The sequence below is a fragment of the Amycolatopsis sp. MJM2582 genome (assembly GCF_000754115.1).
GTDB classification, from domain to species: Bacteria; Actinomycetota; Actinomycetes; order Mycobacteriales; family Pseudonocardiaceae; genus Amycolatopsis; species Amycolatopsis japonica.
Map to the genome: position 1 here is coordinate 167,137 of NZ_JPLW01000006.1, position 57,327 is coordinate 224,463.

54 protein-coding genes and 1 riboswitch (2 of these 55 cut by a window edge) are annotated in these 57,327 nt (G+C 68.9%); of the genes, 32 read left to right on the forward strand and 22 right to left on the reverse strand.

Features of this window, described 5'->3' with window-relative positions; genetic code table 11:
• Both ED92_RS32035 and ED92_RS32040 read left to right on the forward strand, forming a co-directional pair.
• On the forward strand, positions 1-743 hold the 3' portion of the coding sequence (locus ED92_RS32035) for a DivIVA domain-containing protein (protein WP_037344910.1). It extends 118 nt beyond the left edge of the window; only the last 743 of its 861 coding nucleotides appear in the window; its start codon lies off the left edge, out of view; it ends in the stop codon at positions 741-743.
• A 94-nt stretch (positions 744-837) separates the two neighbouring features.
• The gene (locus tag ED92_RS32040) at positions 838-1,395 is read left to right on the forward strand and encodes a hypothetical protein (protein WP_037344912.1); all 558 of its coding nucleotides are present in this window, start codon (positions 838-840) and stop codon (positions 1,393-1,395) included.
• On the opposite strand, the gene ED92_RS32045 is transcribed toward ED92_RS32040, so the two are convergent.
• Positions 1,392-3,200: an FUSC family protein gene (locus ED92_RS32045; RefSeq protein ID WP_037344913.1), complete on the reverse strand. Its 1,809-nt coding sequence runs from the start codon at positions 3,198-3,200 to the stop codon at positions 1,392-1,394. The genes ED92_RS32040 and ED92_RS32045 overlap by 4 nt on opposite strands.
• A 248-nt stretch (positions 3,201-3,448) precedes the next feature.
• Between ED92_RS32045 and ED92_RS32050 the strand changes: the two genes are divergently transcribed.
• From ED92_RS32050 to ED92_RS32110, 13 genes are all read left to right on the forward strand, one after another.
• A complete protein-coding gene (locus tag ED92_RS32050) occupies positions 3,449-4,705 on the forward strand; it encodes an HNH endonuclease signature motif containing protein (RefSeq protein WP_037344914.1) in 1,257 nt (418 codons plus the stop codon).
• A 115-nt stretch (positions 4,706-4,820) separates the two neighbouring features.
• Entirely contained in the window at positions 4,821-5,162 is a 342-nt protein-coding gene (locus ED92_RS32055; protein WP_235213406.1) for a PadR family transcriptional regulator, read from the forward strand.
• Entirely contained in the window at positions 5,159-5,908 is a 750-nt protein-coding gene (locus ED92_RS32060; protein WP_037344917.1) for a hypothetical protein, read from the forward strand. The genes ED92_RS32055 and ED92_RS32060 overlap by 4 nt, the downstream gene beginning before the upstream one ends.
• Positions 5,909-5,980: 72 nt before the next feature.
• On the forward strand, positions 5,981-6,619 hold the full coding sequence (locus ED92_RS32065) for a hypothetical protein (protein WP_052120982.1): 639 nt from the start codon (positions 5,981-5,983) through the stop codon (positions 6,617-6,619).
• 246 nt (positions 6,620-6,865) lie between these two features.
• On the forward strand, positions 6,866-10,027 hold the full coding sequence (ileS, locus tag ED92_RS32070; protein WP_037344919.1) for an isoleucine--tRNA ligase: 3,162 nt from the start codon (positions 6,866-6,868) through the stop codon (positions 10,025-10,027).
• A 208-nt stretch (positions 10,028-10,235) separates the two neighbouring features.
• Positions 10,236-11,831, forward strand: a complete 1,596-nt coding sequence (locus ED92_RS32075) for a penicillin-binding transpeptidase domain-containing protein (protein WP_037345707.1) — start codon at positions 10,236-10,238, stop codon at positions 11,829-11,831.
• Positions 11,832-11,874: 43 nt separating this feature from the next.
• A complete protein-coding gene (locus tag ED92_RS32080; RefSeq protein ID WP_037344921.1) occupies positions 11,875-12,558 on the forward strand; it encodes a helix-turn-helix transcriptional regulator in 684 nt (227 codons plus the stop codon).
• 112 nt (positions 12,559-12,670) lie between these two features.
• Positions 12,671-14,149, forward strand: a complete 1,479-nt coding sequence (locus ED92_RS32085; RefSeq protein ID WP_037344922.1) for a potassium/proton antiporter — start codon at positions 12,671-12,673, stop codon at positions 14,147-14,149.
• Between the two features lie 131 nt (positions 14,150-14,280).
• Positions 14,281-14,964, forward strand: coding sequence for a M23 family metallopeptidase (locus tag ED92_RS32090; RefSeq protein WP_037344924.1), 684 nt, complete (start codon positions 14,281-14,283; stop codon positions 14,962-14,964).
• 128 nt (positions 14,965-15,092) lie between these two features.
• Positions 15,093-15,207, forward strand: a riboswitch (SAM riboswitch).
• Positions 15,208-15,239: 32 nt separating this feature from the next.
• A complete protein-coding gene (locus ED92_RS32095; protein WP_037344926.1) occupies positions 15,240-16,583 on the forward strand; it encodes an aminotransferase class V-fold PLP-dependent enzyme in 1,344 nt (447 codons plus the stop codon).
• A gap of 19 nt (positions 16,584-16,602) precedes the next feature.
• Entirely contained in the window at positions 16,603-17,190 is a 588-nt protein-coding gene (locus ED92_RS41480) for a hypothetical protein (RefSeq protein WP_052120984.1), read from the forward strand.
• 24 nt (positions 17,191-17,214) lie between these two features.
• Positions 17,215-17,778 (forward strand): signal peptidase II, encoded by a 564-nt coding sequence (gene lspA, locus ED92_RS32105; RefSeq protein WP_037344928.1) that lies wholly within the window; start codon positions 17,215-17,217, stop codon positions 17,776-17,778.
• The gene (locus ED92_RS32110) at positions 17,775-18,701 is read left to right on the forward strand and encodes an RluA family pseudouridine synthase (protein WP_037344930.1); all 927 of its coding nucleotides are present in this window, start codon (positions 17,775-17,777) and stop codon (positions 18,699-18,701) included. Before lspA ends, ED92_RS32110 begins: the two co-directional genes overlap by 4 nt.
• Before the next feature lie 401 nt (positions 18,702-19,102).
• Here the strand turns inward: ED92_RS32110 and ED92_RS32115 are convergent, their stop codons facing one another.
• A complete protein-coding gene (locus ED92_RS32115) occupies positions 19,103-20,089 on the reverse strand; it encodes an AsnC family protein (RefSeq protein ID WP_037344931.1) in 987 nt (328 codons plus the stop codon).
• Positions 20,090-20,214: 125 nt separating this feature from the next.
• Here ED92_RS32115 and ED92_RS32120 point away from each other — a divergent pair, with 125 nt between their 5' ends.
• The 4 genes from ED92_RS32120 to ED92_RS32135 all read left to right on the forward strand — a co-directional run bounded on the left by ED92_RS32120 (position 20,215) and on the right by ED92_RS32135 (position 26,026).
• Positions 20,215-23,526, forward strand: coding sequence for a DUF885 family protein (locus ED92_RS32120; RefSeq protein WP_037344933.1), 3,312 nt, complete (start codon positions 20,215-20,217; stop codon positions 23,524-23,526).
• A gap of 80 nt (positions 23,527-23,606) precedes the next feature.
• Positions 23,607-24,647: an LLM class F420-dependent oxidoreductase gene (locus ED92_RS32125; RefSeq protein ID WP_037344934.1), complete on the forward strand. Its 1,041-nt coding sequence runs from the start codon at positions 23,607-23,609 to the stop codon at positions 24,645-24,647.
• A gap of 203 nt (positions 24,648-24,850) precedes the next feature.
• Positions 24,851-25,807: a Ppx/GppA phosphatase family protein gene (locus ED92_RS32130; RefSeq protein WP_037344935.1), complete on the forward strand. Its 957-nt coding sequence runs from the start codon at positions 24,851-24,853 to the stop codon at positions 25,805-25,807.
• Between the two features lie 39 nt (positions 25,808-25,846).
• A complete protein-coding gene (locus ED92_RS32135; RefSeq protein ID WP_037344936.1) occupies positions 25,847-26,026 on the forward strand; it encodes a hypothetical protein in 180 nt (59 codons plus the stop codon).
• Between the two features lie 73 nt (positions 26,027-26,099).
• On the opposite strand, the gene ED92_RS32140 is transcribed toward ED92_RS32135, so the two are convergent.
• From ED92_RS32140 to ED92_RS32150, 3 genes are read right to left on the reverse strand one after another with little or no spacing between them, the layout of a single operon-like run.
• Positions 26,100-28,400, reverse strand: coding sequence for a glycoside hydrolase family 65 protein (locus ED92_RS32140; RefSeq protein ID WP_152611087.1), 2,301 nt, complete (start codon positions 28,398-28,400; stop codon positions 26,100-26,102).
• Between the two features lie 56 nt (positions 28,401-28,456).
• The gene (locus ED92_RS32145; RefSeq protein ID WP_037344938.1) at positions 28,457-29,191 is read right to left on the reverse strand and encodes an HAD family phosphatase; all 735 of its coding nucleotides are present in this window, start codon (positions 29,189-29,191) and stop codon (positions 28,457-28,459) included.
• A gap of 44 nt (positions 29,192-29,235) precedes the next feature.
• Positions 29,236-29,793, reverse strand: a complete 558-nt coding sequence (locus ED92_RS32150; protein WP_235213407.1) for a TetR/AcrR family transcriptional regulator — start codon at positions 29,791-29,793, stop codon at positions 29,236-29,238.
• Between the two features lie 71 nt (positions 29,794-29,864).
• On the opposite strand from ED92_RS32150, the gene ED92_RS32155 reads away from it, so the two are divergent.
• On the forward strand, positions 29,865-30,371 hold the full coding sequence (locus ED92_RS32155; RefSeq protein WP_037344940.1) for a PaaI family thioesterase: 507 nt from the start codon (positions 29,865-29,867) through the stop codon (positions 30,369-30,371).
• Here ED92_RS32155 and ED92_RS32160 read toward each other — a convergent pair.
• The 3 genes from ED92_RS32160 to ED92_RS32170 all read right to left on the reverse strand — a co-directional run bounded on the left by ED92_RS32160 (position 30,368) and on the right by ED92_RS32170 (position 32,905).
• Positions 30,368-30,721 carry a nuclear transport factor 2 family protein gene (locus ED92_RS32160; RefSeq protein WP_037344941.1) on the reverse strand — a complete coding sequence of 118 codons (354 nt, stop codon included), beginning with the start codon at positions 30,719-30,721 and terminating at the stop codon, positions 30,368-30,370. The genes ED92_RS32155 and ED92_RS32160 overlap by 4 nt on opposite strands.
• 44 nt (positions 30,722-30,765) lie before the next feature.
• Positions 30,766-31,968, reverse strand: coding sequence for an ROK family protein (locus tag ED92_RS32165; protein WP_037344942.1), 1,203 nt, complete (start codon positions 31,966-31,968; stop codon positions 30,766-30,768).
• A 208-nt stretch (positions 31,969-32,176) separates the two neighbouring features.
• Positions 32,177-32,905 (reverse strand): zf-HC2 domain-containing protein, encoded by a 729-nt coding sequence (locus ED92_RS32170; protein ID WP_037344943.1) that lies wholly within the window; start codon positions 32,903-32,905, stop codon positions 32,177-32,179.
• A 58-nt stretch (positions 32,906-32,963) separates the two neighbouring features.
• Between ED92_RS32170 and sigC the strand changes: the two genes are divergently transcribed.
• The 4 genes from sigC to ED92_RS32190 all read left to right on the forward strand — a co-directional run bounded on the left by sigC (position 32,964) and on the right by ED92_RS32190 (position 37,897).
• A complete protein-coding gene (gene sigC, locus ED92_RS32175) occupies positions 32,964-33,533 on the forward strand; it encodes an RNA polymerase sigma factor SigC (RefSeq protein WP_016335903.1) in 570 nt (189 codons plus the stop codon).
• Positions 33,534-33,779: 246 nt separating this feature from the next.
• Positions 33,780-36,032: a xanthine dehydrogenase family protein molybdopterin-binding subunit gene (locus ED92_RS32180; protein WP_037344944.1), complete on the forward strand. Its 2,253-nt coding sequence runs from the start codon at positions 33,780-33,782 to the stop codon at positions 36,030-36,032.
• Positions 36,033-36,058: 26 nt separating this feature from the next.
• Positions 36,059-36,514, forward strand: coding sequence for a (2Fe-2S)-binding protein (locus ED92_RS32185; RefSeq protein WP_007030011.1), 456 nt, complete (start codon positions 36,059-36,061; stop codon positions 36,512-36,514).
• 141 nt (positions 36,515-36,655) lie between these two features.
• A complete protein-coding gene (locus ED92_RS32190; protein WP_037344945.1) occupies positions 36,656-37,897 on the forward strand; it encodes a CdaR family transcriptional regulator in 1,242 nt (413 codons plus the stop codon).
• Here ED92_RS32190 and ED92_RS32195 read toward each other — a convergent pair.
• The 6 genes from ED92_RS32195 to ED92_RS32220 form a co-directional block, all read right to left on the reverse strand.
• The gene (locus ED92_RS32195; protein WP_081975992.1) at positions 37,894-39,069 is read right to left on the reverse strand and encodes an MFS transporter; all 1,176 of its coding nucleotides are present in this window, start codon (positions 39,067-39,069) and stop codon (positions 37,894-37,896) included. The genes ED92_RS32190 and ED92_RS32195 overlap by 4 nt on opposite strands.
• Before the next feature lie 104 nt (positions 39,070-39,173).
• Positions 39,174-39,506, reverse strand: coding sequence for a hypothetical protein (locus tag ED92_RS32200; protein WP_037344946.1), 333 nt, complete (start codon positions 39,504-39,506; stop codon positions 39,174-39,176).
• A 12-nt stretch (positions 39,507-39,518) separates the two neighbouring features.
• On the reverse strand, positions 39,519-40,004 hold the full coding sequence (locus ED92_RS32205; RefSeq protein WP_152611070.1) for a hypothetical protein: 486 nt from the start codon (positions 40,002-40,004) through the stop codon (positions 39,519-39,521).
• 101 nt (positions 40,005-40,105) lie between these two features.
• Positions 40,106-40,864, reverse strand: coding sequence for a class I SAM-dependent methyltransferase (locus ED92_RS32210; protein ID WP_037344948.1), 759 nt, complete (start codon positions 40,862-40,864; stop codon positions 40,106-40,108).
• 44 nt (positions 40,865-40,908) lie between these two features.
• Positions 40,909-41,943: an L-glyceraldehyde 3-phosphate reductase gene (mgrA, locus tag ED92_RS32215; RefSeq protein WP_037344950.1), complete on the reverse strand. Its 1,035-nt coding sequence runs from the start codon at positions 41,941-41,943 to the stop codon at positions 40,909-40,911.
• Positions 41,940-42,899, reverse strand: coding sequence for a YafY family protein (locus tag ED92_RS32220; RefSeq protein ID WP_235213408.1), 960 nt, complete (start codon positions 42,897-42,899; stop codon positions 41,940-41,942). The genes mgrA and ED92_RS32220 overlap by 4 nt, the downstream gene beginning before the upstream one ends.
• A 62-nt stretch (positions 42,900-42,961) precedes the next feature.
• Between ED92_RS32220 and ED92_RS32225 the strand changes: the two genes are divergently transcribed.
• From ED92_RS32225 to ED92_RS32235, 3 genes are read left to right on the forward strand one after another with little or no spacing between them, the layout of a single operon-like run.
• Positions 42,962-44,407, forward strand: coding sequence for an MFS transporter (locus ED92_RS32225; protein ID WP_037344951.1), 1,446 nt, complete (start codon positions 42,962-42,964; stop codon positions 44,405-44,407).
• A gap of 21 nt (positions 44,408-44,428) precedes the next feature.
• Positions 44,429-45,310: a MoxR family ATPase gene (locus tag ED92_RS32230; RefSeq protein WP_005155088.1), complete on the forward strand. Its 882-nt coding sequence runs from the start codon at positions 44,429-44,431 to the stop codon at positions 45,308-45,310.
• On the forward strand, positions 45,307-46,659 hold the full coding sequence (locus ED92_RS32235; protein WP_037344958.1) for a VWA domain-containing protein: 1,353 nt from the start codon (positions 45,307-45,309) through the stop codon (positions 46,657-46,659). Before ED92_RS32230 ends, ED92_RS32235 begins: the two co-directional genes overlap by 4 nt.
• Positions 46,660-46,710: 51 nt before the next feature.
• Here ED92_RS32235 and ED92_RS32240 read toward each other — a convergent pair whose 3' ends face one another.
• A complete protein-coding gene (locus tag ED92_RS32240; RefSeq protein WP_235213409.1) occupies positions 46,711-47,532 on the reverse strand; it encodes a lytic transglycosylase domain-containing protein in 822 nt (273 codons plus the stop codon).
• Positions 47,533-47,806: 274 nt separating this feature from the next.
• On the opposite strand from ED92_RS32240, the gene ED92_RS43455 reads away from it, so the two are divergent.
• Complete coding sequence (locus tag ED92_RS43455) at positions 47,807-49,231, forward strand: cellulase family glycosylhydrolase (protein WP_037344959.1); 1,425 nt, start codon at positions 47,807-47,809, stop codon at positions 49,229-49,231.
• Between the two features lie 69 nt (positions 49,232-49,300).
• On the opposite strand, the gene add is transcribed toward ED92_RS43455, so the two are convergent.
• Positions 49,301-50,275 carry an adenosine deaminase gene (add, locus tag ED92_RS32250; protein WP_037345718.1) on the reverse strand — a complete coding sequence of 325 codons (975 nt, stop codon included), beginning with the start codon at positions 50,273-50,275 and terminating at the stop codon, positions 49,301-49,303.
• 142 nt (positions 50,276-50,417) lie between these two features.
• Here add and ED92_RS32255 point away from each other — a divergent pair, with 142 nt between their 5' ends.
• The gene (locus ED92_RS32255) at positions 50,418-50,636 is read left to right on the forward strand and encodes an antitoxin (protein ID WP_037344960.1); all 219 of its coding nucleotides are present in this window, start codon (positions 50,418-50,420) and stop codon (positions 50,634-50,636) included.
• On the opposite strand, the gene recQ is transcribed toward ED92_RS32255, so the two are convergent.
• Positions 50,633-52,465, reverse strand: a complete 1,833-nt coding sequence (recQ, locus tag ED92_RS32260; RefSeq protein WP_037344962.1) for a DNA helicase RecQ — start codon at positions 52,463-52,465, stop codon at positions 50,633-50,635. The genes ED92_RS32255 and recQ overlap by 4 nt on opposite strands.
• A gap of 41 nt (positions 52,466-52,506) precedes the next feature.
• Positions 52,507-52,848 carry a helix-turn-helix transcriptional regulator gene (locus ED92_RS32265; protein WP_037344963.1) on the reverse strand — a complete coding sequence of 114 codons (342 nt, stop codon included), beginning with the start codon at positions 52,846-52,848 and terminating at the stop codon, positions 52,507-52,509.
• 100 nt (positions 52,849-52,948) lie between these two features.
• Here ED92_RS32265 and ED92_RS32270 point away from each other — a divergent pair, with 100 nt between their 5' ends.
• Positions 52,949-53,461, forward strand: coding sequence for a DUF664 domain-containing protein (locus ED92_RS32270; protein WP_037344964.1), 513 nt, complete (start codon positions 52,949-52,951; stop codon positions 53,459-53,461).
• Between the two features lie 57 nt (positions 53,462-53,518).
• The gene (locus ED92_RS32275; RefSeq protein WP_235213410.1) at positions 53,519-54,073 is read left to right on the forward strand and encodes a hypothetical protein; all 555 of its coding nucleotides are present in this window, start codon (positions 53,519-53,521) and stop codon (positions 54,071-54,073) included.
• Here ED92_RS32275 and ED92_RS32280 read toward each other — a convergent pair.
• Positions 54,070-54,939, reverse strand: a complete 870-nt coding sequence (locus tag ED92_RS32280) for a hypothetical protein (protein WP_037344967.1) — start codon at positions 54,937-54,939, stop codon at positions 54,070-54,072. The genes ED92_RS32275 and ED92_RS32280 overlap by 4 nt on opposite strands.
• A gap of 186 nt (positions 54,940-55,125) precedes the next feature.
• Here ED92_RS32280 and ED92_RS32285 point away from each other — a divergent pair, with 186 nt between their 5' ends.
• The gene (locus ED92_RS32285; protein WP_037344968.1) at positions 55,126-56,076 is read left to right on the forward strand and encodes a hypothetical protein; all 951 of its coding nucleotides are present in this window, start codon (positions 55,126-55,128) and stop codon (positions 56,074-56,076) included.
• Here ED92_RS32285 and ED92_RS32290 read toward each other — a convergent pair.
• The 3 genes from ED92_RS32290 to ED92_RS32300 form a co-directional block, all read right to left on the reverse strand.
• Positions 56,066-56,692 carry a TetR/AcrR family transcriptional regulator gene (locus ED92_RS32290; RefSeq protein ID WP_037344970.1) on the reverse strand — a complete coding sequence of 209 codons (627 nt, stop codon included), beginning with the start codon at positions 56,690-56,692 and terminating at the stop codon, positions 56,066-56,068. The two genes, ED92_RS32285 and ED92_RS32290, sit on opposite strands and share 11 nt — an antisense overlap.
• 93 nt (positions 56,693-56,785) lie before the next feature.
• Positions 56,786-57,094 carry a cupin domain-containing protein gene (locus ED92_RS32295; RefSeq protein ID WP_037344971.1) on the reverse strand — a complete coding sequence of 103 codons (309 nt, stop codon included), beginning with the start codon at positions 57,092-57,094 and terminating at the stop codon, positions 56,786-56,788.
• Between the two features lie 36 nt (positions 57,095-57,130).
• Positions 57,131-57,327, reverse strand: partial view of a polyprenyl synthetase family protein gene (locus tag ED92_RS32300; protein WP_235213411.1) — the end only. Its footprint extends 832 nt past the window's final position; only the last 197 of its 1,029 coding nucleotides appear in the window; its start codon lies off the right edge, out of view; its stop codon occupies positions 57,131-57,133.

Sequence of the window (57,327 nt, forward strand, 5' to 3'; positions counted from 1 at the left end):
CCCGGTTGATCGAGGACAACAACGAGCTGCGGCAGCAGGTCGAGCAGCTCGACAACGAGCTCGAGACCACGCGTGGTGAGCTCGAAAACGCCAAGGCCGGCGCCGTCGGCCCGCCGCCGCAGGTACGCGACGAGCCGTCGCGCCGCCTGGCGCCGGTGCCGCCGCCGCAGTCGGCGATGGAGCAGACCCAGGCCCACTCGATGGTGCCGGACAACGGGGAGCCCAACGTCCAGGCCGCGAAGGTGCTCGGGCTGGCGCAGGAAATGGCCGACCGGCTCACCGCCGAGGCCAAGACCGAGTCGGACGGCATGCTCGCCGAAGCCCGGACCAAGTCCGAGCAGCTGCTGTCGGACGCGCGGTCCAAGTCGGACTCGATGGTGAACGAGGCGCGTACGCGTGCCGAGACGATGCTGAACGACGCGCGGACCCGTGCCGAGACCTTGGAGCGCCAGGCGCGCGACAAGGCGACGACCATGGAGCGCGAGGCTCAGCGCAAGTACACCGAGACCATGAACAACATGAACGCGGAGAAGGGCTCGCTGGGCAAGAAGATCGAAGAGCTGCGCACGATCGAGCGGGAGTACCGCACGAGGCTGCGCGGGTTCCTCGAGTCCCAGCTGCGTGAGCTCGACGACCGCGGTTCGGCCGCTCCCGCCTCGGCGTCCTCGTCGAACTCGGGGCAGTCCTCGTCCTCCGGTAGCGGACAGGGTTACTCGTTCGGTCCTCGGGCCGAAGCGGGCTGATCTCTGCTCCGGTTTGTTTCTACACAGTGGAACGGCCTCGGCACTCTCCGGAGGGTCGGGGCCGTTTCCCTGTGCGCTCGTGTTGTAATTCACCGTGCTCTTCATCGTCCTGGTACTGGTACTGGCGGCTCTGGGGCTGCTCGTCGCGGCGCTCATCACCGCGAACTCCCTGTGGGCTTGGATTTCCATCGGCCTCTCCGTCGTCGCGGGGTTGCTGCTCCTCTTCGACTGGCTGCGCCGCCGGAAGAAGCGCGCGGCCGAGGCCCCCGCTGAAGAAGCGGCGGAAGACCCGGCCGAAGAGGACGAGCCCGCCGAGGGTGAGGAAAAGAAGCCCGAGGACGTCGAGCAGACCGTCCTGATGCCCGCCGCGGGTGAACTCGGCGACGCGGAGGACACCCCTGAGCCGCAGCAAAGCGGCGACCCCGGCGAGGAGAAGAGCGACCCCGCGGATGTGGCGATCGTCTCCGAACTCGAGATCGAGGTCGTCGTCGTCGACGAGTACCCGCGCTATCACGTGACTTCGTGCGAGTGGCTCGAAACGCGGGACACCATCCCGCTCGGCATCGGCGAGGCGCGGCAGCTCGGGTTCACCCCGTGCGCGCTGTGCACTCCCGACGCCGAGATCGCCGGGAAGCACCGCGAGAAGGCCTAGAGCTTCTGCGCCGCTTCGCCGACCGCCACGACGTCGGCGGCGATCGTGTCGAGCACCAGGCGCTGTTCCTCGTCCGCGTCCCGGGGCACAGGGATCTCCGCGGCTTCTTCGGTGCCGAGCGTGCGCGCGGCCTCGTCCACGGCGTCCGCCGCTCCGGCCGATCCGGGCCGCAGCAAAAGCGACGACGCCGTGACGGACAGGCCGCGCAAGGCTTCGGCGGCCTTCTCCAGCGCGTCCCGTTGCCCGGGCGCGGGTTCCTTCGTGCCCGGCTCCGCCGCGAGCAGACCGTGATGGGCGATGGTGGCGGCGCGGAACTCGCGGCCGAGCGTCCGCGGGTCGATGTCTTCGCCGCGTAGTTTCCGCGCCACCGAGCCGAGCAGCTCCCGGGTGGTGCCGACGGCGTTCTCGAACCGTTCCGCCGGACCGGGTTTCGGCACCCCGGGGATCGCGGCGAACCCGAACAGCAGCGCGATGGCGCCGGCGAGGATCATCAGGAGCAGGTACTCGACGAGGACGTAACGCGGGTCGAGATGTCTGGTGGTCGCGTTCATGCCGACCGACATCAGGACCATGCAGCCGTTGAACACCGCCGGCCGCGTCTGCATGAACGAGAACCCGCCGAGGAGCGCGACGAGCCCGATCGGCAGCAGGAATCCTTGCGGCAGAAGCCAAAGAACGAGACTCAGGACGACGGCGCCACCGAGTGAACCGCCGATCCGCTGCCAGGCTTTGCCGAGGCTGTCCCGCCATTCCGGTTGCAGGATGGCGAAGGTGCCGAGCAGGAACGACACGGTGAGCGGGTCGCCGGGCCGGAAACTCGCGACCACCAAGGCCAAACCGACGCCGATCCCGCAGCGGAGCGCGTGCCGGAACTGCGCCGACTGCCAGGAAAACGCGCCACCCAGCTCGATCCTGCGCAGTTCCTTGCGGAGTCCCTTCGGAACGTCCACACGCGACTCGTCACGTTCGGTCGCCGCGGTCCGGATGGTTTCGAGTGCCTCCCAGAGCGCGGTGACCAGCCTCGCCGTGGCGCCGGGCAGACCGCCGGGTTCGTTGCGCCGCACCGGTTCGACGTCGCTCGGCGCGGTGGGGCTTCGGACGGCTTCGGCCAGCCTGGCGGCTTCTTCCGCGGCGGCGTCGAGCGTTTCGCCGATCTCCTTGCTGTTCAGCCGTTTCCGGCGGATCTCCAGCAACCCCGTGGCCGCGCGATACCGGAACAGGCCGCCGAGGACCCCGCCGGTCCAGCGACGGGGCCGATCCGCGAGCCAAAGCCTCGCCGCCCGCACCTGGGTCTCGGAAGTACCCGTCGAGAGCGCGTCGGCCAGCGCGTCACGGGTCGGCTTGGCGGGATCCTTAGCGCCCATCAGCACCCGCAACAGGATCACGACCACCACCGCGACCGCGGGCGCGCCCAGGATCTGCCCCGCCGACGCCGTGCCCGTCAACTGGAAGCCGTACCCGAACAGCGACGCCATCCCGAGCCCCAGCCCGACCGTCACGAACCGCGGTCCGAGCACGGGCAGCAGACCGGCGACCACCACGATCGCCACCAGCAGCCCGATCGCCGCCCACTGCGACACCGCACCCAGCAACCGCGGCACCCCGACCGCGAGGATCAGCGCGGGCGCGAACCACGCCAGCAACCGCAGATCCGCCCAGAGCGGCCCGCCGACCGCCGCGATGAGACAGAAGAGCGCGGTGAGGGCGGCCAGGACGGCCGCATTGCCCAGTCCCAAGAGGAACCCGAGCCCGCTGACGCCACCGAGGACGACCAGCAGGACGACGAGGAGTCCGGGCCCTTTCATCGGGCCACGCAGATCGGCATACCGTCAACCTAGAGGCGGTGGCGGGGACGGCAACTCGGGGCCTGTGTGATGGGCAGGCGTCGGTCGCGCGCGTGAATCCAATTCGTGTCCAGTGATTAAGGCACCTTCGTGTCCTTAAGGTGCTTCGCTGCTTTAAGACTCACTTCGCTGTCGCCATTTTTCGGCAATTCTTCATGTTGCTCTTTTTGGGCTAGCGCAGACGTTCGATTCAGGCTAGCTTCGGTGTCGTGGCCAGCAACGATGCACCTCCAGAGACGTCCATCGAGTGGTGGCGCGTCGACACGGCGACGCTGCACGCCCGCAAACAGGAACTCGAAGTTATTAAGCGCCAACTGGATGCCGAGCAGAACGCGATCCTTGCGGAAATCAATTCCCGCGGGATCCGTGGGTGCAGCGGTCATTCGACGCTGGCCGGGTTGATTTTCGAGGATTTCCTGGTGTCGGACAAGGAAGCCGCCGCCCGCGCCGACCGGGTGCTGGCGCTGCATCCCGGCCCGCCGATCGGTGGTGACCCCGAACCACCGTTGGCACCGTTGACAGCCGAGGCTGCCGCGGAGGGCGCGATCGGTGGTGGCCAGATCGACGCGATCATCAAGACTCTCGCCCGGATCCCGTCCAGTGTTCCTGAGGGCGATGTGCGGGCCGGGGAGAAGATCCTGGTCGAGTTGGCCCGGTGTGCGGGGCCACGGCAGATCGCTCGCGCCGGACGCCGCCTGCTGGACGAACTCGACCCCGACGGCAAAGAACCCCGCAACGAGGACCCGAAAGACACCCGACCGGAACTACGGTTCATCAAACACCGCGACGGCACCCTCGGCCTCAAAGCCAGACTGGACCTGGAAACCTACGCCCGACTCAAATCCGACCTCGATCCGATGGCCAAACCCCACAAAGCCATCGACGGCGTCCGAGACTCCCGGACCCAGGACGAACGCTACGGCGATGCCTTCACCGACTATGTCCGGTTGAAGACCACCAGCCGGAATCTTCCCGGCCAGGCTGGGGAAGCCACTCACATCCTCATCACCATGTCCTATGACGACCTGATCCGGGACATCGGCGAAGCCCACCTGGATCTGGTCGGGCCGATCAGCGCGACTGACGCGCGGATTCTCGCCTGCGATGCCCGTGTCAGACCCGGCGTCCTCGGCACCGCAGGCGAACCACTGGATATCGGCCGCTCCAAGCGCACTGTGTCACTGGCCCAGAAATACGCACTCACCCTCCGCGACGGAGGATGCGCGTTCCCCGGCTGCGACATGCCCGTACCGCGCTGCACTGCCCACCACATTGTTTTCTGGCGGCACCACGGCGAAACGAAAATCGACAACCTCGTCCTGCTCTGCACCAAACACCACCGGCTGATCCACCGCAGCGAATGGAAGGTTCAGATCGCCCAGGACGGACTCCCCGAATTCACCTCGCCCGCTTACCTCGACCCGACCGGAACGCCAAGGAGGAACACCATGCACCTCAGAACATAGGCCGAACCCTGTATAACGACCTACACGGCCGCGCTTCAGTGCCGCGCTGCTTGCGTGTTCACTCTTCGGAGTGACCATGCTTTTACTCTACTTAGGGGCTAAGTAGAGTAAAAGCATGGCGCGTTCTGGTAAGCCTCGGATGACGTTGCCGACGCTGTTGGTTCTGCGAGCGTTGATGACCGACCCATCGAGGGAGTTGTACGGCCTGCAGATCTGTGCCGAGGCGGGATTGCCCAGTGGCACGGTGCACCCGATCTTGGCGCGATTGGAAGGCCTGGGCTGGTTGTCCAGTCGATGGGAAGCGGTCGACGCTCGCGAAGAAGGCAGGCCGCGGCGGCGCTATTACCGTGTCGACCCGGCCGCTATGGGGCTCGTGCAGGCGGCGTTGTTACGTGGCCAGGCGTCCGTGGAGGGAATCGGCCGTCTGCGCCCGAACCTGGCCGGGGGTACGTCATGAGCACGGCCGACTCCTTCCATGCCTTTGCCCGGGTGCTGGCGGAAGATCGCTTGGTCGTTTCGGAGCTGGAAACCATTCTTCGCCGGGCACATGCGGTCAACATAGATTTTCGCGGTACCGCCCGTCGACAGCTCCGGAACCGGATCCGCCTTCTGTTAAGGGACATCGAGCGCGAGCATCGCCTGCTCGAGGGAATCGACTCGCATGCGGCGTACGACCGTGAGCGCGCCGAGGATCTGCAGACCGCTCTCGAGCGGCGGCTGAGCTATGCCCGTTACGGTGTCTTCGCTTTCAGTAGGGCGCTTGAACAGGCTCGTGCCTCTGATCTCGATCAGCAATTCGAGCTCGACATTCGGCTGGCTGTCGGGCAGTCCCTGGACGATTGCCTGCCACTGGTGAACGAACTCGCGGGGATGTTCGCGCAAGCGCCGACGGAACACGCCCTTCGGTCTGGACAGGTCCGTCGTTCATCGTGGGTGTCACTGAGGCTCGTGAACCTGGCTGTCTGTGCCCTGCCTTGGCAGGAGCGTCAGCGCTACCTCTGCGAGTACGCCAGTGAACTCCACGATCTGGCGCAAGGCGGGGGCCATTCCAAGCTTGGTCAAGTCAGGTACGCGCTGCGCTTGCTGGTGCGCACGCCCGCGCTGACCTTCGCCTTACGCGCCTCGGTGTCGGAGGCGTCGCAACGGGGAATCGCCGCTGAGTCTGGACTGTCCGACCTGATCGTGGTGCAACCGGATGACTGACCGGCACGCGACAAGCGGACCTCGTCGGCTGGAGAACGCATGAAGCACAGGAGAGTGGCCGTTCATCGATCTGTGCTCGTCGTGGACGTCGAGGAGTTCGGGCAGGAGTGGCGGACGACGCGGCATCAACTGGCTGTCCGGGAGGGTTTGTATCGCGCGTTGCGACGGGCGTTCGAAGACGTGGGGCTCCCTTGGACGGATTGCCGGGTCGAGGACCGCGGAGACGGGGCGTTCATCTTGGTTCCGGCACAGGTGCCCAAGGGGCCTCTGGTGGAGTCGCTGCCGTACGCGCTCGCGGACGCGCTGCGCCAGCACAACAAAGCGCACCCGGCCGAGGCGCAGATCCGGTTGCGCATGTCGCTGAACGCCGGCGAAGTGGCTTTCGACGACAAAGGGGTGACCGCGCCCGCGAACAACCGGGCGTTCCGGTTGATCGAAGCGGAGTCCGCCAAGGATGCGCTGCGGGAGTCGCCCGGCGTGCTGGTGGTGATCACCTCTGAATGGTTCTTCGATGAGGTGGTGCGCCACAGCTGTGTCCTGGATTCCGCCGCGTTCCGGCAGGTGCCGGTCGCGGTCAAGGAGACGTCGACGACCGGCTGGCTCTACTGCCCCGATGACCCGTATCCCGTGCCACGCGGCTGTGGCAGGATGTCCGCCGATCCGCTGGACACCACCCGTGACAACCCGGTTGCCCCCGCGCGCTACCCTTGAATCAACTGGCACCGATCCGGCCATCACCGGGGAGCCTCCGGAAGAACAGGGCCCATGTCCTCAGCGGCCGAGCCCTCAGTAGAACCGGACGGGTACGGCCCGTCACAGCCGTCGAATGAGCGGCCCAACCGGAACACCAACCGGCCGGGCAAGCGGGGTGGTACCGCGGAACGCGCCGGAAACGGCCGTCTCGTCCCCGTGTGGGTGAAAGCCCGTACGAGAGACGAACCGCGAGGAGCACCGAAGATGTATCCCAAGGCACAGCTGGACGGCGAGACCGGCGTCCCGTCCCAGCCTTCGTTCCCCGAGTCGGAAAAGCGCGTCCTCGCGTACTGGGAAGCCGATCGGACCTTCCAGGCGTCGATCGACGCCCGCGACCCCGGCATCAACGGTTCGAACGAGTACGTCTTCTACGACGGCCCGCCGTTCGCGAACGGTCTCCCGCACTACGGTCACCTGCTCACCGGGTACGTGAAGGACCTGGTGCCGCGTTACCAGACCATGAAGGGCAAGCGCGTCGAGCGCCGCTTCGGCTGGGACACCCACGGCCTGCCCGCCGAACTCGAGGCCATGCGTCAGCTCGGGATCACCGAGAAGTCCGAGATCGACGCGATGGGCATCGACGTCTTCAACGAGGCGTGCCGCGAGTCCGTGCTGCGCTACACCGGCGAATGGCAGGACTACGTCACCCGCCAGGCCCGCTGGGTCGACTTCGACAACGACTACAAGACGCTCGACCTGTCCTACATGGAGTCGGTCATCTGGGCGTTCAAGCAGCTGTGGGACAAGGGCCTGGTCTACGAGGGCTACCGCGTCCTGCCCTACTGCTGGCGCGACGAGACCCCGCTGTCCAACCACGAGCTGCGGATGGACGACGACGTCTACGCCAGCCGCCAGGACCCGGCCGTCACGGTCGGTTTCCGCTTGGAGGGCAACGACAACGAGCTCGACGGCACTTACCTGCTGATCTGGACCACGACGCCGTGGACGCTGCCGTCCAACCTCGCGACCGCGGTCCACCCCGACGTGCGTTACGTCGTGGTGGAAAGCGACGGCAAGCGGTTCCTGCTCGCCGAAGCGCGCGTCGCCGCGTACGCCCGCGAGCTCGGCGAAGAGCCGGTGGTCGTCGGGCACTACACCGGCACCGAGCTGCTCGGAACCCGTTACGCCCCACCGTTCCCGTACTTCGCCGGGCACGAGAACGCGCACCGCGTGCTGTCCGCGGACTACGTCACCACCGAGGACGGCACCGGTGTCGTCCACATCGCGCCCGCCTACGGTGAAGAGGACAAGGTCGTCACCGACGCGGCGGGCATCGTCCCGGTCACGCCGGTGGACGCGCAGGGCAAGTTCGACGCGACCGTCTCGGACTATGCGGGCCAGCAGGTGTTCGACGCCAACCCGAACATCATCAAGGACCTCAAGAACGGCACCGGTTCGGCCGGCCGTCAGGGCGCGGTGCTGCTGCGCCACGAGACCTACGAGCACCCGTACCCGCACTGCTGGCGCTGCCGGAACCCGCTGATCTACCGCGCCGTCTCGTCGTGGTTCGTCGCGGTGACCGAGTTCAAGGACCGGATGGTCGAGCTGAACCAGCAGATCACCTGGTACCCGGAGAACGTCAAGGACGGCCAGTTCGGCAAGTGGCTGGAGAACGCCCGCGACTGGTCGGTCTCCCGCAACCGGTACTTCGGCACGCCGATCCCGGTGTGGCAGTCGGACGACCCGGCGTACCCGCGCACGGACGTCTACGGCTCGCTCGACGAGATCGAGCGCGATTTCGGCGTGCGGCTGGAGAACCTGCACCGGCCGTTCATCGACGAGCTGACCCGGCCCAACCCGGACGACCCGACCGGGAAGTCCACCATGCGCCGGATCGAGGACGTGCTGGACGTCTGGTTCGACTCGGGTTCGATGCCGTACGCGCAGGTGCACTACCCGTTCGAGAACACCGAGTGGTTCGAGCACCACTACCCGGGCGACTTCATCGTCGAGTACATCGGGCAGACGCGCGGCTGGTTCTATGTCCTGCACGTGCTGGCGACCGCGTTGTTCGACCGGCCGGCGTTCCGCACCTGCATCTCGCACGGCATCGTGCTCGGCTCGGACGGCCAGAAGATGTCCAAGTCGCTGCGCAACTACCCGGACGTCAACGAGGTCTTCGACCGCGACGGCTCCGACGCGATGCGCTGGTACCTGATGGCGAGCCCGATCCTGCGCGGCGGGAACCTGGTCGTCACCGACAAGGGCATCCGCGACGCCGTCCGCCAGGCCGTGCTGCCGCTGTGGAATTCGTACTACTTCCTCGCGCTCTACGCGAACGCCGAGGGCGTGGAAGGCCAGTGGCGCACGGATTCGAAGCACATCCTCGACCGGTACGTGCTGGCGAAGACGCACGAACTGGTGACCGACGTCGAGCACGCGCTCGACACCTACGACGTCGCCGGTGCGTGCTCGACCGTCCGCGACTTCCTCGAGGTGCTGACGAACTGGTACGTGCGCCGGTCGCGCGACCGGTTCTGGGCGGGCGAGCAGGACGCGATCGACACCCTGCACACCGTGCTGGAGGTGACGTCGCGGGTGGTGGCGCCGCTGCTGCCGCTGACCACGGAGGTCGTCTGGCGCGGGCTGACGGGCGGCCGTTCGGTGCACCTGACCGACTGGCCGAACGCGCTCGACCTGCCCGCCGACGCGGCGCTGGTGACGGCGATGGACCGGGTGCGCCAGGTGGCGTCTTCGGCGCTCTCGCTGCGGAAGTCGAACAAGCTGCGGGTGCGGCTGCCGCTGGCCAAGCTGGTCGTCGCCGCGCACGAGGCCGACTCGCTGCGCGACTTCACCGACATCCTGCGCGACGAGGTCAACGTCAAATCCGTCGAGCTGACCACGGACGTCGCCGCGCACGGCGGTTTCGAGGTCGCGGTGAACGCCCGTGCTGCCGGACCTCGGCTGGGCAAGGACGTCCAGACGGTGATCAAGGCCGTCAAGGCCGGTGAGTGGACGACGTCCGAGAGCGGCGCCGTCGTGGCGGCCGGGATCGAGCTCGTCGAAGGCGAGTACGACCGGCGTCTGGTCGCCAAGGGCGGCGGCGCGGCCGCGGAACTGCCGGGCGGGGCCGGGCTGGTGCTGCTCGACACCGAGGTGACCGACGAGCTGGCGGCCGAGGGCCTGGCCCGCGACCTGGTGCGGGTCGTGCAGCAGGCCCGCCGTGACGCCGGGCTCGACGTCGCCGACCGCATCGCGCTGACGGTGGACGCGCCGGAGGACGTGGTCACGGCCGCGAAGACGCACGAGGAGTTCATCGCTTCGGAGACGCTGGCGACTTCGGTGGCGTACGGCGCCGTCGCCGACGGCTCGGCCGGGACGGTCGGTGAGGGCACGAAGGTGACCGTGGCGGTCACCAAGGCCTGACCCTCGGCTGGCTAGGAATGTCATGAAAGGGCCGTTCAGGACAGAAAATGTCCTGAACGGCCCTTTCATGACATCCGGGGCGGGTCTCGATCACGAAACGGATTCGGAACCGTCGCTTTCTCGCCGTCGCCCCGCCTTGCGCGGGGGAAATCGGCAGGCTGGCGCCCGGGGGCGCGCGAGGGTGCGTCGTATGGGGGAGAGCGAATCCATGAGTCCTGCCCGGAAAAGAGGGATCCTGATCGGCGCCGCGCTGGCGGTGGTCGCCATCGTGGTGGCCGCGGTGGTGCTCCTGGTCAGGGAGGACCGGGCGCCCGCGGCTTCCGGCCCGGGCGACGCCACCGAGAGCGCGCAGGAGAGCCCGGCGCAGGTCGCCGGCCGGTTCCTGCGGCTGTTCGACATGGGTGACCTGAACACCGCCCCGGTCGACGATCCGGCGGCGGCCACGACGGCCCTGTTCGGAACGCGCGCGGCGCTCAACGGGGCGTCGGTCAGGACGTCGCTCGGCGAGGTCCCGACGACGCCGGGCAACGCGACCACGACGTCGGCCACCTTCCACGTCGCGTGGACGTTCCCGGGCAACAGCGTCTGGAAGTACGAGGGCAAGCTCGAACTGGTGCGCAACGCCGGGAAATGGGTGGTCCGCTGGGCGATGTCGGTGATCCACCCGAAGCTCGAAGCCGGGCAGAAGCTGTCCGTCGCCCCCGTTTCGGCCAAGCCGGTCGTGGCCGACCGGGACGGCAAGGCGCTTGTCGGCGGTGACGCGACGGGTGTCGCGCCGATCCTGCAGGGAGCGCTGTCCAAGGTCGCCGCGGGGGAGAGCAGCGGCACCGGAGCGACCGTCACCGTGTCCCGCGTCGACGTCTCCGGCAAACCGGTCGAGACGCTCTTCGGGCAGGCCGCCGAGACCGACAAACCGCTGGTTTCGACCTTGAGCGTGGCGTCCCAGAACGCCGCTCAGAAGGCCGTCGACGGCTTCGGGGGACCGGCGATCATCGTCGCGATGAAGACCTCGGGCGAACTCCTGGCGGTCGCGCAGAACGGCGCCGCCGGAAACCAGCCGAAGGCGCTCAACGGCCTGTACTCGCCGGGTTCGGCCTTCAAGATCGCCACGGCGACCGCGGCGCTGCAGCAGGGCGGGGTCTCCGCCGACTCCCCGGTGGCGTGCCCGGGCAGCGAGCAGATCGGGACCCGCACGCTCAAGAACGACAACGGGTTCGATCTGGGGACCGTCTCGCTGAAGACGGCGTTCGCCGCGTCGTGCAACACGACCTTCGGACGGCTCGCCGGGCAGTTGCCCGCGGACGGCCTCGCGAAGGCCGCGAGCCAGCTCGGCCTCAACGCCGACTTCGAAATCCCGGGACTGTCGACGGAGGCCGGGAAGGTGGAGCCGTCGGGCAGCGGTGACGAGCAGGTCGAGGCCGGGATCGGCCAGGGCAGGGTGCAGGTCAGCCCGCTGGGCGCGGCGCTCATGGCCGCGACGGTCGCGACGGGGAAACCGGTCGTGCCGAAGCTGTGGCAGGGGCTGGAGACCAAGGTCAACGCCGGGTACCAGGCCCCGCCGTCCGGGGTGCTGAACCAAGTCCGCGCGATGATGCGCGAGGTCTGCACGACCGGGACCGCGAAAGCGCTGAAGGGCAGCGGGGCCGTCTTCGGCAAGACCGGCACGGCGCAGTACGGCTCGGGCGCGGACGCCAACGGCTGGTTCGTCGGCTACCGCGGCGACGTCGCGTTCGCCGTCATGCTCGAAGGTTCCAACGACTCCAAACCCGCGGTCCAGCTGGCGGCGAAGTTCCTGGCGGGCTGACGCTTCGGCCGCCGCCGAACCGTGCTTCTTCTACGGTGAGGGCATGGAAACGATCGCACTGGCCGAGGTCGCGGCCGTGCTCGCCGATCCGAGCCGCGCGTCGATGTGCCTCGCGCTGCTCGACGGGCGCGCCTGGACGGTGACCGAGCTGGCGGGTGCGGCCGAGGTGGCCGCGTCGACGGCGAGCGAGCACGTGACGAAGCTGACCGACGCCGGGTTCGTCGTGCGGGTCAAGCAAGGGAGGCACAGTTACGTCCGGATAGCCGACCCCCGGGTGGCCGAGCTGATCGAGCATTTGGCGCAGCACGCCGAACACCGGCCGGTGAAGGGACTGCGGTCTTCCGTGCGGGTGAAACGCCTCGAGTTCGCCAGGACCTGCTACGACCACCTCGCCGGGACGGTCGGTGTCGCGCTGCGCGACGGGATGCTCGCCACCGGGCTGATCGACGACGCCGGCGGATTGACGCTGACCGGGCGGGGGCGCGAGGTGCTCGACACGCTCGGGGTGGAGATCGACGGTGGTCGCCGTCCGATGCTGCGCGACTGTCTGGATTGGACAGTGCGCCGTGATCATTTGGCGGGCCGGGTCGCCGCGGCGTTACTGTCTCACGGGGTGAGCGCCGGCTGGTTGTCCCGTGAGGGCAACCGCGCGGTGAAAGTCCTTCCCGCGGCGGAAGAACCGTTCGCGGAACTCGGTGTCGACCTGGTGGCCCTGCGCAGTCCGTAGTGGACAGTCTGTAACACAGGTTATCCGGACGCTTTTCGACCGGTACACGAACGTGTGACGATCACCGCCTCACTATTCTGGAGCCCTCACGGCGACCGGAACGGGAGGCGACATGGAGCAGCTCCCGCTCATCCTCGGCACCGGTGGCGCGGTGCTCCTCGTCGCCGTGATCGCCGTCCGGGTGTCGATCCGCGTCGGCCTGCCGTCGCTGCTGCTGTACCTGGGGATGGGTGTCCTGCTCGGCGAAGCCGGGTTCGGCATCCAGTACGACAACCCGGAGCTCACCCAGTCACTCGGCCTCGCCGCGCTGGTGATGATCCTGTCCGAAGGTGGCCTCACCACCCGGTGGACGGCCGTGAAACCCTCACTGGGCATCGGAATCGCACTGTCCACAGTGGCCGTCGCGGTGAGCATCGCGGTCACCGGCGCGGCTTTGCACTGGCTGCTGGGCCTGGACTGGCGGATGGCGTTGCTGTGGGGCGCGGTCCTCGCCTCGACCGACGCCGCGGCGGTCTTCTCCGTGCTGAGATCGGCGGGCATCGGGAAACGGCTCGTGGGCGCGCTGGAGATCGAGTCCGGGATCAACGACGCCCCGGCCTACATCGCGGTCGTCGTCCTCGCCGAGGGCGCGACCGTCGACTGGTCGCTGCCGCTGCTGGTGGTCTACGAACTCGCCGCCGGGTTGGTGATCGGCCTGGCCTTCGGCTGGGGCGGGGCGTTCGCGCTGCGCCGGGCGGCGCTGCCTGCCACCGGTCTGTACCCGCTGGCCACCGTCGCGGTGTGCGTCGTGGCGTACTCCAGTGGGCAGCTCGCTCACGCGTCGGGCTTGCTCGCCACCTACGTCGCGGCCCTGGTGCTGGGGAATTCGAAGCTGCCGCACCGGTCGGACACGCTTTCCTTCGCCGAAGGGCTCGGCTGGCTCGCGCAGATCGGCCTGTTCGTTCTTCTCGGCTTGTTCGCCTCGCCCGGCAGGATCTTCGAGAGCCTGGTCCAGGGCCTGGTCGCGGGCGCGGTCGTGTTGCTGCTGGCGCGGCCGCTGTCGGTGCTCCTGTCGGCGCTGCCGTTCAAGATCCCCTGGCGGGAACAGGTGTTCCTGTCCTGGGCCGGGTTGCGCGGCGCGGTCCCGATCGTGCTCGCGCTGATCCCGCTGTCGTCCGGGGTGCCCGGCGCGCAGGAGCTGGTCGACGCGGTGTTCGTGCTGGTCATCGTGCTGACGCTGCTCCAAGGGGCGACGTTGACCCCGCTCGCGCGAGCGCTCGGGCTGGCACAGCACGCCGAAGCGCACGAGATCGACGTCGACTCCGCGCCGCTCGACGAGATGGGCGCGGAACTCCTGCAGGTCCGGATCAACACCGGCTCGAAGATGCACGGCGTCTACCTGGCCGAACTGCGGCTGCCGGTGGGGGCGACGATCAGCCTCCTCGTCCGCGACGGCACGGGCTTCACACCGAACAAGAACACGCGGCTTCAGGAACGCGACCAGTTACTCGTCGTGACCACCGCTGAAGCCCGCGACACGGCCGAACGACGCCTGCGGGCCGTCGACCGCGCGGGCCGCCTGGCCAGGTGGAAGGGCGAATCCGGCCAGTAGGTCACGAACCAGCACCAGCTGTTCGTCGGTTGATCTCAGAAAATTCTTCCCTTTCGTACTCCTTTTGGATTACTTTCCCGGCAATCGACTCCATCGAATGGGTGAGTGTCACGGGGTAAGGAGTACGCAAGGTGACGAAACTTCCTGTGCGGTTCGCCGGTCTGGGGGCCGCGGTGGCACTCGTCGGAGTGGCTCTCTCCGCTCCGACGGCCACGGCGGCCGGTGCCTTCCCCGCGTTCGGACTGCCCTTCGAGACGGGCCAATCGGTCTACTCGGCGGGGATCCACTCGGACAACGGGAACTCCGGCGTGAAGAACGCCATCGACTTCAGCCCCGGCGACAAGACCGTTCGCGTCCCGCTGGCGGGCACCGTCCGGATCCAGCACTGCTCCGGCGGCGACTGGGTGACCGTCGACCACGACGGCGGCTGGCGCACCGGGTACTACCACATGGAGAACATTTCGGTCACCGACGGCCAGAAGGTCGCCCCCGGCGACGCACTCGGCCGGACCGGCAACGCGCTGCCCTGCGGTGGCAGCAGCACCGGCGCCCACGTGCACTTCACCTTGTGGACCCTGCCCACGGCGGCTGCCCAGGGCGGAGACTCGCGCGACTTCGGGGTCGGCGCCGGCAACTGGAACGGCAAGTCCTACGACGAGGTCTCGACCACGGTCGCCGAGGCCTACGGCGAGGCGGTCGACGGCAAGACCTTCGGCGGCTGGCGGTTCACCGCGGGCACCGATCAGTACTCGGGTACCGCGACCGAGCTCTCCTCCCGCGCGACCATCGGACTGCCCGGCCGATTCCGGGTTTGACCTGCCGTTGCCCGGCGCGGCGCGGCGCCGGGCAGCGGTGTTTCCCGCTCGCGGGACACGTGAGCGGCGTCTCAAGATGCGGACGAGGGCTGGCTCGATCGCCCGCCCATCCGCTAACTTCGTCCGTAGGTCACGAGTGTCAGCGTCAAGCCCCGGCTAGCTGACCGGCAACCCTCCTACCGCGGTGGGGTGCCCCGGGTGAGGACCTGGCTCGTCGCGTGGTGCGACGGGCAAGCGCGGGATCCTCGTCGGGTCCCCTGGCCCGGAGGATGACGATGACCCTCGCTCTCGAACGCACCAGCACCCCTGCTGAAACCGTTGCCACGCACGAAATCCCGACGGTCGCCTGCGCCGATCTGCGGGTTCCGCTGGTCACCGGCGGCGAAATCGGTTACGCCAACCTCGACCACGCGGCGAGCGCCCCGTGTCTGGACAAGGTGCGGGCCGCGGTCGACGAGTTCCTGCCCTGGTACGCCAGCGTGCACCGCGGGGCCGGGTTCGCCTCGCAGGTCTCCACCAAGCTCTACGAGCGCACGCGCGGAATCCTGCGGGACTTCGTCGACGCGCGATCGACCGACACCGTCGTGTTCACCCGCAACACCACCGATTCCTTCAACCTTCTCGCGCGCAGCCTGCCGAAGCACACGTCGGTCGTCGTGTTCGACACCGAGCACCACGCCGCGCTGCTGCCCTGGAAGGGGCCGAACGTCCGCCGGGTCGAGACGCCGCGCACCCGGCTCGCCGCGGTGTCCGCTGTGGACGAAGCGCTCGCGGACTGCCCGCAGGGGCCGCGGCTGGTCGTGCTGACCGGCGCGTCCAACGTGACCGGGGAACTGTTGCCGGTCAAGGAGATCGCGGCCGTCGCGCGGCGGCATGGCGCCCGGATCGCGCTCGACGCGGCGCAGCTCGCGCCGCACCGGAAGATCTCGGTGCGCGAACTGGACGTCGACTACGTCGCGTTGTCGGGCCACAAGCTGTACGCGCCTTTCGGTGCCGGCGCACTGATCGGCCGCGCGGACTGGCTGCGCGCGGCCCAGCCGTACCTCGCCGGTGGCGGCGCGACGAAGCTCGTCAGCCGTGACTCCGTGGTCTGGAATTCCGGACCTGAGCGGCACGAAGCCGGTTCCCCCAACACTGTCGGCGTCTACGCGCTCGGTGTCGCCTGCGAGACGCTGGCCGCGAACTGGGACGGCATCGTCGCCCACGAAGAGGAACTGCTGGCGCGGCTGCGTCGCGGCCTCGCCGCCATCCCCGGCTTCGCCGAACTGCGCTTGTTCGACGCGCCGGTCGACCGCGTCGGCACGCTCAGCTTCGTCGTCGACGGGTTCGAACCCGGCTGGCTCGCCGCGGTCCTGTCCGCGGAGTACGGCATCGGCGTGCGGGACGGCGCGTTCTGCGCGCACGTGGCGACCAAACGGCTGATCGCCGTCGCCGGTTCGACGGGCCAGCAGGCCGTGCGCGTGAGCCTCGGCCTCGGCAGCACCACCGAACACGTGGACCGGATCGTCCTGGCGCTGCGCCAGATCGTCGCCCGCGGCGCGCGCTGGCAGTACGAGAAGCCGGAAGGCCGCTGGGTGCCGGAAAACGATCCGCGCGAACTGCCCCCGTTCTGCGCCTGAGCCACTACCCTCACCCCGCATGGGGAACGAGCGACCGCGTTACTGGTTTCCGCTGGCGCTGCTGGGATTCGCCCAGCTGATCGTGGTGGCCCTGTCCGTCGGCACGCACCGGTCCGAAGGGTGGTTCGCCTACGTGCCTCACGGGGACGGCGGCGTGTTCGGCCCCGTCCAGAGCGCGGGGACGCCCCTGACCGCGGTTTCGGCCGGCGCCATCGGCAGGATGGACAACTGGCTGTTCGCCGTGTTCGCGGTCTACCTCGGCTCGGTGCTGTTCTACGCCTTTCGGACGAAGACCATGCGGTGGTGGAAGGTCGCCGCGATCGCGCTCGGCGGACTGGTCGCCATCGCGCTGGCCGACCTGGTCGGTTACTGGGAATTCGACCTCGACGGCGACACACGGAGCGCGCTCCTGCTGACGATCGGCCTGGTGCTGCTGGCCTGGCTGGAACGCAGCGTGCTGGTGCTGGCCGTGGCCGCGGCGTTCGTACTCTGCGCGGTGGGGCCTGCACAAGGACAGCTCGCGCTGGTGCTGTCGTCGCTGGTGGCGCTCGCCGGGGCGTTCGCGGCCCTGCTGAGCAGGCCGAAGGCGGCCGCCGAGGAGGCCTGAACACGCTCAGTGGACAATGGGGGAGTGAGTACAGAGCCCGAAACCGCGCCGCCATCGCCGCCGCTGCCCAAGAAGCGCGTCGCCGTGGTGTTCGTCGTCGCCGCGGTGCTGTGGGGGATCGACCTCCTCACCAAGCAGATCGCCGTGTCCACGCTGGAGGGCAAGCAGCCGGTCGAGTTCCTCGGCGGGCTCGTGTACTTCCAGCTGGTGCGCAACCCCGGTGCCGCCTTCTCGATGGCGACCGGGCTGACCTGGGTGCTCGCGCTGGTCGCGATCGCCGTCGTGATCGCCATCGTCTGGCTGTCGCGGCGGCTGCGGTCGGTCGGCTGGGCGATCGGCCTCGGCCTGGTGCTGGCCGGCGCGCTCGGCAACCTGACCGACCGGATCTTCCGCGCCCCCGGCCCGCTGCAGGGGCACGTGGTCGACATGATCTCCGCCTTCGCGCCGAACGGGCAGGGCTGGGCGATCTTCAACGTCGCCGACTCCGCGATCTGTGTCGGCGGCGTGCTCATCGTGATCCTTTCCTTGCTGGGCAAGGACTACGACGGAACATCCACAAAGGACAAGAAGAAGGCGGCGACCGAATGAGCGCGCGCATGCTGCCCGTCCCCGACGGGCTCGACGGAATGCGCGTCGACGCGGGGCTGGCGAAGCTGCTGGGACTTTCCCGCACCGTCGTGGCGGAACTGGCCGAATCCGGCGAGATCTACCTCGACGGCAAGCCCGCCGGGAAGTCGGACCGGCTGACCGCCGGCGGACTGCTCGAAGTGACGCTGCCCGATCCGGCCTCGGCCGTCGAGGTCGTCGCGGAACCCGTCGAGGGTATGAAGATCCTGCACGACGATGACGACATCGTGGTGATCTCGAAGCCGGTCGGCGTCGCCGTGCACCCGAGCCCAGGCTGGACCGGGCCGACTGTCGTCGGCGGGCTCGCCGCCGCCGGGCTGCGGATCGCGACCTCCGGCGCGGCCGAACGCCAGGGCGTCGTGCACCGGCTGGACGCCGGCACCACCGGGGTGATGGTCGTCGCGAAGAGCGAGCACGCATACACCGTGCTGAAGCGGGCGTTCAAGGAACGCACCGTCGACAAGGGCTACCACGCCATCGTCCAAGGCCACCCGGACCCGACGCGCGGCACCATCGACGCGCCGATCGACCGGCACCCCCGGCACGACTACAAGTTCGCCGTCGTCCAGGGCGGGCGGCCCAGCGTCACACATTACGAGGTCGTCGAGGCCTTCCGTGCCGCGTCGCTGGCGCAGATCAAGCTGGAGACCGGCCGCACGCACCAGATCCGCGTGCACTTCTCGGCGCTCAAGCACCCGTGTGTCGGCGACCTGACCTACGGCGCCGACCCCGTGCTGGCGCGCAAGCTCGGGCTTTCGCGGCAGTGGCTGCACGCGAAGACGCTCGCCTTCGCGCACCCGGCCGACGGGCGCTGGGTCGAGTTCGAGTCGGAGTACCCGGACGACCTGGCGAACGCGCTGCGGATCCTGCAGGACGAGAACTAGCCCCCTTTCCGCATTTAGTCCTCTGAATGCGGCTTGAGGGGGTGCGTGAAGGACCCCTTCATTGCGTCTAGCGCAGTGAGGGGGTCCTTCACGTACTTGTGAGGGGACAGAATCGGTGCTGGATGTCATGAAAGGGCCGTTCAGGACGAAATGTGTCCTGAACGGCCCTTTCATGACATCTGGGCAGCCACGAAGGGCGAGTTTCCTCGACTCCGCCGCGTGAAGGGGGCCTTCACGCGCAACCGTTGTGGCGCGTGGGGCTTCCGTGACTGTTGAGGCGATCGGCGTCCGTGAAGGCCTCCTTCACCACCCTGAGGGTAGGGAAGGAGGCCTTCACTACCCTTGCCTTGTCGCGTCGAGACGACCCGCATTTAGTCCTCTGAATGCGGACAGGGGACGCGTTAGTCCTCGATCGACCAGGTCAGCGTGCGCTCGTCGGGCTCCGGCCGCGGCGACCAGCGCACGGCGACCACGCGGGTGGCGTCCGGCAGCACGTAGACGGTGTGCCCGCCGAGCGTCTCGCCGGGCCGGACGCCGATCTTGTGCGGCGGCCGCGACGTCAGGGAGACCGGCGCCTTCGCGATCGGCTTGCCGTCCGCGGTGAGCAGTTCGAGGTAGTTGTCCGGAAGCGACACGAACGGGATGTTCCCGCGGTTGGTGATCTCGGTGTGCACCACGACCGACCGTTCCCCGGCCTCCAGCGAGTAGCCCGCCGCGCTGAACAGGTAGTCCGCCGGGTCCTGGACCTCGAGCAACTGGACGGTGAGCTGCTCGCCCTCCAGGCCCTGGGTCTCCATCACGTCGCCGGTCCGGCCCTTCTTGCCCTCCGGGGCGGCCTGCGGGGTGACCTGCTGCTCGTCGCCGCGTGCCCAGGACGCGGTCTGGGGGACACCCCAGGTGCTCATCACCGGGTCGACGGGCGCCACCGGCGGCGGGGCGAACTGCTGCTGCGGTGGCGCGGGCGGACGCGGCGGGGGCTGCGGCGGCGCCATCGGCTGGCGCACCGGAGCCGACGGCGGGCCGGGGTAGCGGCCCGAGGGGGTGCCGTGCACGTTGTACGCGCCCGAAGGCGTCCCCTGGACGTTGTACGGCCCCGAGGGAGTGCCCTGGATGTTGTGCGGTCCGGAGTGCCCCGGCGGACGCTGGGGTTGTTGAGGGGGCTGCTGGGCCCAGGAGGGCGGCGAGCCGGCGATGGCGGAGCGAAGCCCGTTCGGGTCGCTCTCCACGCCCACGAGCAGGGGCAACCCGCTGCCCGAGAGGGCGACCAGGCGGTACGCGACCTCGCGCGGATCCATCCCGACCTTCGCCGCGAGTTCGTGTACGGCCGCCTTGCCCAGGTCCGCGAGGGCGGCGAGCAGGCGGATGTCCACGGGATCGGTCACGGCCACGTCGGGGAACGCTACCGTCTCGCCTCCGGCGCCGCGGGGAGAGGCCGCAAATCCCGGCTTCGGTAGTACTCGCTCTCCATTAGGGTCGGGGACACCGCCTCCATCGACCACTGGGGAAAGAAAACATGAGCGAAGTCTCCGCCCTCGCCGACGAGTTCGTCGAAGCCCTCTTCGACGCCGAGCCGGTCATGCCCGCTTTGCAGGGCTTCCGTCCGGAATCGACCGGGCTCACCGATCTCAGCGAGGCCGCGGGGAACGCTTTCCGCGCGCGGCTGGCCGGGCTCGCCGAGCGCGCCGAGGCACTCGCCACCGACGGTTTGAGCGCGGAGGAGAAGACCACCCGTGACGTCCTGATCGCGATGGCACGGGCGAGGATCGCCCTGCTGGACTCGCGGTTCGTCGAGTTCACCATCAGTGACCTGTTCATCTCGCCCGCCGCCGAGGTGCTCACCGTGCTGCCGATGATGTCGGTCGGCACGGACGCGCAGGCGGAGGCCCATCTCGGGCGGATCGCCGCGATCCCGGAGTACCTGCGGCAGGCCGCGCAGCGGCACCGGGACGGCGTCGCCCGCGGCCTGGTCCCGGTCGCCTACCTGGTCGACGCCGCCGTCGCGTACCTCGACCGCCACCTCGCCGAGCCCTCGGCCGACCCGCTTCTGCGCCAGCCCGCGCCGAACGAGGACTTCGAGACCCGCCGCGCCGACCTGCTGCGCGACACCGTCCGTCCCGCGATCGCCGAGTACCGCGAGGTGCTGGCGAAGGAGATCGCGCCGCACGGCCGTCCCGAGGACAAGCCCGGCGTCTGCTGGCTGCCCGACGGCGAGCGCCTCTACGCCCTGCTCGCCGAGATGCACACCACGACCGTCCGCACCCCGCGTGAGCTGCACCAGACCGGTCTCGACGTGATCGCGGGCCTCGCCGGCGAGTACCGCGAGTACGGCTCCCGGGTGTTCGGCACCAGCGACCTCCAGGAGATCTTCACCAAGCTCCGCACCGACCCGGACCTACGCTGGTCCAGTGCCGACGAGATGCTCGACTCGGCCCGCGCGGCCATCACCAGGGCCGAGGCCGAGGCGCCGAACTGGTTCGGCCGGATCCCGCCGCAGCCGTGGACGGTCGAGGCGGTCCCCGCCGAATCCGCGCCCGGCGCGCCCGCCGCGTACTACATGTGGCCCGCGGTCGACGGCTCCCGCCCCGGCATCTACTTCGCCAACACCCACAAGGCGGAGGAGCGGTTCCGGCACGCGGCCGAGGCGACGGCCTTCCACGAGGCCATCCCCGGCCACCACTTCCAGCTGAGCCTCGCGCAGGGCCTCACCGAGCTCCCGTTGCTGCGCCGTATCGGCGACTTCACCGCGTACGCCGAGGGCTGGGGCCTGTACACCGAGCGCCTCGCCGACGAGATGGGCCTGTACTCCGACGACGTCGCGAAGCTCGGCATGCTGACCATGGATTCGATGCGCGCCGGACGGCTGGTCGTCGACACCGGGCTGCACGCGCTGGGCTGGAGCCGCCGCCAGGCCATCGACTTCCTCACCGAGAACACGCCGATGGCGCTCGTGGAGATCGAGTCCGAAGTGGACCGGTACATCGCCTTCCCCGGCCAGGCGCTGTCGTACATGGTGGGACGGCTGGAGATCCAGCGCATCCGCGCCGCGGCCGAGCTGACGCTGGGCAGCCGCTTCGACATCAAGGCGTTCCACGACGTCGTGCTCGGCGGCGGTTCGCTGCCGCTTTCGGTGCTGGACGGCGTGGTCCGCGACTGGGTGAAGGGCCACGGTGACACGCCGAACGGCCTCGCCGAGGAGCTGATGGAGCTCAAGTTCGAGGAGCTTCCGCTGTGGCGCTCCCTGCTCGGCCTCCCCGGCGACGAAGGCGCTCTGCCGGACCCGAGCGCGGAGGCCGCGGCCGCTCAGCGCGCGTCGGCGGTCGCGATCGCCGAGCGGGCCGAAGCCCTTGCCACCGAAGGGCTTTCCCCGGCCGAGGCGGTCACCCGCGAGGTCGTGATCCAGCAGGCGAGGGCGATGGTCGACGTCATCGATTCGCGCGCCGCGGAGTTCTCGGTCAGCGACGGGCTGGCCTCGCCCGCGCTGTTCCTGCTCAACGAACTCGCGGTGCTGTCGCTGACCGACGAGGAGAAGGTCCGCGGTTACCTGAAGCGGCTGGAAGGTCTCGGCGCCTACCTGGACGCCCTGATCGTCCGCCAGCGCGCGGCCGCGGCCGACGGGCTCGTTCCGCCCGACTTCCTCGTCGAAGGCGGGATCGCTTACGTGGAGCGCTATCTCGGCGACGAGGCGGGCGACCCGCTGGCGCTCACCGCGTCCGTTTCCGTGGAGGGCTACGAGACCGAACGGGACCGGCTGCTGGCCGAGGTCGTCCGGCCCGCCTACACCCGGTATCGCGACTTCCTCGCCACCGAACTGCGTCCCGTGGCGAAGTCCGAAAAGGAGCCGGGTCTCTGCGCGCTTCCCGGCGGGCAGGAGAAGTACGCCGCGCTGATCCGGGCGCACACGTCCACCGAGCGTACGGCGCAGGATCTGCACGACACCGGTCTGGACATGATCGCGAAACTGGCCGACCAGTATCGCGAGCTGGGCGAGAAGATCTTCGGTACCAAGGATCTCGACGAGATCTTCGAGCGCCTGCGTACCGACCCGGCGCTGCGCTGGCGAGACGGCGACGAGCTGCTCACCGCCGCGCGTGACGCCATCCTGCGTGCCGAGGCCGTCGCGCCGGAGTGGTTCTCGACCGTTCCCGAGGAACGGTGCGAGGTCGAGCCGGTGCCGCCCGCGGAGGCACCCGGCGGCACGCTGGCGTACTACATCGAGGCGTCGCTCGACGGTACGCGGCCGGGCACCTACTACGCGAACACCTACGAGGCCGAGCAGCGCCCGAAGCACACGAGCGAGGCGATCGCCTTCCACGAAGCCGTTCCGGGGCACCACTTCCAGATCTGCATCGCGCACAAGCTCAAGGGCCTGCCGATGTTGCGCGGGCACGCCGACGTCAACGCCTACGTCGAAGGCTGGGGTCTCTACTCCGAGCGCCTCGCCGACGAGATGGGCCTGTACTCCAGTGACCTGACCAGGTTCGGCATGCTCACCCAGGATTCGATGCGCGCCGGACGGCTGGTGGTCGACACCGGGATGCACGCGCTCGGCTGGAGCCGTCAGCAGGCCGTCGACTACCTGGCCGAGAACACGCCGATGGCCAGGGTGGAGATCGAGGCCGAGATCGACCGCTACGCCGCCGTCCCGGGGCAGGCGCTGTCGTACATGGTGGGACGGCTGGAGATCGAGCGGATCCGCGCCGAGGCCGAGGCCGCCCTCGGCGACCGGTTCGACATCAAGGGCTTCCACGAGGTCGTGCTGGGCAACGGCATCCTGCCGCTGCGGGTCCTGGACGACGTGGTGAAGGCGTGGGTGGCCGCGCAGTGAGCCGGAACACACGCGAAGTGCGTGCTCCCGGCGCATACTGTCGCTAAGCGAGCGCTCAGTAACTCGATGAGGAGATGCGGATGAGGATCGGGACCGCGATCAGCTACGCCGGCGGGTTCGCCGAGAGCGTGGCCGACATCGTCGAACTGGAGAAGGCCGGACTGGACATCGTCTTCGTCCCCGAGGCCTATTCGTTCGACGCGGTCAGCCAGCTCGGCTACGTCGCGGCGAAGACCGATCGAGTCCAGATCGCGTCGGGCATCTTCCAGATCTACACGCGGACGCCGACGCTGACCGCGATGACCGCCGCCGGGCTCGACTTCGTGTCCGACGGCCGGTTCACGCTCGGCATCGGCGCCTCGGGTCCGCAGGTCATCGAGGGTTTCCACGGCGTGAAGTACGACGCTCCGCTCGGGCGCACGCGCGAGATCATCGACATCTGCCGTCAGGTGTGGCGGCGGGAGAAGGTGGTGCACTCCGGTACGCACTACTCGATCCCGCTGCCACCCGAGCAGGGCACGGGGCTCGGCAAGCCGCTGAAGCTGATCAACCACCCGGTGCGCGAGCGGATCCCGATCCTGCTGGCGTCCATCGGCCCGAAGAACGTCGCGCTCACCGCCGAACTCGCCGAAGGCTGGGAGCCGATCTTCTTCCACCCGGAGAAGGCCGCCGACGTCTGGGGCGCGTCGCTGGCCGAGGGCAAGGCGAAGCGCGACCCGTCGCTGGGCGAGCTGGACACCTTCGTCGGCACAGCGCTGGCGATCGGTGACGACGTCGAAGGGATGCTGGACCACCTTCGCGGCATGCTGGCGCTCTACATCGGCGGCATGGGCGCGCGCGGCAAGAACTTCTACAACAGTCTCGCCCAGCGGTACGGCTACGAGGCCGAGGCGAAGCTCATCCAGGACCTTTACCTGGACGGAAAGAAGGAAGAAGCCGCCGCGGCGGTGCCGAAGGAACTGATCAGGGCGATCTCGCTGATCGGTCCCGAGGGTTACGTCAAGGAGCGGCTGGCGGCCTTCCGTGAGGCCGGTGCGACCACGCTGGTGGTCAACCCGCTGCTGCCCGGCCGTGAGGCCCGCGTGGCGCAGGTTTCGAAGCTGCGCGAACTCATCGATTAGGCGCGCAGGGGGAGGCGAACCTCTCACCTGTATCGATACGGTATACTTGACCTGCGCCGGTATACCCCCTTCGTGGTCAAAAAACGGCCTCCCGGTGGAAAGAGAACGTGAATCACGCCTGAACGGCGGGGAAATCCGCCATTATCAGGAGTGAAAGCGAGACCTCGGGGGAATCCGTTCGCGACGAAGGTGAGGTGCCTCGCGTGCGCAAGCAGATCGGCGAGCCGTCCGCCGCGGTCCTGGACGTCGGGTCGTTCAGTGCACGGCTGGTGGTTCTGGCCAAGGGTGGTTCGCCGCTCGACCCCGTGCTGAGCCACCAGACGCGGCTGCGGCTGGACCGGGAACTCGACGATGACGGGAACCTGACCCGGCGCGGCATCGACGCGGTCTCCTCCGCGGTCGAGGCGGGGATGACCATGGCCGCCAAGCATGGCGTCGAGGACGTGTACCCGCTCGCCACGTCGTCGATCCGCGACGCGACCAACGTGAAGCAGGTCGTCTGCGACGTCGCGAAGGCGACCGGGGTCAAACTCCGCTTCCTTACCGGCCGCCGCGAGGCGGAATTGGCTTACGTCGGCGCGCGCCGCTGGTACGGCGCTTCCGCCGGACGGCTGCTCGTGCTCGACATCGGCGGCGGGACCGTCGAACTCGCCGCGGGGGACGCCGAGGAAGCCGGGTTCGCGCACTCCTTGCCGCTCGGCGCGCGCTCGCTGACCCGGGACTGGTTCAGCACCGAATGCCCGTCGCCCAAGGTCGTGCGGGCGATGCGCGAACACGTGCTCGACGAGGTCAGCGACGCGATGCGGGACGTCCTCCCGCAGATCCGCGACCATCACGCCGTCGGCTGCTCCAAGGTGCTGCGGCAACTCGCCCGGCTCGCCGGCGACCGGCCGTCCCGCTCCAGGGAACTGCACCTCGACGACCTCCGCGCGTGGATCCCGCGGCTGGCGAAGCTGCCCGCGAAACGGCGCGCCGAACTGCCGGGCATTTCGCGCCAGCGGTCCCATCAGGCGCTCGCGGGCGCGATCGTCGCCGAGGCGTTGCTGACGCTTTCGGGTGGTCAGGTCGCCATCTGCCCGTGGTCCACCAGGGACGGACTGCTGCTCGGCATGCTCGACGGGCTGGTCACGCTGGACGGCAAGCCGGCGAAAGCCGCCTGAGGACTGGCGCATCCGGCCGCGAGCGGGTACCCCGGACACATGAGGGAAAGCAAGAAGAGCTTCGGGCAGGACGACGAAGAAGACCTCGACGACCTCCGCGGGATCCAGCCGAAGACCGACGTGCCGAGCGCGCCGAACCGGGACATCGGGCCGCACGGCACCAAGGAGGTCGACGACGTGCCGGGCGGCGGTGAGGCGCCGATCGAACCACCGGACTGAGCTTGCGAGTGTCATGAAAGGGCCGTTCAGGACATTTTTCGTCCTGAACGGCCCTTTCATGACATTTCGCGGGTCACGCGTCCTTCGGCCGCCGCCTCGCCGGAGCGCGGCCCGCGGGCTGGGTCGGCGCCGGACCCGGATCGATCGCCGGGATCGGCAGCCGAACCGGCTCGGCGGTCACCGTGAACGTCTCGCCGTGGTGCGCCAGTTCCAGCGGTTCCCCGGTGATCACGTGGTACGTCGCGTTCTCGCCGTCGATCTCGACCTGGAACCGGGTGCCGCGGAAGGTCAGCCGGAACGCGATCCGCCGCAGTTGGGGCGGCAGCCGCGGCGCGAAGGTCAGCCGGCCGCCGTGGTCACGCAGTCCGCCGAATCCGGCGACGGTGCCCTGCCACGCTCCGGCCAGCGAGGCCAGATGCAGTCCGTTGCGGACGTTGTTGTGCACGTCGTGCAGGTCGGTGAGCGCCGCCTCGGCGAGGTAGTCGTAGGCCAGTTCGAGATGTCCGACCTCGGCCGCCACCACGGCCTGCGTTCCCGCGGACAGCGAGGAATCCCGCACGGTGATCGCCTCGTAGTAGGCGAAGTCGCGCGCTTTCTGTTCAGGGGTGAAGGAATCCCCGCACAGATGCAGCGCGAGCACCAGATCGGCCTGTTTGACCACCTGCTTGCGGTACAGGTCGAAGTACGGGAAGTTCAGCAGCAGCGGGTAGAAATCCAGGTCCGTCGCCGCGAAATCCCACTCGTCGTGCTCCAGGAAACCTTCGGACTGCGGATGGACACCGAGGTCTTCGTCGTAGGGCACCAGCATCGCGTCGGCCGCCTTGCGCCACAACGCGACCTCGTCCTCGCCGACGTCGAACCGCCGGGCGATGTCGTCGTGCTGGCCGACGATTTCGGCGGCGTAGAAAAGATTCCGGCGGGCCATGAGATTCGTGTAGACGTTGTTGTCCGCCACCGCGGAGTACTCGTCCGGCCCGGTGACCCCGTCGATCCGGAACCGGCCCCGCCGGTCGAAATGCCCCAGCGACACCCACAGCCGCGCGGTTTCGAGGAGCAGTTCGGCGCCGCAGGTCCGCATGAACTCCTCGTCGCCGGTGGCGTTGAGATACCGAACGACGGCGTCGGAGATGTCCGCGCTGACGTGGAACGCCGCCGTACCCGCCGGCCAGTACGCCGAACACTCGGCGCCGTTGATGGACCGCCAGGGGAACGCGGCACCGCGTAGACCCAGCTGTGTCGCCCTTTCCCGCGCTTTGTCCAAAGTGGAGTGACGCCAGCGCAGGGCGTCGCGGGCGGCGTCCGGGATGCTGTAGGTGAGCACGGGCAGAACGAAGGTCTCGGTGTCCCAGAACGCGTGGCCGTCGTAGCCGGGGCCGGTCAAACCCTTGCCCGCCAACGCCCTCGTCTCACCGCGGGCCCCGGCCTGCAGGAGATGGAAGAGCGCGAACCGCACGGCCTGCTGCAGTTCCGGGTCGCCGTCGATCTCGATGTCCGAGGTCTCCCAGAAATCGTCGAGGAACTCCTTCTGTTCGGCGAGCAGTCCCTTCCAGCCGGTCTGCCGGGCCCCGGCCAGCGCGGCCTCGACCTGCGCGCGCACCGCGGGCACCGAACGCTGCGCGGACCAGCCGTAGGCGAGGAACTTGGTGATCCGCAGCCGTCCGCCCTTGGGCACGTCGACGGCGATGGTGAGCCGCGCCAGATCGTCCTCGGCCTCGATATGCGTGCGCACGCCGTCGGAGACGTCGATCTTGTGGTCCATCGCGGCGGCCATCCGCAGCCCGGATCGCCGGGTCTGGTGCACCAGCACCGCGTGATACGCCTCCGCGTGGTGATATTCGCCGACCAGCGGCGATTCGAGTGCCGCCGCGACCCGTGGATCGCGCGTGTCGGACTCGATGGGTTCGTTCGCCAGCAGATCCGACTGCACCACCAGCTGGAGATCGTCGTCGAGCGGTTCGACCTCGTACCGGATCGCGGCGACGGCGCGCTGGGTGAACGAGACCAAGCGCTCGGTCTTCACCCGGACGCGGCGCCCGGTCGGCGAGGACCAGACGGTATCGCGCGCGAGGGTGCCCTTCCGGAAGTCGAGCACGCGGTCGTGTTCGGTGGCCTGGCCGTAACGCATGTCGAGCGGTTCGTCCTCGACCAGCAGCCGGAGGATCTTGCCGTCGGTCACGTTGACGACGGTCTGGCCTTCTTCGGGGTAGCCGTAACCGGTTTCCGCGTACGGAAGGTCGTGCTGCTCGTAGAAACCGTTGAGATAGGTGCCCGGCAGGCCGCGCGGCTCCGCCTCCTCCAGCGTCCCGCGCAGGCCGATGTGCCCGTTGGACACCGCGAACGCCGATTCGGTGCGCTGCAACGCGTCGACGTCCATCCCGTGCCAGCGCAGCTCCCAGGGCGCGACCTCGTAGCCGCGGAAAAGCGCTTCGCTCACTTGCGGTCCTCCAGGAGTTCGGCGAGGTCGTCCACCACGACGTCGGCGCCGTGCGCGAGCAGTTCGCCCGCCTGGTGCGCGCGGTTCACCCCGACCACGTAACCGAAACCGCCGTCCTTGCCCGCCTGCACGCCCGCGAGCGCGTCCTCGAAGACGGCCGCGTTCGCCGGTGCGACCTCGAACGCCTCGGCGCCGGCGAGGAAGGAGTCCGGCGCGGGTTTGCCGCGCAGGTTCTTCTCGGCGATCACGATCCCGTCGATCCGCGCTTCGACGAACTTGGTCAGGTCGGCGGCGTCGAGCACCTTGGCGCCGTTGGCCGATGAAGTGACGACGCCGATACGCAGGCCCGCCGCCTTCGCCGCTTCCAGATACCGGACGGAACCCGGGTACGGCGTCACGCCCTCCTCCTCGATGATCTTCAGCACCAGCTGGTTCTTCCGGTTCCCGATCCCATTGACGGTGGCGGCGTCGATGTCGTCGTCGGGGTTGCCTTCGGGCAGCTCGATCCCGCGCGAGGTGAGGAAGGTGCGGACGCCGTCGGCCCTGGGCCTTCCGTCGACGTAGGCCGCGTAGTCGGTGTCGGTGAACGGCGAGAACGCGTCACCGTCGCGGGCGCGCAGGAACTCGTCGAACGTGCGCTTCCACGCCGCGCGATGCTGGGCCGCGGTTCCGGTCAGCACGCCGTCGAGGTCGAAGAGACAGGCCGTGATGGTGTCGGGCAGACCGATCATGCCTGGCAACGCTACCCGCGCTCGCCGGTGGGCGCTCGGCTTCGTCAGGCGGCGCGGACCACGAGCGCGACGTGCCGCGCGGCCCGTTCCAGCGGTTCCGGAGACCGGTGGACCCGGCTGACCAGCAGGGCGCCTTCGAGGTTGTTCATGATGGCCGTCGCGACGTCTTCGGGATCCTCGACGTCGCCGAGCAGTTCGACGAGCAGCTTGTGCCAGGCGGCGAAGGCGTCCTGGCACGCCTTGGTGATCGCGGGGGAGGCGTGCGCCATCTCCAGCGTGATCGTGGCGAGCGGGCAGCCACCGCGGTAGTCGTCGGCGGCCAGCGCCTCACCCGCCTTGCGATACCACCAGGCCACGGCGTCTTCGACCGTCTCGTTGCGTTCGAAGGCACGGCGGACCGTCCTCGTCACGACAGCGGTGCCGAGTTCGATCGCGGCGACCGCGAGTTGCTCCTTGCCGCCGGGGAAGTGGTGGTACGCCGACCCCCAGGGCGTGCCGGCCTCTTCGACCAGCCGCCGCCACGAAGTCGCCTGGTAGCCCTCACGGCGGAAGAGCGTCATCGCGGTCGAGATCATCCGCTCGCGGGTGGTGGTGTCGGACACGTGTCCCAGCATAGTCCTTGACTAGGACGACCGTCTTAGGAAGCCTAGGACGATCGTCTTAGGAGGCAGCCATGACCATCGACGTCACCGGACAGACCAGGCAGAAGACCGTGACCTGGCAGGATCCGCTGCCCACCGCCCGGCTCGGCCGGGAGCTTTCCGGGCTCGAATACCTGACCGGCATCGCCGAGGGCCGGATCCCGCCCGCGCCGATCTCGGCGCATTTCGGCATGCGCTGGGTGAGCGTGGCCGAGGGTGACGTCGTGATCGCCGCGACGCCGGACGAGTCGCTCTACAACCCGATCGGCACCGTGCACGGCGGCGTCGCGGCGACCCTGCTGGATTCGGCGGTGGCGTGCGCGGTGCATTCGACCCTGCCCGCCGGTGTCGGCTACACCTCGGTGGAGCTGAAGGTGAACTACCTGCGCGCGATTTCCGGTTCGGTGGGCGAGATCCGCGCGCACGGCTGGATCGTGAAGGCCGGGTCGCGCGTCGCGTTCGCCGAGGGCGACATCCGTGACGGGCAGGGCAAGGTGCTCGCGACGGCGTCGAGCACCTGCCTGATCATCAAGCCCTAGAACATTTCCGCGCCGGGCGGTACCGGCTGCTTGACGTCCCAGTGCTCCACGATGAGCCCGTCCGCCACGCGGACGATGTCGACGACGGCGGCCCCGGCTTCCTCACCCGGCCGGACGACGTGCAGGTGGACGACGACGTGCTCGTCGTCGGCGATCACGCGTTTCACCGCGACGTCCGCGTCCGCCATCGGTGAATTCCGCATGGCTTCGACGAAAGCGTCACGGCCGGAGGGGAAACCCGGGCTGTGGGTGACGAAATCCGGGTGCACGTTCGCGCTCGCGGCGACGAAGTCCTTGTGCACGAACATGTTCTCGAAGCAGTCGAGGACGATTTTCTTGGCTGTGGTCATAGGAACAGCGTGCACCCGCTGTCGATTACCGCGGAGGTAAAGCCTCAGGCCGCGCCCACCTTGCGTTCGAAGACCAGACCCTCGGCGGCGCGCAACCCGACGCTGATCGCACCGGTCAGCACGCCGTCGTCGCCCAGTTCGCCCTGGACGACCGAGGGGACCAGGGGAGTGAACGAGCGCAGGGCACGGTCGATCGGGTCGAGCAGCAGATCGGCCGCGGTACCGATGCCGCCGCCGAGCACGATCAGTTCGGGGTCGATCACCGCCGCCACCGACGCCACGGTGTACGCGAGCCTGTCGGCCTCCGCCTCGACGGCACGCAGGGCGAGCTCGTCGCCGTCGCGGGCGAGACGGAAGACCTCGCGGGCCGATTTCGCCGTACCGAGACCGAGTTCACGCGCGCCGCGCACGACGGACTGCGCCGCCGTCGCCTCTTCGAGGTGGCCGCGGACCGGCGGGGCGTCCTCGCCCTCACTCGCCGCGTGCGACTGGCCGTAGGGCAGGTAGCCGATCTCGCCCGCCGCGCCCGTCGCGCCGCGGAAGACCTGGCCGTTGACCATCACGCCCATCCCGACGCCGGTGCCGATGGTGATGCAGCCGAACACGGACGCGCCGCGCGCGGCACCGCGTTCCCATTCGCCGACGGCGGTGAGGTTCGCGTCGTTCTCGACCATGAGGTCCGGGCCGAGGACGCCTTCGAGTTCGTCGAGCAGGCCCGCCTTGCCCCAGCCGGGCAGGTTCGGCGCGTGCCGGAAGCAGCGTTTGTCCGGGTCGGCGACGCCGGGGGAGCCGAGGACCCGCACGACGATGTCCGCCTGCGACAGTCCCGCTTCGCGCACCGTCGCCGCCGCGAGGGCGCCGACGGCGCTGACGAGCGCGGTGCCCGAACGCGAGGTGTTCCGCTCGTCACGGCGGGCGACCACGGTGTGGCCGAGATCCGAGACGGCGACGCGGAGATGCTCGCGTCCGATGTCGACACCGAGGACGTAACCCGCCGTGGGGTCCGCTTCGTAGAGGACGGCGGACCGGCCGGTTCCGGTCGAGGTGTGCCCGGTCGCCCTGGCGAGACCGGCCGCTTCGAGGGCCAGTAACGCTTGGCTCACCGTGGGTTTCGAAAGGCCGGTGTCCTTGGCGACTTGGGGCCGCGTCGCCGGGCCGCTGCGGCGCAGGAGGTCCAGCACGGCGCGCTGATTGATCTTCCGCATCCCGGCGGGGGTGCCGACGGGTGGGTTTTCTGCGCCAACCACGAGCTTCGCCTCCTGTCGAACCAAGGTGTTCCACCAAAGTTATCCGCCTCCGGCCCGAAATGGGCAAGAAGGTTTACATTCGGTGGTCCCAGGCGACGATAAACGTGCCCGCGCCGCGAATCGCGCACGCCGCGCGCGAAAAACCGCGATTCACCCGGTATCCGGACGCGTGCTCCCAGTGACCGGTAATGGTCTAGACCATATGGCGTCAGGCGACGTGACGGCTCGCCGGCCGCCGGAATCCCCTGTGCTGCCGGGGTCGTTCGGGGGTTTCGCCGGTCTCGTAGCCGGTCTCCGCGCTGTGGGAACCCGGATGGTCGGCCGTCGTCGCCGGGCTGGGGCGGTTGCTGAGCCGGTGCTGCCGGTTCACCACGTACAACAACAGCAGTCCGGCGACGACCAACCCGTGCGTGAGCACGCGTCCGGCGGTCACCTGACCGGTGACGAGGTCGCCCGCCGACAACGCCAGGAGGAGCGCGACGAAACCGGTCAGCGCGGGCAGCTGCCCGGACGCCGCCTTCGTGCGGACGGCCGCCCAGCCGAGCCCGACGCCGACGGCGAGGTTCCACGCGCTGCTTTCGTGGGAAAGGTGCCCGATCAGGGATTCCGTGCCGTGTCCCGCGGTGTGGTCTTCGACGCCCAGCAGCTGGGCGAAGGCGAGGCCGAGCTGCGCGATCGCGACCAGGGCGAGCGCGATCCTGGCAGGCCAGCCCTCGCCCGGCGGGGCGGGGGTGCGTTCGAGGATGACGGCGGTGAGGTCCGGGACCGGGGGCGCCGGACGCAGCAGCAGCGTCCGGTGCAGCCGTTCGGCGCGCGAGAGCCAGGACCGGCAGGCGGCGCAGCCTGCCACGTGCCGGTCGACCACCTCGGGCGGGGCGGGTTCGGTTTCGCCGTCGAGCCGGGCCGACAGGGCCTCGCGGCAGGTCTCGCACTTCACGTCTCACTTGTCGGGCGCGGGCCTGCCCCGGTTCCCGGGACGCTGCTACGTTTCTCGTATGGCCGGGGCGCGCAACCACGACGACGAGCGGGTGACCGAGCTCGCCCTCGCCGCCGCCCGCGGCGACCGGCGGGCGCTCGAGGACTGGGTGCGTGCCACCCAGGCGGACGTCTGGCGCTTCGTCGCGCATCTCGCGGACGTCGGCGCCGCCGACGATCTCACCCAGGAGACGTACCTCCGCGCGTTCGGCAGCCTGCGCCGGTTCGCCGGCCGGTCGTCCTCGCGGACCTGGCTCCTGTCGATCGCGCGCCGGGTGGTCGTCGACCGTATCCGGGCGGCTTCGGCGCGCCCGAAGCTCGCCGACGTCGACTGGGAGGCCACCGCCGAACGTCGCGGCGCCCGTCAGGCCGAGGGGGTCGCCGGGTTCGAAGACCTGGTGGAGCTGCGGATGCTGCTCGACGGGCTCGACCCGGAGCGGCGCGAGGTCCTCGTGCTCACCCAGGTGCTGGGCCTTTCCTACGCCGAGGCCGCCGAGATCTGCGGTTGTCCCGTCGGCACCGTGCGTTCGCGCGTCGCGCGCGCCCGCGAAGACCTGCTCGAAGCGGGCCGGGAGCGCGACTCCATCTGACGCGTTTCGTCCTCTCGATGCGGTAGTTCGCGCTGCCAACTACCGCATTGAGAGGAACGAAATGCCACGTGCGCTGTGGCGCGTCACACATTTGAGCCCTTCCGCTGTCACCTCGTCACACAGATGGGGCGACACGACTACTCCGCGTTGACTAGGCCGAATGCCGATGCCTAGCGTGTCGCCATCCAACCCCAGGCCGCGCGAGGGTCCCCGCCTGCTCCGCGCGCTCTCGAAGGGATCTTCCCGATGGCCAGTCCCACCACCGCTGAGGGCCACGGCAGCGAGGCTCCGGACCCCGGAGGCCTCGGCCGCCGCCGGTTCCTGACCTTCCTCGTCGCCGCGCCCACCCTCACGATCGCCACGAAGATCGGCATCGACACCGTCGCGCCCGAAGAGGCCGAAGCCGTCATCCCCACCCCGCCGGGTCCGGCCGAGATTCTCGACCTCGGCGACGTGCTGATCCTGTCGAACGCCCCGACCGCGAACCTGCTAGTCCTCGAAGTCCGCGAGGACGGCCGGGTCCGGCTGGAACTGCCGCGAACCGAGGTCGGCCAGGGCATCACCACGGCGAACGCGATGCTGGTCGCCGAGGAGATGGACATCCCTCTCGACCAGGTCGACGTCGTCCTCTCCGACGCCCGTCCGGAACTGCTGTTCAACCAGCTGACCGGCGGCTCCAACACGATGCGCTCGCTCTACACCCCGGTGCGCACCGCGGCGGCCGCCGCGCGTGCCCGCCTGGTCGCGACCGCCGCTCAGCAGTGGGGCGCCAAGGCGGACCGGCTGTCCACAAGGGACGGTGCGGTGATCGCCCCCGACGGCCGCCGCGCGGACTACGGCGCACTGGCCAAACCCGCCGCCCGCGCCGACCTCGGCAAGCTCACCGCGACCCCGAAGGCGGAGTCCGCGCACAAGCTGATCGGCACGCCGCAATCGCGCAAGGACGCCCGCGCGATGGTCACCGGGCAGCTGAAGTACACCCTCGACCTGGACATCCCCGGCGCGAAGCCGGTGATGGTCCGCCGGCCGCCGACGATCAACGGCACGGTCGCGAAGGTGAACAACGAGGCCGCCGTCCGCGCGATGCCGGGCATCATCGACATCGCGGTGATCAAGACGGGTGTCGCGGTGATGGCCGAGACCTTCGGCCAGGCGCTGGACGGCAAGAACGCCCTCGACGTCAGCTGGAACGGCGGCACCGTCGACGGGGAGAACAACGCGACGATCAAGAAGAAGCTGCAGGCCGCGGCGCTCCCGTTCGTCGTGCCGCCGCTGCTGACCCAGTACGTCGACGGCGAGTTCGACTTCGCCTTCGCCAGTCACGCCCCGCTGGAGACCAACTCGGCGGTCGCCGACGTCCGCGAGGACGGCGCGACCATCTGGTCCGGGATGAAGGTGCCGATCCTCGCGAAGCAGAACATCGCGCGGGAACTCGGGCTGCCCGAGAACAAGGTCGTCGTGCACGTCCAGCAGGCGGGCGGCTCGTTCGGACGGCGGTTGTTCTCCGACGGCGCCATCGAGGCCGCGCGCGCCTCCAAGGCGTTCAAGCGGCCGGTGCGGCTGATGTGGAGCCGCATCGACGACATGCGCCACGGCCGTGCCCGCGCCGCGAGCCACCACAAGATCCGCGCGACCTTCGCCCTCGGCCAGGTGCTCACCTTCGAACACCGCGTCGCCAGCGTGGAGACCGACTGGAGCCACGGCCTCGGCGAGGTCCTGACCGCCTTCGCCGCCGAACTCCCGGTTGGCGGCAACCTGAGCTTCGCGCAGACGGTGTTCCTGCTGACGGTCAAGTCGCCGTACAACTTCGGCGTCACCACGCAGCTGCTCAACGAGGTTCCGGTGGACTTCCACACCGGCGCCTGGCGGTCGGTGTACTCGGCCAGCACGCGCGGTGCGGAAGAGATGATGGTCGACGAGATCGCCGCGAAGCTCGGCAAGGACCCGGTGGAGTTCCGGCGCGAGTTCATCAAGAACGACCGGCAGCGCGCCGTGCTGGACAAGGTCGCGGAACTCGGCGAGTGGGGCAAGAAGATGCCCAAGGGTTTCGCGCAGGGCGTCGCCGTGCACGGCGAGTACAAGTCGTACACCGCGTGCCTCGTCGAAATGGACGCCCGCGATCCGAAGAAGCCGCGTGTCACCAAGGCGACCATCGCGGTCGACGTCGGCAAGCCGATCAACCCGCGCGGGATCGAGGCGCAGATGCTCGGCGGCCTGACCGACGGCATCTCCACCACGCTGACCGCGGGCCTGCACATCGACAAGGGGCTTCCGCTGGAGGGCAGCTACTCGCAGTTCCACTACGCGCGGCAGAAGAACTCGCCGATGGACGTCAAGGTGTTCGTCATGCCGGAAACGGGCGAGATCGGCGGTGCCGGGGAGCTCGGCGTGCCCGCGCCGGTCGGCGCGATCGGGAACGCCTACGCACGGGCGACCGGGATCAAACCGCGGAGCTTCCCGATCAACTTCCCGATCGACTTCGACCCCTTCCCCCGCTGACTTTCCTTCCCCGCCAAGGAGTTCCGATGCCCAACTACACCTTCACGGTGAACGGGAAGACCGTCACCGTCGACGCGCCCGCGGATCTGCCCATGCTGTGGGCGCTGCGCGACAAACTCGGCGTCCGCGGCCCGAAGTACGGCTGCGGGATCAACGTCTGCAAGGCCTGCACCAGCCACCTCGACGGCGAGGCGTTCAACCCGTGCGTGACGCCGGTGTCCGACTGCTCGGGCAAGGAGGTCACCACGATCGAAGGTCTCGCCGACGGTGAGGACCTGCACCCGGTGCAGGAGGCCTGGCTGGAGCAGGACGTCGCGCAGTGCGGCTACTGCCAGCCGGGGCAGATCATGGCCGCGGTGGCGCTGCTGAAGAAGACGAAGAACCCGACGGACGCCGAGATCGACGCGATCCAGAACGTCTGCCGGTGCGGCACCTACTTCCGGATCCGCGAAGCCATCAAGAGCGCGGCCGCGAAGATGTGAAAATCCCGCCGGTGCGGCGGGAATCCCGATTTCCCGCCGCACCGGCGGAGCCTTTCCGCTTCGACAGGCCACCTCCGGACAAGTCGTGTTAGATGACGGCCCCAGGGGCTCGACGAGGAGTCCCTGCCCCGGAGGACGTCCATGCACTACGAAACTGTGCTCCGCGAAGGCTCGGCCGTCATCGTCGCCGAACTGGCGGTCGAGGTCGAAAAGCAGCTGCCCGGGCTCATCGACGGCACCGTCGAGCAGATCCGCGCCGAAATGCCGGTGTACCGCGACGCGCAGTTCGTCACCCTCGCCGAACTGCGGACGTCGGTGCGGAACAACCTCGAGTTCGTCATGCGGACCCTGCGCGGCACGGAGGAACCCGACCTCGCGCAGGCGCGGGCGACCGGGCGCGCGCGGGCGTTGCAGGGCGCGCCACTGCCGGAACTCCTGCGGGCCTACCGCATCGGGCTCACCGAAGTGTGGAATCGGTTCGTCGAACTGACCGCTTCAGGCGAGCATCAGGATCTTCGTGGCCTCGTCGCCGCGACGTCGGCGATCTGGGCGCTGATCGACGACTACGCCGAGGCGCTGACGACGACCTACCGTGACACCACCGCCGAAGTCATGCTGGCGCACCAAAGCAGGCGCTCGGCGCTGGTCGAGGCGTTGTTCGCCGGTGGCGCGGCCACCGAAGGCACGCTGTGGGACATCGCGCGCGTGCTGGAACTCTCGCTCGACGGGACCTACGTGGTCGTCGCGGCGGAGACCCCGCGGGTCGGGCACGAACCGTTGCCGCAGATCGAAAACCGGCTGCGCGAACGGCATCACGCGTCCGCCTGGCGGCTCACGCCGGACCTGCAGGTCGGGGTCGTCTCGATGCGGGATCCGGCGGCGTCCCAGGTGATCATCGGGCTGCTGCGCGAGAACCAGACCGGCCGGATCGGCGTCAGCCCGGTGTTCACCGGTCTCGGGAACACCTCCCGCGCCCTGCATCTCGCGCGGGTCGCGCTCTCCAGCATGCTGCCGGGGACGACGGGAATGGTGCAGTTCAACGAATCCCCGCTCGCCGGCCTCGTCGCCAGCGCGCCGGAGGCGTCGGTCCAGCTCGCGCACCACGTGCTCCGGCCGATCCTCGACCTGCCCGGCGACGACCGGAACGTGCTGCTGCTGACGTTGCGGGCGTGGTTCGAATGCCAGGGCTCCACGAAGCTGACGTCGGAGCGGATGTTCTGTCACCCCAACACGATCCGGCACCGGCTGAAGCGGATCTCCGAAGAGCTCGGCCGTTCGCTGACCGACCCGGCCGACATCGCCGAACTCGGCGCGGCCCTGCGCGCGCTCCACATGTTCCCGGACACTTCGCATCTGCCCTCGCCGCGGGACCCGCTGCGCTAGCGCGCCGGGCACACGGGGGAGCGGAGCCGCGCCATGGCGATCACGCCCAGCAGAGGCCCGACGGCCAGTACGGGGGCGGCCGCCCGCCAGCCGACGGCGTCGGCGAGCACCGGCAGGCCCTGGATGGTCAGCGCGCTGAGCAGGAAACCGATCGCGGTCTGCGCGGTGAGCGCGGTACCGACGTAACGGGCGTCCGCGGCCTCGCTCAACGCGGCGGAGAACTGGCCGGAGTCGGCGATCGCGGCGACACCCCAGACGAACAGCAGTGTGCCCAGCATCGCCGGGTGACCACCGAAAACGAAGGCCGAGATCAGACAGCACGCCCCGCTGACGGCCAGCGCCGCGAGCGCGACGTCGATCCGCCCGAACCGGTCCGACAACGCGCCGCCGAGCAGGCAGCCGATCGCCCCGCCGACGCCGATGACGGTGAACGCGAGCAGGCTCACCGTGCCCGGCGAGGTCTTCGACGCCGCGGCCGCGTAGGCCGGGATCCAGGTCCAAAACGCGTAGAGCTCCCACATGTGGCCGAAGTAGCCGAACGCGATCAGCCGCTGACGCCGATCGCGCGCCATGGTGAGCAGGTACCGCGGTTCCCACGGCGGTGACCGCCGGGCGGCCGGGCCGGCGCGGACGAAGAGCACGGCCAGCACCGCCGCGCCGAGGGCGAGAAGGGACGCGACGACGAGTACCGTCCGCCACCCCGGGAGGTTCCCGGCCAGCAGATGGGGTGACGCCGAGCCGAGTGCGAGCGCGGCCAGCAGAACGCCGAGGGCGAGTCCGCGGCTGTTCGGAAACCACGAGACGACGATCTTCATCCCGACCGGGTAGACCCCCGCCAATGCCATCCCGGTGCCGAAGCGCAGCAGAACCGCGAGCCAGAAATGGTTTCCACACAAGGGAAAGAGCAACGTCAACAAGGCGCCCGTCGCGGCGCTCGCGGCTAGCAGACGCTCGGGCCGGAGCCGGTCCGCGAGATTGGCGACGGCCGACACCAGCGCGCCGGCCGCGAAGCCGACCTGCACCGACGCGGTGAGCAGCACGGTGCCCTGAGTGGACAGTGCCCATTCCGCGCGCAGGGCCGGGACGACACTCGACGCGGAGAACCACAGTCCCATGGCGAGGATCTGGGCCGCGGAGGTGAGCGCCAGCTGGCGCGGTGCGGAGCTGGACACGTCCGCAGGTATCGCACCCGCGAACGTGTCCACTCAAGACATCAAGTCGGTGATCACCCGAACGTGTGGCCGGGCTTGACGGCTTCCACTCGACGCGAATCGCTTCAGGCGGTCGGCCAGGTGAGCGTGGTGGTCGACGTGGGTATCTTGCTCGGGTCGGAGCCGGCCAGCAGGATGTGGACGTCGGACTCGGATGCGCCCGCCGGTTGCCGATAACAGGCGTAGATCACGGTGTGGACGGTCGCGCCGGAGGGCGCGTTCTCGCGAGCCCAGTGCAGTGCGTCGTGGACGTCGCATTCGGTGAGTTCGTATTCGACGGCGGTCCACGCGTCATGCCCGGTGTCGTCGGCGATGGCGCGCCAGAATTCGACCAAGTAGCTGGGCGCATCGGTGCTGACGACATTCCCGGATCCCGTGTATCCATCGGTCACCTTCATTGCGGGAGGATGTCATACCCCGCACGGAAGAGTCGCCGTCGGGCTGTCCACGACCGCGGCTTGGGGGATGCCGCGCCAGACTGCGTTCACTGAAGCCCTGCCGAACCAGACCGTGTTTCCGGTGCCGTCGCAGTTGTATCCGATCTGCTTGTTCTCGACGGAAACCTGGCCGGCGTTGGTCGAGGTCGGTGCATCACCGTGCGCGGTTGTCGTCCCGCCGATCACGGCGTACATCTGGCCGGTCAAAGAGATGGTGTCCATGACCTCGTCGCAGGTTATTTTCGGCTTGAAGCCGACGACTTTCTTGGCTCCTGAAGTGCGTAGGTAGGTGTTTCCGGTTTTGAGCTCGCAATGCGGCGCGGGGATCACGTTGCCGATGGAGCTCGTGAAGGTGACGGCGTGAGTGACTTCTATAGTGGCAGCAGCAGTTCCCGGTGTGAGAAGGAGCGGAGCGAGAGCGAAAGCTACGAGAATCATCGAGTGCGTTCGATTGATCACGTAGCCCGACGTTACTGGGTGGATAGAGCCCGGCGAAGTTATTCCGGCGGAGATCGCGCGATGGCATGACAACGACTTAACGACTTGCGAAATGTGTTCTGTCACCCGAACGTGCGGCCGGGCTTGACGGCCTCCACAAGCACTCGCCGCGAGTGCGCGACGAACTTCCCGTCGGTTTCGATCATCCGGTGGAGTTCCGCGAGTTCGTCGCGGTACTTCCCGACCTCGAACCCCGGCACGATCCAGATCACCTTCCGGAGGAAGTGGACGACCGCGGCGAGGTCGAAGAACTCCATCCGCAGTTTCGCCGGTTCGAGCCGCTCCACCCGGAGCCCGACGGCTTCGGCCTCGACTCGCAACACCTCGGGCGTCCAGTCGCCGTAGTCCTGCGGGCCGAGGAAGAACTCCTTCAGTTCCCGCACGGTGCCGGCGCCGATCTGCTGCGACAGGAAGGTCCCGCCCGGACGGAGCACGCGGGCGATCTCCCGCCACGGATTCGCGATCGGATGGCGGCTGCTCACCAGATCGAAGGACTCGTCGGGGAAGGGCAGCGGCGCGTCGTACTCGGCCTCGACCACCTGTCCGCCGAGGGGCGCGAGAGTCTTCCGCGCCACCTCGACGTTCGGCGGCCAGCCTTCGGTGGCGGCGAGGACCGGCGGCGGCTTCGGGATGCCCGCGAGCACCTCGCCGCCGCCGGTCTGCAGGTCCAGCCCCGCCGAAGCCGCCGCCATCCGTTCGCCGAGCAACCGCGAATAGCCCCACGGCGGCCGTTCCTCGGTGGCCCGGCCTTCGAACCACGAGAAATCCCAGCCTTCGACCGGGACGGCTTCTCCTTCGGCGAGCTGATCTTCGAAAGTCATTCCCGCAGTCTCGGCTCCCCGGCCCGGTGGGGCAACGCGATTAGCTAGCCCGCGTCGGTCGAGCGCTTCCAGAGGTTGATGTCGGCCTCGGTGGCGTAGCGGTCGATCTCGGCCAGCTCCTCGTTCGTGAAGTGCAGGTTCTTCAGCGCGCCGACGTTGTCCTCCAGCTGGGCGACGCTGCTCGCGCCGATCAGCACCGACGTCATCCGCGGGTCGCGCAGGCCCCACGCGAGCGCGAGCTGCGCCAGCGTCTGACCGCGCCGCTGGGCGATCTCGTTCAGCGCCCGGATCTTGCCGAGGGTGCTCTCGGTGATCGTGTCCGGGTTGAGTGACTTCCCTTGCGCAGCACGGGAATTCTCGGGAACGCCGTCGAGATAGCGGCTGGTCAGCAATCCCTGCGCCAGTGGCGAGAACGCGATGCAGCCCGCGCCTTCGGTTTCGAGCGTGTCGAGCAGCTTGTCGCCTTCGAGCCAGCGGTTGAACATCGAGTACGACGGCTGGTGGATCAGCAGCGGGGTGCCCAGTTCGCGCAGGAGCCGGGCGGCCTCGGCGGTCTTCTCCGACGAGTACGACGAGATGCCGACGTACAGCGCGCGTCCGGACCGGACGGCGGTGTCGAGCGCGCCGACCGTCTCTTCGAGCGGCGTCTCGGGGTCGAAGCGGTGCGAATAGAAGATGTCGACGTAGTCCAGGCCCATCCGGCCGAGCGATTGGTCCAAAGAGGACAGCAGGTACTTGCGCGAGCCCCATTCGCCGTACGGGCCGGGCCACATGTCGTAGCCCGCCTTGGTCGAGATGACCAGTTCGTCCCGGTACGGCTTGAAGTCCGACGCCAGCAGCCTGCCGAAGTTCTCCTCCGCCGAGCCGTAGGGCGGGCCGTAGTTGTTGGCGAGGTCGAAATGGGTGATGCCCAGGTCGAACGCGCGCCGCGCGATGTCCCGCTGCGTACCCAGGGGCTTGTCGTTCCCGAAGTTGTGCCACAGGCCCAGCGAGATCGCGGGCAGCTTCAGGCCGCTGCGCCCGGTGCGGCGGTAGGGGATGCTCTCGTATCGGCCCTCGGCCGCGACATAGGTGCTCACGGCCCGATGCTAGCCGCCGTGAAGAGGGCGGCGACGGACGCGAGGTGGTCTTTGAACGCCGAGGGGCTCTCGACCTCGAAAGGCGCACCGATCGCGGCGAGGATCAGCACGGGCCAGTCGAAGGTGTCGACGTTCATCGTCAGGCGGCAGGACGTCCCGTCGATCGCTTCGAGCGCGCCGCCGAGGTACCGCACCGCCGCTTCGCCCCGGTCCTTCGGCGCTTCGACCCGGACCACCAGCGTGTGCGTGGTCGGCCTGGCCTTGATCTGGGCCTCGACGAACTTGACCGCGTCGCCGCCAGGGATCTCGCGCGGCCGGTAGCGGGCGCCGGTGGTGCGTGGCTCGCTGAGCCTGTCGACGCGGAACGTGCGCCAGTCCACCCGGTCGAGGTCCCAGGCCACCAGGTACCAGCGGCGTCCGAGTGAGACGAGCCGGTGCGGCTCGACCAGCCGCGCGGACTCCTCGCCGCCGCGCGCCGCGTAGTCGAACTTCAGCCGCTCGTCGTCCCGGCACGCCTGCGCGATCACCGTCAGGCTGGCGGCGTTGACGCGAGGGCCCGTGACGGCCGCCGGCGTCGTATACGCCTGGAGCGCGTCGACCCGTCGGCGCAGCCGGGGCGGCATCACCTGGACGACCTTCGTCAGCGCGCGGACCGACGTCTCCTCGATGCCCTCCACCGAACCGCTCGCCGCCGTGCGGAGGCCGACCGCGATCGCCACGGCCTCCTCGTCGTCGAGCAGCAGCGGCGGCATGACCGTCCCCGACCGCAGTTGGTAGCCGCCCGCGACGCCGCGGCTCGCGTTGACCGGATAGCCCAGCTCGCGGAGCCGTTCGACATCGCGCCGCAGCGTCCGTTCGCTCACCTCGAGCTTGTCGCTCAGCTCGATCCCCGACCAGAAGCGGTGTGTCTGCAGAAGGGAGAGCAACCGCAGCATCCGCGCACTCGTGTTCGCCATGAATCCAGGTTCGCTCGCATTCCGGTCAGAAAGTGGCCGGAATTGACTTTAGCGTTGTACCCATGACGATGACACTGGACACCCCGAGCGGTGTGACCTCGGAAAACACCCCCTCGGCGAAGCCGTACCGCTGGCGCTGGCCCGCGCTGTTCGTGATCCTGACCGGCTCGGTGATGGAACTGCTCGACATGACGGTCACGAGCATCGCCGGACCGGTCATGCGGGCCTCGCTCGGCGGCGGCACGGCGATGATCCAGTGGCTCGGCGTGGCCTACACCCTGGCGATGGTGTCCGGTCTGCTCACCGGCGGGCGGCTCGGCGACATCTTCGGCCGCAAGCGCATGTTCCTGATCGGCGCGACCGGCTTCGTCGCCGGCTCGCTGTTCTGCGCGGTCGCGGTGAACCCCGAGATGATCATCACCGCTCGGGTGGTGCAGGGCCTCTTCGGCGCCGCGATGGTGCCGCAGGGCCTCGGCATGATGAAGGAGATGTTCGCGGGCAAGGAACTCCAGTCCGCGTTCGGCATGTTCGGCCCGGTGATGGGGCTCGCCGCGGTCGGCGGCCCGATCCTCGCGGGCTGGCTCGTCGACGCCGATCTCTTCGGCACCGGCTGGCGGATGATCTTCCTGATCAACCTGCCGATCGGCGCGCTGGCGGTACTCGCCGCGATCAAGTTCCTCCCCGAGTCCCGACCCGGCGGTTCGCTCACCCTCGACATCCCCGGTGCGCTGCTCGCGACGACCGGCGCGCTGCTGATCGTCTTCCCGCTGGTGCAGGGGCGTGAGTACGGCTGGCCGCTGTGGACGTTCGCGATGATGGCCGCCGCGGTCGTGGTGTTCGGCGTGTTCGCGTGGTTCGAGAAGCGCAAGAGCCGCCGCGGCGGCGACCCGCTGGTCGAGCCGAGCCTGTTCCGCAAGCGCAGCTTCCTCGCCGGGATGGCGACCGGCACGATCTACTTCGCGGCGTTCTCCGGCTTCGGTCTGGTCTTCACGCTGTACCTGCAGCTCGGACTCGGTTTCTCGCCGCTCAAGGCCGGGCTGACCGGGGTGCCGATGTCGCTGGGGATGATCGTCGGGATGGGCCTGGTGCAGGCGGTGCGCAGACACGGCCGCAAGGTGCTGCACACCGGTGCGCTGATCATGACCGCCGGCGTGGTCGCCCTCCTGCTGCTCCTCGGCCCGGAGACGGGTCCGTGGCTGATCGCGCCGGCGTTGCTGGTGGTCGGGATCGGCTCGGGGCTGATCATGGGGCCGTACTTCGAGATCGCCCTGTCCGGGGTGGAACCGGCCGAGGCCGGCTCGGCGTCGGGGGCGCTGACCTCGCTCCAGCAGGTCGGCGGCGCGCTGGGGCTCGCGCTGCTGGGCACGGTGTTCTTCGACGCGGGGACCGCCGACCCGACCGCCGCCGCCAAGCGGACGTTCTGGGTGGTCGCGGTGATGGTGATGCTCACCTTCGCGGTCGGGTTCCTGCTGCCGAAGCGGATCCGCGACGTAGAGTCGGCCGGGTAGGCGATCGAGCTGGGAGGCCGCGTGGCTGGGACCGGGTACTTCACATCCGTCGAAGACGTGACGGCGAAGCTCGCCGACACCGGCTACCTGGCCTCCGCGGCCGTCGCCACCACGGTGTTCCTCGCGGACGCCCTCGGCAAGCCGTTGCTGATCGAGGGCCCCGCGGGGGTCGGCAAGACCGAGCTGGCGAAGGCGGTCGCGCAGGCGAGCGGCTCCCGGCTCGTGCGGTTGCAGTGCTACGAAGGCGTCGACGAGTCACGCGCGCTGTACGAGTGGAACCACGCGAAGCAGCTTCTCCGGATCACCGCCGGCAAGGACGAGACGTGGGACGAAGCCCGCAACGACATCTTCGGTGAAGAATTCCTGCTGGCCAGGCCGCTGCTGACGGCGATCAAGGGCGACGAGCCGACCGTCCTGCTCATCGACGAGACCGACAAGGCCGACGTCGAGATCGAGGGGCTGCTGCTGGAGGTGCTCGGCGACTTTCAGATCACCGTCCCGGAACTCGGCACCATCACCGCCGGGCGCAAACCGTTCGTGGTGCTGACCTCCAACGCGACGCGGGAACTTTCGGAGGCGTTGCGGCGCCGGTGCCTGTTCCTGCACATCGACTTCCCCGACGCGGCGCTGGAGCAGCGCATCGTGCGGCTGAAGGTGCCGGGCGTCGACGACGCGCTCGCCGCGTCCGTGGTCAAGGTGATCACCGCGCTGCGGGCGATGGAGCTGCGGAAGGCGCCGTCGGTCGCCGAGACGATCGACTGGGCGCGGACCCTGCTGGCGCTCGGCGCGGACAGCCTCGGCGAGGACGTCGTCCGCGCGAGCCTCGGCGTCATCCTCAAACACCAGGACGACGTCGTGAAGGCGGACGCGCGGCTGGAACTCGGCAAGGTCCTCGACTCGTGAGCGGTGTGCCGGGCAGGCTCGTCGAATTCGTGGAAGCGTTGCGGGAACACGGAATCCCGGCGGGGCCCAGCGAGACGGTCGACGCCGCCGCGGCACTGGAAGTGCTGGGGCTCGACTCCCGCGAGCAGATGCGGGAAGGGCTCGCGGCGGCGCTCGTCCGGCGCGGCGGTCAGCGCGCGGTGTTCGACGCGACCTTCGACATCTACTTCCCGCTCGGCGTCGGCGCGCCGTCGCAGGACCCCGTCGACGATCTGGCCGCGCTGCGCGACCGGCTCGCCACGGCGCTCGCGGCGAACGACCAGCCGGAACTGACGCAGCTGGCCGGGCTCGCCGTCGACATGCTGGGGGAGTACGGCGGCACGGCGGGCAGCGGCGGCTGGTCGGCGCACCAGACGTTGGAACGGCTCCAGCCGCAAACGCTCGTGGTCCGGGTGCTCGAAGCGATCCGCGCCGGTTCGCCGGCGGAGGATTTCACCGACCGGCTGGACCGCGACGACGTCCGGCGCCGCGTCGAGGGTTTCCGCGGTCTCGTGCGGACCGAGGCACGGCGGCGTGTGGCGGAAGTCCGTGGCAGGGAACGGGTTTCGCGGCATGCCGTGCCGCCGGCCGCCGACCGTGTCGACTTCCTGCTCGCCAGCCGGGCGCAACTCGCCGAACTCCGCCGGGTCGTACAGCCGTTGTCACGCAAGCTCGCCACCCGCCTGGCCGCGCGGCGACGGCGGCACGCGCGCGGGCACATCGACCTGCGGCGGACACTGCGGCGCTCGCTGTCCACCGGCGGCGTCCCGATGCGGCCGTCGTACCGGCGGCACCGGCCGGGAAGGCCGGAAATCGTGCTGCTGTGCGACATGTCGGGCTCGGTGGCCGGCTTCGCGAACTTCACCATGCTGCTGGTGCAGGCCCTGCGCGACCAGTTCAGCAAGGTGCGGGTCTTCGCGTTCATCGACGCCTGTGACGAGATCACCCACCTCGTCGACACCGGCGCCGCCGATCCTGAAGACCTCGGCGCGCGCATCCTCGCCGACGCGGAACTGACCCGGTGGGACGGGCACAGCGACTACGGGCACGCGCTCGGCGAGTTCGTCGAGCGCTACTCGGACGCGGTGGGTCCCAGGACGTCCATGCTCATCCTCGGTGACGCGAGGACCAACGGCGGCGACCCGAACCTCGACGCGGTCCGCGGGATCGCCGCCGCGGCAAGGCATACGTACTGGCTCAACCCCGAACGGACCGAGCTGTGGTCCACCGGCGACTCCGAGGCGCACGCGTACGCGGAGGTCGTCGAGATGTACGAATGCCGGAACGTGCACCAGCTGACCAAGCTGGTCACGCGGCTGTTGCCCGCCTAAGCCCGGACCCCGCCCCGCCGCCACCCTCAACGGGCAGGCTGCGCCTGGCTGTTACTTCCCGAGGGCGGCCTTCCCGTACGCGTCGGCGTTGCTGAACACTTCCTGCCCGTACTGGGTGGAATTGTTGTAGGTCAGAACCGCGGTCCACCAGCCGGAGGGATCGCCGAGGTCGCCGCCCCGCGCGCACATGTACCGGGCGGTCGTCAGGGCCGCGTCGTCGATGTTCTGCGGGTCCGGCGCGGCGCCGTCACCGCTCGCGCGGACGCCGTACCGCTTCCAGGTGGCGGGCAGGAACTGCATCGGCCCGACCGCACGGTCCCATTTCGGGTCGCCGTCGAGCGCGCCCTTGTCGGTGTCGACGACCGCCAGCACACCGGGGGAGCCGTCGAGCGGGATGCCGATGATCGGCGGCGTCACGATGCCGTCCTCACCGGCGCGGGAACCGTCGTGCCGGGCGTGCTGGGACTCGGTGCGCCCGATCCCGGCGATGGTCGCCCAGGTGATCTCGCAACGCGGAGTGGTCTTCGCGGTCTTCTCGGCCGCGTTCACGTACGCCCGCAGCGTGCGCGAAGGGATGTCCGTGTTCTCCGACACCTTCGCGATCCAGGCGTCCTTCGCGGGCTCCGCGGGCAGCGGTCCGGCGTCACCGGGGATCGCCGAACGTGGGGCGGGCTTGAGCGAGGGGACCACGAATTCCGGCTTGACCGGCACCGGCTCACGGTCGTTGAGGCTGATCACGACCCAGACGGCACCGGCGACCAGGGCGCCCACGACCAGCAGAACGAGCATCACGCAGCCACGCGGGCCGCGTTTCGGGGGCGGCTGCTGCCACTGATCCATCAGGTCCAGGGTCGAAGGGGACGAAGCGGTCACCGGTTCCACGGTACGTGACGAATGTGGAGAACTTGTGTGGCCCGCCGTCCGGGTGATGCGGACCACGACCCGCATTTCGTCCTCTGAATGCGGTCCTTGCGCGTGCAACTACCGCAAGTAGAGGACCAACTGCGGGGCGCGATCGCCCCCTTTGCCCTGTTGACAGCGCTTCATCCCGATGGTGAGACTAGTCCGCGTTAGGAAGGTTTCTTAACGAGGGCTCGCCGCGCCCCTGCTCCACGGAACGCAACGATGCTTCTGAAGGAGGCACAAAGTGGTACGCCCAAGATGGCGGGCGGCGCTGGTCACGGTGCTCGCGGCCGCCTCGGTCCCGATTTCCGCCCAGGCCGCTTCCGCGGCTCCCGTCCAGTACGAATCCGAGGACGCGACGATCTCGCGCGGCGTGGTCGAAGCCAATCACACCGGCTTCACCGGCTCCGGCTTCGTGAACTACGACAACGTGACCGGTAGCTACGTCGAGTACACCGTCAACGCGGCGCAGGCGGGGCAGCACACGCTGACCTTCCGTTACGCCAATGGCACCACCGCCAACCGTCCGCTCGACATCACCGTCAACGGCTCCCTCGCCGTCGACGACCTCGGATTCGCCGGCACCGGCGCGTGGACGACCTGGCGCACCGTCACCACGACGGTGACCCTCGTCGCGGGCAGCAACAAGATCCGCACCACCGCCGTCACGGCGAACGGCGGCCCCAACGCGGACTCGCTGTCGGTCGAAGGCAGCGGCGGTCCGGGCGCCGGGACACCGGTGTCCATCAACGGAAAGCTCCACGTCTGCGGCGTCAAACTGTGCAACCAGTACGGCAAGCCCATCCAGCTGCGGGGGATGAGCACGCACGGGATCCAGTGGTACAGCCAGTGCGTGAAGACCGCCTCGCTGGACGCGCTGGCCAACGACTGGAAGGCCGACATCCTGCGGGTCGCCATGTACATCCAGGACGACGGCTACGAGAGCAACCCGCGCAAGTTCACCGACATGGTGCACAACTACATCGAAGAGGCGACAAAACGCGGGATGTACGTCCTCGTCGACTGGCACCAGCTCGACCCCGGTGACCCGAACGAGAACACCGACCTGGCCAAGACGTTCTTCGCCGAGATCGCCCAGCGGCACAAGGACAAGGTCAACATCATCTACGACGTCGCGAACGAGCCCAACGGCGTCAGCTGGGCGGACGTGAAGCGGTACGCCGAGGAGGTCATCCCGGTGATCCGCGCCCAGGATCCGGACAGCGTCGTCTTCCTCGGTACGCACGGTTGGTCGACCTTCGGCATCTCCGACGGCCGCGACGAGAACGACATCCTGGACAACCCGGTGAACGTGACCAACATCATGTACACGTTCCACTTCTACGCGGCGTCGCACCAGGACGAGCATTACGACGCGCTGGCGCGGACGGCCGACAAGATCCCGGTGTTCGTCACGGAATTCGGCACCCAGACCTACACGGGCGACGGCGGGAACGACTTCACATACTCGCAGAAGTACCTGGATCTGCTGGCCGCCAAGAAGATCGGCTGGACGAACTGGAACTTCTCCGACGACTTCCGCTCCGGTGCCGTGTTCAAGACCGGAACCTGCGCCGGGAACTCCTTCACCGGCACTTCGATGCTGAAGCCCGCCGGTGTCTGGGTGCGGGACCGCATCCGCACGCCGGACGACTTCCCGACCGGCTGACCCCCCGCGTTTCGTCCTCTGGATGCGGTAGTTGCACGCGCAAGTACCGCATCCAGAGGACTAATTGCGTTACGTGAGCCAGGCGTCGATCTCCGCGTGGAGGGAGCGCTTGAGCTCGGTAGGCGCGAAGGACGCGTCGACGGACGCGCGGGCGAGCCCGGCGAGCGCGTGATCGTCATAGGCGAACGCCTCCCGGGTGCGCAGGAACTCGTCGGTCAGCGTCGTTCCGGTGATCGACGGGACGTCGGTGCTGAGGGTGACCACGAGCCCAGCGTCGACCAGCCGGGGGAGCGGGTGCTCCTCGAACGACGGCACCAGCCCGAGCGTCACGTTCGACGACGGGCAGACCTCCAGCGCGATCCCGCGTTCCCGTACTTCGGCGACCAGCGCGAGATCCTCCAGGATCCGGATACCGTGGCCGATCCGTTCGCTGTGCCCGACTTCCAGCGCCTCGCGGATGCTGGCCGGGCCGGCGTCCTCCCCGGCGTGGTGGATCAGGTGCAACCCCGCCTCCTCGGCTTCGTCGCAGATCCCGGCGAACGGCGCGAGCGGGTACTTCTCCTCCCCGGCGAGTCCGATCGCGAACACCCCGTCCGGGGCGTACCGGCGGGCGAGATCGAGGGTGAGCCGGGCGCGTTCGACCGAGCGGCGGCGCGAATGGTCCAGGATCACCCGCCAGTGGAGCCCGTGTTCGGCGGCGCCCGCCGACAGTCCTTTGAGGACGGACTCCAGCGGCATGTCCGGCTCGCCCAGCCGTTCGCCGTGCGAAGCCGCCGTGAAGGTTACTTCGGCGTAGTGGACGCCGTCCGCGACCTGGTCCTCGCAGAACTCGCGCGCCACCCGTTCGAAGTCCTCCGGCCTCCGCAGGCAGGACCGCAGCAGCCCGTTGTAGTCACCGAACGCGCGGAACCCGTCGAACACCGGTTGTTCCGCGGGGACGGCGATGCCGTTCGCCTCACCGATGTCACGGAGCGTGTCCGGTCTGACGGTACTTTCGAGGTGGACGTGCAGATGGGCCTTGGGCAGCAGCGAAAGATCCCGCATGAGCACGAATTTAGTGGTCGTGACCGTCGGCGCGCGCCCCGTTTTCCGGTGGAATGAGTGATTCGGCTCGCCGCGGGGAACCCAGGGGCCATCACCGGTCGTTGAGCAGGACAACCAGACGACCCCGACGAAAGGGACCACCGTGGCTCTACTGCGGAAGTTGACCGCCCTGGCCGGCACCGCCACGGCCGTGCGCGCCTACGTGCGGAAGAACCCCGAGAAGGTCTCCAAGGCCGTGAACAAGGCCGCGACCTTCGTCGACCACAAGACCAAGGGCAAGTACCACAGCCAGATCGACGGCGCGGTGCGCAAGGTCGACGGGATGACCGGACGGCCGCCCCGTCGGCCCTACGAGCACTAGGCGTCCGCGAGCGTCTCGAGGATCTGCTCGCCGTACTTCGCGAGCTTGTTCTCGCCGACGCCGCTGACCGTGCCCAGCTCCTGCAGCGTGGCCGGCCGTTTGGTGGCGATCTGGCGCAGGGTCGCGTCGTGGAAGATCACGTACGCGGGCACCCCCTGCTCCTTCGCCGCCGCGGCCCGCCACGACCGCAGCAGTTCGAACACCGGCGCCGCCTCGGCGGGCATGTCGGCGGCCGCGGCCTTCTTCGCACTGGAGCGGGCCGCGGCCTTCGCCGCCCGCTCCGGCTCGCGCCGCAGCTGGACCTTCCTCGTCCCGTTCAGTACCTCCGCGCTGCCCTCGGTCAGCACCAGCGAGCCGTAGTCGCCTTCGACCGCCGCGAGCCCCTGCGCCAGGAGTTGCCGCACCACGGCCCGCCACTCCGGCTCCTTCAGCTCCGTGCCGATGCCGAAGACCTTCAACGTGTCGTGCCGGTGCTGGGTCACCTTCGGGGTCGTTTTGCCGAGCAGGATGTCGATGATCTGCCCGGCGCCGAATTTCTGCCGCCGCTCGTTCTGCAGCCGGACGATGGTCGAGAGGAGCTTCTGCGCCGGGATCGTCCCGTCCCAGGTCTCCGGCGGCGACAGGCAGGTGTCGCAGTTGCCGCAGGGCTCACTCCGCTGGCCGAAGTAGCTCAGCACCTGCACACGGCGGCATTCGACCGTCTCGCACAACGCCAGCATCGCGTTGAGGTGCGCGCTCAGCTGCCGCTTGTGCGCGTCGGATCCCTCCGAGGTGTCGATCATCTTCCGTTGCTGGACGACGTCCTGGAGGCCGTACGCCAGCCACGCCGTCGACGGCAGCCCGTCGCGGCCCGCGCGACCGGTCTCCTGGTAGTAGCCCTCGATGGACTTCGGCAGGTCCAGGTGTGCGACGAACCGGACGTCCGGCTTGTCGATGCCCATGCCGAACGCGATCGTCGCGACGACGATCAGCCCGTCCTCGCGCAGGAACCGCGACTGGTGCTTCGCGCGGGTGCGCGCGTCGAGGCCGGCGTGATAGGGCACCGCCGGGATCCCGTTCTCCACCAGGAAGTCCGCGGTCTTCTCGACCGAGTTCCGCGACAGGCAGTAGACGATCCCGGCGTCGCCCTTGTGCTCGGTGCGCAACAGCTCCAGCAGCTGCCGCTGCGGTGAGTTCTTGCCGACGATGCGGTACTGGATGTTCGGCCGGTCGAAGCTCGCGACGAAATGCCGCGCGTCCTCCAGGTTGAGCCGGGACGCGATCTCGGCGTGCGTCGCCTTCGTGGCGGTGGCGGTGAGCGCGATCCTCGGCACGTCCGGCCAGCGCTCGTGCACCGCGGACAGCATCAGGTAGTCGGGGCGGAAGTCGTGACCCCACTGGGAGACGCAGTGCGCCTCGTCGATCGCGAACAGCGAGATCTTGCCGCGGTCGAGCAGCCGGACCGTCGATTCGACGGAAAGCCGCTCGGGCGCCAGGTACAGCAGGTCCAGCTCGCCGGAGAGGAACGCGGCCTCGACCTTGCTGCGCTCGGCGTAATCCTGCGTCGAGTTCAGGAAACCCGCGCGCACGCCGAGGTTGCGCAGGGCGTCGACCTGGTCCTGCATCAACGCGATCAGCGGCGAGATCACCACGCCGACGCCCGGGCGGACCAGCGCGGGGATCTGGTAGCACAGCGACTTCCCGCCGCCGGTCGGCATGAGGACGAGCGCGTCACCGCCTGCGATGACGTGTTCGACGATGGCGTGCTGGTCGCCGCGGAAGTCGTCGTAGCCGAAGACGCGGTTCAGCGTTTCAAGGGCTTCCGAGGTACCGATGTCGGGGGCTGCCACCCGGACGATTCTAGGGGCGGGGTCCGACAGTCCCCGCGCGCCTAGTCTTCGGCGGCCTTGCGGCGTTCGCGGCGGCCGCGGGCGATCTCGGTGGCGAGCGCGTCGAGCGGCCCGGCCCAGAACCGCCGGTACTGCTCCAGCCAGCCGTCGATCTCCTTGAGCGGGCCCGGATCGACCGAATACAGCCGTCGCGCGCCCTCGGCACGGACCGTGGTGAAGCCGTTCTCGCGCAGGACTCGCAGATGCTGGGAGACCGCGGGCTGCGAGATCCCGAACTCGGCGCGGACCACGGTGGTCACGTCGCCGGAACTCTGTTCCCCGCCCGCCAGCAGTTCCAGGATCCGGCGGCGCACCGGATCACCGAGGACGTCGAACGCGTGCATCCGGCAACTATCACGGCCTGGGCTTATATAAGTCAAGGTTGTAAGGCCGGGGTCACCTCGCGGTGGCATCGTGGGGCCGGAGACGCCGGAAGGGGAATCGATGAAACTGGCCGAAGTGGTGGCCGACGGGTTCGGCCGCGTCCAGGAAGTAGTGCACGCCGCCGTAGAGGGGCTGAACGCCGATCAGCTGATCGCGAGCCCGGCACCGGGCGCGAACACGATCGCGTGGCTGGTCTGGCATCTGGCCCGGGTGCAGGACGATCACGTCGCCGATCTGATGGGCACCGAGCAGCTCTGGACCGCGCAGGACTGGGTCGGCCGCTTCGGGCTGCCCTTCCCGGCGTCGGACATCGGGTACGGGCATCGCCCCGAGGACGTCGAGGCGGTCCGTGTCGGCTCCGCCGACCTGCTGACCGGGTACTACGACGCGGTGCACGAGGCGACGGCGGCTTGGGTCGCCGGACTCGGGGAGGCCGACCTCGACCGTATCGTCGACGAGGCGTGGGACCCGCCCGTCAGCCTCGGGGTCCGCCTGGTCAGCGTGCTGTCCGACGACCTCCAGCACGCCGGGCAGGCGGCGTACGTCCGGGGGCTCGTACTCCGCGATACGTAGCCGAGGAGCCGCTCCACGACGGACGACGGGAGCCCCGCCCGCGGAAACACTGGTCGCATGAGTACTTCCACAGTGCGGCGACCGCTCACCCCGCGGTGGCGGAAACTCGTCCTCGTCGTCCATGTCGTTTCGTCACTCGGCTGGCTCGGGATCACCATGGTGAACGCGGTCCTGACCTTCACCTCCGTGTTCACCGACGACGCGCGGCGCCAGCACGCCGCCATCCTGATGATGGAGCAGATCGGTGGCTACCTCCTGCCGCCGGTCAGCCTGACCGCCCTGATCAGCGGGATCGTGCTCGGCGTCGGCACGAAATGGGGACTGATCCGGTACAAGTGGGTCGCGATCAAACTCGTGCTGACCCTGATCGCCGCCGGGCTGACGTTGTTCTCGCTGCTGCCGGGGATCAGCGAGCTGGCGGCCGCGGCCGAGTCCACTATGGATGGTGTGTTCGTGGAAGCGGGCCGTCGCGTGGACGGGTTCTATCCGATCATCGTGTCCACGACGATGTACGTGACCATGACCGTGCTGTCGGTCTACAAGCCGGGCGGCAAGACACCGTATGGACGCCGGGTGACCGCCGCGCGCGTTCGTGACCGGCAGCCGGCTTAGAACTGTTCGAGGGCATCGTCGATACGCGCCGCCTCGGCGCGCAGGTCGTCCAGGACGGTCTGCGCGGACACGGTCTCCTCGTTCGCCGTCTCTTCTTCGAGTTCGGCGTCGGCGAGGCGCCGTCGGAGGTCGTTCGCCTTCTCCGTGAGCTTCTCGGCCCGGCGCTCGGCGCGGGAAAGATCGATCTCGGCCTGCTTGAGGGCCTTCGCGAGATCGGCCGCCTCGCGCCGGAGCCGGTTGAACTCCGCCACCCGCTTCTGTTCGCGTTCGGCCTCTTCGCGGGCCTTGTCGATCCGCTCCTGTTCGGCCTTCTCGGCGGCCGCGCGTTTGGCCTTCCGTCGATCGTCCAAATGCGACACGGTGGCCGGTTTTTCGCGCTCCGGCGCGGGTTTCCGCTTCGGCTGCGGGGTGAATCCACTGGTCAGCCATTGGTCGCCGGTGCTGTCCGCGCCGCTGCTCAGCCGTCCGGCGAGGGCGAGTGCCGCCACTTCGGGATCGGCCACGACGGCTTCGAGGGTGGCTTCGACGTCGCGGCTGACGGATTCACTCATCGAACGTTCGTCCCGCAGGATCCGGTTCACCAGTTCCTGGCGCCGCTTGGCGAGTTTGCGCAGGTCTTCACCGGCCAGCGCCGAATGCGCCTTGCGCAGCTCGTCGCCCAGCTTGGCCAGCTCCGTCAGCTCGGGGGAACCGGCACGGCGATTGAGGATCGTGGCCGCGAGCGTCGGCTTCCGCAGGGCGCGGATACGCTCGGCCAAGGCCGCGTCACCCGCGGCCTTGGCTTCTTTCGCCCGTTGGTTGCGCACCGCGACGAACTCGGCCGGATCGCCGGCGTAGAGCTCGTCCGCGACCTCGTCGAAGTCCATCGCCCTCCGCAGGTTCAGTGGCCGTACCCGTCCGCCGATGATCCCACGAGACTCCGCGGCTTTCACCTTTTCGGAATTACCCGGAGCCGGTCGGAGCAAGGGTGGATCGGCACTTTGGAGGTGGCGCGACCCGGACCGCGGAACAACGATGAGCGAGGGGGAAGCCATCAGCCGCTGGAGGTACGAATGTCCGTGACCGAACGCGCTCCCGTTTCCCCGCAGTCGAATTTCCTGGGCTCAGGACCCTATCCGGAACACAAAGGGCGCATCGTCCTCTGGTCCGTCCTCGCCGGCTTCGCGCTGACGGTGATCTGGTCGGCACCCTTTGTGGACAGTGTGATCGGCGACAGTGTCGCCAACACCCTCCTGGGACACGACGCCAAGGCGACCCCGATCGGCGGGGTGCTGGCCGGAACGTTCTTCGCCTTCGTTTCGGGCCTCGCCGGAACCTTCACCGCGTGCAACATCGCCGCCTTCGGTGCCGTCGCCCCGCTTGTCGGCGGCGGAACCGCCGGACGGCCCAAGTTCACCGACACTGTGAAGCCGCTGGGCTGGATCGCGGCGGGCATGCTGACGGTTTCCGTGGTGTACGGCGTCATCGTCGCGCTCGTGGGCACCCGGATGCCGCAGTTCTCGACCGCTTCGTCGCCGGGTGGGCTCACGCCGCGGAACATCCAGTCGATGATCGTCTACGGCGTGATCGGGATCGTGTTCATCGTGCTGGGCCTGGCTTCCGTCGGACTCGTCCGCAACCCGATCGCCGGTCTCACCCGCCGGTTTCCGCCCGCGCCGCTCGTCCTGATGGGCGCGCTCATCGGCGGATTCCTGATCGGCAGGCCGTTCCCGCTGTTCCGGATGATGTTCCGCAGCGCGGCCGAAAGCCACAACGTCTTCTACGGCGCCGCGGCGTTCGCCCTGCAGTCGGTGGGCAACATCGTGGTGATGGCGCTGTTGTTCCTGGTGCTCACCCACGGCACGGGCGGGCGGCTGCAGCGATGGATGCTCGCGAAGCCCACCAGGATCGCCGTGGTGACCGGTGCCGCGTTGCTGGTCGCGGGCACATTCACGCTGCTGTACTGGGACCTGCGGGTGCTCGGCCGGACCGGCGTCATCTGGTATCCGACCATCAAGTGGTGAACAGTCGCGCCAGCACCTGCTCGACCGAGTCCTGAAGGCACCTCGCCGCGTCTTCCTGGCCGGCGAGGTGTTTCAGCAGACCTTGCTGGAAAAGGCCGTCGAAGAGCGCGTACGTCGTCGAGGGTGCGAAATCCGCCGTCTTGCCCAGCAGTTCCGCGTACCGCGACACGACCCGCCAGATCATCAGTTCGAGTGCCTCGTCGATGGCCAGCACCTCGGCCTGGAACAGCTTCTCGAACAGGCTCTGGTTGCGCAGGTCGTACCAGAGCCTGTGCAGCCGGGCGTTTTCACACAGCGTGGCAGCGGTCGCGGCGCCGAAGGCGGTCTTCAGCTCTTCGGCCGTCTCCGCGGTCTCGACCATCCGGTCGTACCGGGTGACGCATTCGGCCTTGTACTGCTTGACGCAGTAGGTGATCAGCTCGGCCTTGTTGCGGAAGTAATAATGCAGTACGCCGTGGGAGAACTCGGAGTTCTGCGCTATCTCCCGCAGGCTCGTGCGCGCGTAGCCCAGTTCGGACAAGGTGACCAGCGCCGACATCGCCAGCTGTGCGCGCCGTTGGTCGAACCTGTCCACCTGGCGGGTTTTGTCACCACTGCGGTCCGCCACGTCGGTCACGGTTCCCGGTTCCCGTCGCCTCGGGTGCCCGCCCGTCCACGAGCACGTCGTCGGATTCTAGACCGGGAAAGGGTTTTCTGGCGTCCGACAGAATTACTCGAGCCATTCGGTGATGAAATGGTCGCTTTCGTGGATGTGGACGGCTTCGTAGACTTCCGGGCCGATCACGGCGAACTTGTGCGGGGTCTCCGCCGGAACGACCAGGACGTCTCCCGCCCCGCCTTCGCGCTCGGAGTCGCCGATGGTGAACCTGGCCCGGCCGTGGACGATGACGAAGGTTTCGCGATACGGGTGCTGGTGCAGCCTCGGTCCGGAACCGTCGACGGCGGTCCGTTCGCGGATGATCGAGACTCCGGAGCCGATGTCGCGGCCTTCGACGTTTTCCAGGGTTTCGGTGGTCATTCCGCCACTGTAACCCTGGTCGCGGGCACCGTGGCCCTATTCGCCGCGGTCGACCACGAACGCCGAAAGGCCGACGAGCAGTGCCCGGGCGGGCCGGTCGGGGAGACTGAGCGCGAGGTCTTTCGCCTTGGACGCGTACCCGTGTGCTTCGGCGAGGGCACGCACGACGCCGGCGGAGTCGCGCAAGAGCCTCAGCGCCTCCTGGCGGACCGCCGGATCGGAAACCGGACCGT

Coding starts and splice junctions, on each gene's coding strand:
- ED92_RS32280 (WP_037344967.1), bottom strand. CDS start 54,939: ATGGACTTCGACGAGGTCGCGGACGAGCTCTACGCCGGCGATCCGGCC.
- ED92_RS32295 (WP_037344971.1), bottom strand. CDS start 57,094: ATGACCACCGAAACCCTGGAAAACGTCGAAGGCCGCGACATCGGCTCC.
- ED92_RS32110 (WP_037344930.1), top strand. CDS start 17,775: ATGAGCGCGCGCATGCTGCCCGTCCCCGACGGGCTCGACGGAATGCGC.
- ED92_RS32120 (WP_037344933.1), top strand. CDS start 20,215: ATGAGCGAAGTCTCCGCCCTCGCCGACGAGTTCGTCGAAGCCCTCTTC.
- ED92_RS32155 (WP_037344940.1), top strand. CDS start 29,865: ATGACCATCGACGTCACCGGACAGACCAGGCAGAAGACCGTGACCTGG.
- ED92_RS32075 (WP_037345707.1), top strand. CDS start 10,236: ATGAGTCCTGCCCGGAAAAGAGGGATCCTGATCGGCGCCGCGCTGGCG.
- ED92_RS32270 (WP_037344964.1), top strand. CDS start 52,949: ATGAAACTGGCCGAAGTGGTGGCCGACGGGTTCGGCCGCGTCCAGGAA.
- add (WP_037345718.1), bottom strand. CDS start 50,275: ATGCGGGATCTTTCGCTGCTGCCCAAGGCCCATCTGCACGTCCACCTC.
- ED92_RS32045 (WP_037344913.1), bottom strand. CDS start 3,200: ATGAAAGGGCCCGGACTCCTCGTCGTCCTGCTGGTCGTCCTCGGTGGC.
- ED92_RS32190 (WP_037344945.1), top strand. CDS start 36,656: ATGCACTACGAAACTGTGCTCCGCGAAGGCTCGGCCGTCATCGTCGCC.
- ED92_RS32145 (WP_037344938.1), bottom strand. CDS start 29,191: ATGATCGGTCTGCCCGACACCATCACGGCCTGTCTCTTCGACCTCGAC.
- ED92_RS32285 (WP_037344968.1), top strand. CDS start 55,126: ATGTCCGTGACCGAACGCGCTCCCGTTTCCCCGCAGTCGAATTTCCTG.
- ED92_RS32265 (WP_037344963.1), bottom strand. CDS start 52,848: ATGCACGCGTTCGACGTCCTCGGTGATCCGGTGCGCCGCCGGATCCTG.
- ED92_RS32160 (WP_037344941.1), bottom strand. CDS start 30,721: ATGACCACAGCCAAGAAAATCGTCCTCGACTGCTTCGAGAACATGTTC.
- ED92_RS32180 (WP_037344944.1), top strand. CDS start 33,780: ATGGCCAGTCCCACCACCGCTGAGGGCCACGGCAGCGAGGCTCCGGAC.
- ED92_RS32135 (WP_037344936.1), top strand. CDS start 25,847: ATGAGGGAAAGCAAGAAGAGCTTCGGGCAGGACGACGAAGAAGACCTC.
- ED92_RS32060 (WP_037344917.1), top strand. CDS start 5,159: ATGAGCACGGCCGACTCCTTCCATGCCTTTGCCCGGGTGCTGGCGGAA.
- ED92_RS32200 (WP_037344946.1), bottom strand. CDS start 39,506: ATGAAGGTGACCGATGGATACACGGGATCCGGGAATGTCGTCAGCACC.
- sigC (WP_016335903.1), top strand. CDS start 32,964: ATGGCCGGGGCGCGCAACCACGACGACGAGCGGGTGACCGAGCTCGCC.
- ileS (WP_037344919.1), top strand. CDS start 6,866: ATGTATCCCAAGGCACAGCTGGACGGCGAGACCGGCGTCCCGTCCCAG.
- ED92_RS32185 (WP_007030011.1), top strand. CDS start 36,059: ATGCCCAACTACACCTTCACGGTGAACGGGAAGACCGTCACCGTCGAC.
- ED92_RS32210 (WP_037344948.1), bottom strand. CDS start 40,864: ATGACTTTCGAAGATCAGCTCGCCGAAGGAGAAGCCGTCCCGGTCGAA.
- ED92_RS32095 (WP_037344926.1), top strand. CDS start 15,240: ATGACCCTCGCTCTCGAACGCACCAGCACCCCTGCTGAAACCGTTGCC.
- ED92_RS32275 (WP_235213410.1), top strand. CDS start 53,519: ATGAGTACTTCCACAGTGCGGCGACCGCTCACCCCGCGGTGGCGGAAA.
- ED92_RS32080 (WP_037344921.1), top strand. CDS start 11,875: ATGGAAACGATCGCACTGGCCGAGGTCGCGGCCGTGCTCGCCGATCCG.
- ED92_RS32125 (WP_037344934.1), top strand. CDS start 23,607: ATGAGGATCGGGACCGCGATCAGCTACGCCGGCGGGTTCGCCGAGAGC.
- ED92_RS32055 (WP_235213406.1), top strand. CDS start 4,821: ATGGCGCGTTCTGGTAAGCCTCGGATGACGTTGCCGACGCTGTTGGTT.
- ED92_RS32225 (WP_037344951.1), top strand. CDS start 42,962: ATGACGATGACACTGGACACCCCGAGCGGTGTGACCTCGGAAAACACC.
- ED92_RS32220 (WP_235213408.1), bottom strand. CDS start 42,899: ATGGCGAACACGAGTGCGCGGATGCTGCGGTTGCTCTCCCTTCTGCAG.
- ED92_RS32085 (WP_037344922.1), top strand. CDS start 12,671: ATGGAGCAGCTCCCGCTCATCCTCGGCACCGGTGGCGCGGTGCTCCTC.
- ED92_RS41480 (WP_052120984.1), top strand. CDS start 16,603: ATGGGGAACGAGCGACCGCGTTACTGGTTTCCGCTGGCGCTGCTGGGA.
- ED92_RS32140 (WP_152611087.1), bottom strand. CDS start 28,400: ATGGACGTCGACGCGTTGCAGCGCACCGAATCGGCGTTCGCGGTGTCC.